Below are 57,671 nucleotides of genomic sequence, written 5' to 3' on the forward strand. Positions count from 1 at the left end.
TCCCCTCGGGCTCCTCGGTGATCGCCCTGTTGCGATCCTAGGTCGCAGGTCACGCCCGCCCGGACCGTCAACTGACGCGCTGGCGGTTCGCGGTGCCGGGCTGTCCCAGGTCCAGCCACTCCTCCCCGAGCACCTCGGGGTGATCGAGCCAGTAGTCACCGTAGTAGTCGATCAGAGGCCCGTACTCGTCGAAGATCCGGCGCAGTTCCCGGATGGAGTCCGCACCGACGGGGGCGATGTCGACACGAATGTCGATCCGTGGGCGCCGCTCACCGCGCAGCGTGGTGATCAGCGAGGAGGACAGGTGCCGGCGACCCTCTCCGCCTGCCTCCAGCCCGGCCTCGAGGCTGCGCAGCAGTCGCTCCTCGAACGCCAGGTCGGCGCCGGCCTCGAACGTCTGGGCAACCGCTGCGAGAACCTCGGGTCCCACCACTCCGTTGCCGAGCACCGCGTAGCCCGCGCCGGTGTGATGCCCCGAAAAGGAACGGCCGCCGGTGAACGACCCCGTGTGGGCACCGACCCGGCCGTCATCGGTCACGATGCCGACCTGACGGTAGGCGAACAGGGGGTCCGTCTGCTCCAGTGCCGCGAGCACCACCTGTGGATCCAGTCCACTCGTGGTCAGATCCAGGGCACGCAGTCCCAGTCGCCAATCGCTGTGCCACTGGCTCGTCACGGCGACACCGCCTGCCACCTGGGGGCAACGGGAAGCGAGGGCGATCGAGCCGGTGCCCTGGCAGACCCCGACGGCGTTCGTGGTGGGATCGGTGGCGACGATGCTGAACGTCATGGTGTTTCTCCTTTGGGGTGAGGTGGGCCGGCGCGGAGCGCGACGGGAGCTCTGCGCCGGCCGCGGTGTCACTCGTTGATGGACAGGTGTGCGTAGTCGACCGTGTTGTCGGTGCGCCACGCGTAGCCGGCGATCCGCTCCGAGATCGCGATCCCGGGCTGCACCTGGGCGATCTGAATGAACGGAACCTCTTCCAGCAGCCGGGTCTCAGCAACGTTCCAGGCCGCGCCGGCCTCGGCCGAGCTCTGGTCGATCACCTCGGCACTGGCCGCCAACGCCTCGTAGAACTCCGGGTCCTCCCAGTCCGACATGTTGTTCTGCGAGTCGACGCCGGTCAGCAGGTTCAGGGTGTAGATCGGAGTGAGCGCCCAGGGTGCCTGCACGGACAGGAGCGCCTGCCAGATCTTCGCGTACCGGCCGGTGTGGAAGTCGGCACCGGGAACCGTCTCGATCACGATGTCGAAGCCCGCCGGGCGCGCGGCCGTCTGGATCTGCACAGCCGTGGCCTGCGACTCGGCGTCGGCGGCGCTCACCGTGAGGGTGAAGCTCAACCCGTCGGGGTAGCCAGCCTCGGCGAGCAGCTCCCTGGCGGACTCCGGGTCGTAGTCGTACTCCGGTAGGCCGGTCGCGTCGTACCCGGGCGTGTTGGTGAAGACGATTCCCGAGCCGTTGCGCACTGCACGGTTCTGGTAGACGTTCGCGATGATGTCGTCGAACGGGACCGTCTGCGAGATGGCTTGACGCACCAGCAGGTTGTCGAACGGCGCCTTGTTCGTCACCAACGAGAGCACCTGCGAGGTGTTCGGTGAGCTCACGGTAGGCACGATCAGCGTGTCGACGGAGGCCAGGTCGGCCGCATCCGTGGGCGACAGCCCCTCGACGATGTCCGCGTCTCCGGCTCGGATGGTGCTCGCGCGGCTTCCTGCGTCGGGAACGACCTGAACATTGACGACGTCGACGCCCGGGGTGCCGAGGATCCAGTTGTCCCGCGCCTCGAAGCGGGCGAACGAGCCCACCTCCCAGTCGGTGATCTCGTACGGCCCGAAGCCATAGTTCGGGTTCTCCTGCGCCCAGGCGATCGCATAGGGATCGTCATCGCTCACGTTGGCCTGCATCTCGCTGCTGTCGTAGACGAACGCCAGTGCGTCCGCCAGCATGGACAGCAGCGTGGTGCCGAGGCCCGGGCTCGCAATCGTGATGCTGACCGTCTTGTCGTCGATCTTCGTGAACTGGGTGGCCGGGTCGGTGATCACCGGGGACATCGCCCCGGGCGCGGTCGAGGTCTCGGCTCCGAACTTGAGCTCGAAGGACCACAGCACGTCGTCCGCGGTGAGTTCGTTCCCGGCCGCGCTCACGGCGTCGGAGAGGTGGAAGGTATAGACGAGCCCGTCATCGGAGACCTCATAGCTCTCCGCCAGGTACCCCTCATAGGTGAACGGGTCCTGCTCGAAGACGCCGTCCTGGGCGGACTCGGCGTAGGGCTTGCGGACGAGGGTGGCCTGGGTCGCGCCGAGGAACTCGGTGTTGTTGGCACCGGCCTCCTTGATCAGGCCCATGCCGATGTCGGCCTGGAGGATGGTGATGCTGGTCTCCTCGTCGGTGGCCGCGTCGGCGGTGTTCGCCGACTCCGCACACGCGGAGACGAGGAGCGCGGCCGCTATGGCTGCGGTCAGAGGCTTCGCGATGCGGCGAAGCGTGGAATCTGGGCGCACAAGACTTCCTTTCGAGGGGCGGGCGATCCCGGAGAGGTGGGCAGTCCGGGTGGAGGGTCAGATCAGGGCGCGCTCGGGCGAGGTCACCGCCGTCGCAGGTACTGGTGGGCAAGGTTGCTGAACGCGATCACGGTCACGGCCAGCGCGAGGCAGGGAAACAGCGAGGACCACCACCGCCCGGCAGACGCCGCCGTGGCGCCGTCGGCGATCATTGCTCCCCACTCGGGGGTCGGCGGCGGCAGACCGACGCCGAGGAAGCCGAGGCCCGCGGCGACGGTGACGGCCACGCCGAAGATGTAGGAGGCGTTCTCCAGGGCCGGCCACGTCGAGTTCGGGAGCATGTGCCGCAGCAGCAGTCCACGCTCCGACTCCCCCGACAGGCGCGCCGACTCCAGGTAGGCCTCGCGGCGCACCCGGAGCACCTCGGTCCGGACCACGCGTGCTTGGGTGGGCACCATGAGGAGGCCGCACACCACCGAGAGGGTGAGCAGGTTCCGCCCGAAGAACGCGAGCAGCACCAGCCCGACCACGATCTGCGGGAGCGCGTCGAACAGGTCCAGACCGCGGGTCAGACCTCGGGCCACACTGCCGGGGACGCCGCCGCGTGCCTCGTTCGTCCCGGTGAAGAGTCCCACGCCGACGCCGAGCACAGTCGCGAGCAGCGCAGCGACGAGGCCGACCACCAGATCGTTGCGTGTGGCCGCGATGACCCGCGAGAACACGTCCAGGCCGTAGATGTCGGTACCGAACCAATGCTGCGCCGATGGCGGCTGATCGGGGGCGGCCACGACATCGATCGGGCTGTAGGGCACCAGCAACGGCCCGAGGACGGCGACAAGTACCAGGAGGACCAGGGGTGCGACAACGGGCACCATCGCGGCCCGCCCGCGGAACTTCGGCCGCCTTTCGGACGCCACGGCGGAGGTGGTCGTGGATGCGCTCATGAGGTTCCCTCCGCTACCACGCCGGGGCGACGGCGCGGATCCAGGGTCATGTTGACGAGGTCGACGATCAGGAACACGACGAGCACACACGCTGCGACCGTGAGCAGGAACGCCTGCAGGGCCAGGAAGTCGGCACGCCCCACCGCCTGGACGGCGTACTGCCCCATGCCTGGGATCGCGAAGAGCTGCTCGATGATGACGGCGCCGCCGAGGAGGAAGCCGAAGAGCTGGCCGCACATCGTCACCATGGTGGGGCTGGCCCGGCGCAGGACGCTGACGATGACGACGTGGCGCGGTACCCCGGACGCGATGCGGAACAGGGTGGCCTCGTCGTCGACGGCGCGTTCGATCGAGCGTTGCAGGACCTTCATGATGGTGGGCGCGCTGCCGACCACGAGGACCAGCACGGGTAGCCACAGGTGCGCCAGCATCGAACTGAGCAGGACCGTGTCCGCGGACAGCAGCGCATCCAGAAGGGGGAACCCGGTGGACCGGGGTGCCGGCCGCAGTCCCGCGTCGTAGCGTCCGATCGGTGCCGCGGCCCAGCCGAGCACGGTGTAGAAGACCAGGATGCCTGCCACCCCGAGCACGAAGTCAGGGATCGCTCCGGCGGATCGTGCGTAGAACGCTGAGAATCTGGCGACGGGGTTGCGCGGGCGCAGCATCGCGAAGATGGACAGCAGGAGTGTCACCGCGATCGCCAGGACCATGGCGATGAGTGCGATCTCGATGGTGGCGGGCAGCCGCCACGCGATCTGCTCCTGGACGTCCTGTCCGTCGATGAGGGAACGACCGAGGTCGAGCGTGACGACCCGGCGCAGGAACACCATGAGTTGGTGCCACAGCGAACCGCTGAGGCCCAGCAGTTCCTGGATCCGTTCGTACTGGTCCGCGGACAGGTCGTCGCTGCCGGCGATGATCAGGACCGGGTCCCCCGGGATCAACCGCACCAGGAAGAACACCGCGATCGCGAACAGGAAGAGGTGGACCGGCAGCAGCGCCACGCGCTGGATCCACCACCGCTGGGAGCGCCAGAACCGCGCGATCATGCGGCGCTCGATTCGTCGGCGGAGAGCTTGCGGTAGGCGGCCATCAGCCGAGCCGTGTACGGATGCTCCGGCCGGTTGACGACCTGGCCGACCTCGCCCTGCTCGACGACGTCGCCGCCGTGCATGACCACAAGACGATCGCTGATGAACGCGGTTGCCGGTACCCCGTGGGACACGAAGACGATCCCGGCTCCCGATCGTTCGGCGAAGTCCTTGAACTCGTTGAGCACGGCTCCCTGCACCGAGACATCCAGGGCGGAGACCGACTCGTCGCAGATGAGGATCCGCGGCGAGACGATCAGCGCTCGCGCAATCGCGAACCGCTGGCGCTGTCCTCCGGAGACCTGGGAGGGTCGACGCGATGCGAGCGCTGGGTCGACGGCGAGCGATGAGAGCACCTCGTCGACCGCCTTGTCCGCCTCGGTGACGGTGAGGCCGAGGATCTCCAGGGCCGGACGCCGCACAGCGTCGCGCAGACTGCGCAACGGATCGAACGACGACGTCGTGTCCTGCCCGACGAGTTGGACGTCGCGGCGGAACTGGCGCAGCCGGTCGCCGCTCAGTTGCGACACCTCGATGTCCTGGTAGCGGATGGAGCCGGCCGACGGCATCTCGAGCCCGAGCAGGAGGCGCACCAGGGTCGACTTGCCCGACCCGGACTCGCCGATGATGCCGACCCGGTCGCCGGGCTCGATCACCAGGTCCAACGGGTTGAGGGCATTGACGACGGTGTTGTCGCGGCCGCGGTACTGCTTGGCCGCTGCCACGGCCGCGATCACGAGACCCCGACCATCGTGGTGAGCCGATCATCGTTGAGCTGTGCCAGCGACGGTGCGCACGCGAGCAGCGCCGCGGTGTAGTCCGCGCTCGGGGCCGCGAGGACCTGCGCCGTGGCTCCCCGCTCGACGACGCGGCCGCGATTCATGACGACCACCTGGTCCGAGTAGGCCCGGCACAGTCCGATGTCGTGCGTGATCATGAGCAGCGTGGTTCCGAGGTCGGCTGTCAGCGAGGTGATGAGCTCCAGGAGGTCGACGGAGAGCGTGACGTCCAGTGCGCTGGTCGGTTCGTCAGCGATTAACAGCTCGGGCTGGGAGCACAGCGCGATGGCGATCATCACCCGCTGGCGCATCCCGCCGGAGAGCTCGTACGGTCGGGCGCGCAGCACGCGGGACGGGTCACGGATGCCGACCCGCTCCAACCAGTCCGCGGCGAGCGCCCGTGCGCGCGCCCTGGACGTGGCGCCCCGACCGCGGATGGCGGTGCCGAGCTGGTTCCCGACCGTCCAGACCGGGTCGAGGGCGTTCATCGCGTTCTGGAAGACGACGCTCACTCCGGGCACCTGATAAGGGATGGCGCGCGTCGGACGCGCCGTCAGGTCGGTCTCGACGATGCGGGCCGTGTCGCCTCGACGGAAGCTCCGAGCGGGAGCAGGCCGGCCAGCGCCATGCAGACGCTGCTCTTGCCCGAGCCGGACTCGCCCACGATCGCGACCCGCTGACCGGAGGCCACGGTCAGCGAGAAGTCCGAGACCGCCGTGAACCACCCGTCTGCGGTGCGGTACCGCACGCTGAGGTCCTCGACCTCGACGGCGTTGGCAGCCTTCAGTCCAACGGCAGGCATGGTCAGCTGATCCCGCTGAGCAGGTTCGCGCGGAAGGTCTCCTGCTGATAGCTGGTGCGCACGGCACCACGTCGCTGCAACGCCGGAACCAAGCCGTCGACGACCTCGCTCAGATAGCGCCGCGTCGGCATGCGTGTGGAGAGCAGGAAGCCGTCGGCGCCGATCTCGGCTGCGGCATCCTGCATTCGGGCGGCCACCGTGTCCGGGCGGCCGACGAAGCCGTTCTCCTCGTGCGCGTAGGAGTCCCGGACCAGCTGCCGAAGGGTCTTCCCGGAGCTGACCATCCCGTCGAGCTGGCTCTGGTGTCCGTTGGTCGTCAGGTCCGCGGGCAGGGGCTGGTCGGGGTCGAACTGCGACAGGTCCGTGGTCGTGGTGCTCGACCAGTTCGAGAGCACGTACTCGAGGTCGTTCGCATTCTCCTCGCGGATGCGCTTGGCCTTCTCCTTGGCCTCGTGGTCGGTCTCCCCGAGGACCGGATCGATCAGGAAGAACACCTTCACCCCGTCCGGGTCCCGGCCGAGTCGCTGCGCCTGGGATCGGACGTTGTCGCGGAGTGCCTTCATCTTGGCGTGGTCGGACCCTCCGGCGAGCACGACCTCGGCGTGCTGGGCAGCGAAGAGCTGTCCACGTGGCGAGTTCCCGGCCTGCGCCAGCACGGGTTCGTACTGCGGACTCGGCAACGTGTTGAGCGGTCCGCGGCTCTTGAAGTAGGCGCCCTCGTGGTTGACCGTGTGGACCTTCGTGGCATCGACGTAGACACCGCTGTCCTGATCCAGCACGACGGCGTCGCGCTCCCAGGACTGCCACAACGATCGCACCGTGGCGACGAACTCGTCCGCGCGCTCGTAGCGCTCGTCGTGGGGCGGCTGCGCGTCGAGGCCGAAGTTCTGGGCGGCGCTGTCGTTGCTGCCGGTCACGATGTTCCAACCGATCCGGCCGGCCGAGAGGTGGTCGAGCGTGCTCATGGCACGCGCGAGCCGGAACGGACTGATCTCCGTCGTCGCGACGGTGGGGATGATGCCGAGCCTGGACGTGTGCTGGCTGAGCACGGCCGCGAGCGCGAGCGGATCGTGCTTCGGCGCTCGGTGCCCGTGCTTGAGCGGACTGGCGTAGGAATTGCCGTAGTCGTCGGGGATGTAGTTCGAGTCCTCGATGAGCATGAAGTCGAAGCATCCGCGTTCGAGGTCGCGAGCGAGGTCGACGAAGAAGCCACCCTTGGCCCAGTCGCGCGTCGAGTGGCCGGACCACTCGCGATTCCACGCCGGTGCGCGGAAGCCTGCCTGGAACCACCCGAGGTGGAAGGAGTACGAACTCACGGTAGACCTCTCATCCTGCAACGATCGGTTTTGCTCTGCTGTCCACTGTCAGTGGACGATCGTCCACTGACAGTGGACAGTAATGACCCGCCGTTTCGTCGCGGTGACCGCGCATTACCGCGCTGTTACGGCTTCGGCTGGCGGGATCCCCGGGCGCAGCGCGCGCTTGACGTCGGCGCCGCACCGGGGCCTGTGACGAACTCGCGCCCGCCCTTCACCGGGTCGTTCGCGTGGCTGCTCCTCTCAGCTCGCGAGGTCTGCAGCGTCCCCCAGGTGCCGATATCGACCCCTGAAGTAGACGAGCGGGTCCTGCGCGGGACCTTCGTGTTCGACGAGCTCGACGACTCTCCCGAGCACGATGAGGTGGTCCCCGGCGTCGTGTTCGGCCCAGAGCTCGCAGTCGATCCACAGCAAGGCTCCACCCAGTAGCGGATCACCCGCCGCGGACGGCTTCCATTCGACGCCGTCCCATTTGTTCGTGGCGCTCCGCGCGAACTGCGCCGAGATGTCCATCTGGTCACGAGCCAGGACGTTGACGGCAAAACGTCCGGTCGGTGCGATTCGCGGATAGGTCGTCGAGGTCTTCATGACGCTGAACGAGACCAGCGGCGGGTCAAGGGAGACGCTCGAGAAGGACTGGCAGGTGAATCCCAGCGGCTCCCGGCTGTCATGCCCGGTCACCACGGTGATGCCGGAGGCGTAGTGGCCGAGCGCATCGCGGAAGCGGCGTGCGCCGAAGCTGTCGGTTGTCATGTCAATGGATCGCATGATGGGTCCTCGGAGGTCGGCGCAGGTCAACGGGCAGCGAGGACTGGAGTGTGCTCGGCGATGCGAGCCAGCCGCTGCAGGTTCGCCGCGTAGGTGCTGGCCGCGTCCGCGACGACCTCCGTCAGCTGGTCCATCTGGCTGAGGGCCACGTAGAAGCCTCGCCCCGGAACGATCGCGCCGAGTTCTGCCAGCAGTGGCGCCAGGTTGACGGTCGGTCCCATGGCGTGACCGAAGTCCGCGCCCGTGTGGACCGGGATCGCGGTCACCCCTGCGAGCCCGTTCGCCGGGTAGCGGTCCAGGAACGCCTTCAGCAGACCGGTGTACGTGGCCTTGTAGGTGGGCGACGCGAAGATCGCCAGGTCGGAGGCTGCGACCGTCGCGTTGAGCTGCGCCATCCGTTCGGACGGCCAGGCGAAGACCTCGTCGGTGTGGTCGGCGAGGTCGATGACCTCGATCTGCCGTTCCGAGGGGATGAGTTGCTCTGCGAGCAGCTCAGCCACACGTCGGGTGCGTGAGCGCGGCTTGGGGTTGCCAACGACGACTGTGATTTTCAAGGACATCCACTTCTCTCCGTCTGCCGAGTGCCAGAAATTGGGAGAAGCAGGTTGCGTGCGCCGCAGAGGGGAGCAACCGACTCTCCATCCACCCGGAGTTCTTGTGGCCCCTGGGTGCCCGCAACGGCTCACGCTGCGAATGCAGCATGACAGGGTCGTGTTTCGCGTGGGTTAAAGGTCGTACGCCACGGCGCCCGCACAGAGCTGACCGGCAGGCACGGCGGACGCGCCGCCGTCGTAGACCTGTGAGGTGCCTCGGAGTAGCCACTCGAAGGCGGCGTGGCCGGGTGATGCGGCGGACAGCCGCGCGGGTGAGGGACGGCGGCCGCCGCGACCGCGCGCTGCACCGCCGGCCGACCAGGCACCAACGCAGGCGCCGAACGTCAACGCCATCACCGCGCAGGAGGCAGTCGTACCGATGACGAAACTCGAGCCCGCGATGAAGCCCCACCGAGGCCAAGCACCCGGTTCCCGAACGCCTAGGTGCCGCCCGAGACCGGGTGGTGGGCAGCGAGCTGCGCCGCGGACGTCGCGTTGCACAGAGCAATGACCGCTGCGATCGCGAACGTCATCAGCAAGGCATCACCTGCGGCGGCGCCCGCTGGCCCCCACCTCGAGAAGAGCCCGGCACCGATGATTATCGCGCTCAGCCCGACGACCACAGCATCGCCGGTCCCGAGCCGGCGGGCGAGCAGCTGGTGGCTGGTCACCAGGCACCAGGTAGTCCGCCGCCGTGAACAGCGTGCCGCTGGCGAGGACAGCGACGGACCACCCGTCAGGGAAGCTGGGTCGTATTCACGCTCCCCGCGTCGTCGATGGCGATGCCGTTGCCTTCGAGGGTGTTGCCATGAAGCACGGTGTCGTACGCCGCTGACGCGAGGTGGACGCCGGCGAGGGTGTTGGTGACCGTGTTGCCCTCGACGAGGACCGCTTGCGCGATCGGTCGGTCGACGACCGGGCTGGTCGCGCTGGCGACCATGATCCCTGACCCTCGCGACCAGCTGTTGAGCTGGGCCGGCGGCAGCGATGTACCGATCCCGGTCAGAGTGTTGCGCCGGACCTCGGCCCCGAAATAGGTGATCGCCAGCACGGAGTTGGTCGAGTAGCCAAGCCGGCAGCCACCATCACTTGCCGGACCGATGACATTGCAGAACTTGTTGTTGTCGGCGTTCGACGCTCCGGTCGATGTGTTGTCTCTGACATCGGAGAAGTAGGCGAAGTCGGCGCGATTTGCCGCGGTATCCCCGAGCGTTGCTCCGAGCCAGATGCCGCCGGTGCCGGCCAGCGTGTTACCGGCCACGGTGCTGTCGTAGTGCTTGGTGTACAGCACGATGCCGCCCTTGTTGGTTCCGGCCGTGACGGTGTTGCCCACCACGAGGTTGTCGACGTTCACCGCCAAGTCGATCGTGTACTGGCTCGTGGAGTCGGGGATCACATCCCATGGACGATCGACCGTGAACGACGTCGTGCTGTTCGCGGTGATGCGGCGCAGCTGTCCTGTGCCCTTGCCGTCGACGATCGCCACCCATGCATCTACCAGCTCGGACTCGGTGAAGGCCGCGGCGGCATCGGCCAGCTCGTCAGCGTTCGCCGAGGTCACGGGCGCCAGCCGGATGCGCACCTGCGACTGCCAGAGGATCCCCTCACCGTCGTTGTCGAGTACCGATCCGTAGTGGCCCGTGACGGTGTTCTTCCCGACGTAGTACGAGGTCGGGCCGGACAGATCCATGATGCGGTGCTCGAGCGTCCCGGTCGCCTCGTTCCATGGATGCGGCGTGCCCTCCACCGCGCGGAAGTTGCTCCCCGTCAGATGGTTGCCCTCGATCCATCCCCTACCGCGACTGCGCGGGTTCGGCAGCTGGATCCCGAGGGCCGGCCGCATCGTGTTCCAGATCGAGTTGAATCGGATCCGCGTGTTGTCGTTGGCGCGGTACTCGATGCCCTCATGGGTTCCTGCGAAGTCGCAGTTCTCGACCACGATGTCCGACTCGGCCCAGATCACTGAGCTTCCGCCATCGGCGACCGAGATCTTGACGTCGGAGATCGCATATCCGACCGCTGGGGCGGGCACGGGATCTCGTGGGTCGTCGAGATTGATGTCGTAGCCGAGCAGGGTGAATGGGGTCAGGATCCCGTAGATGTGACGGTGTTGATCGGAATCGGGCCGGATCGCCTCGGAGACGATCGACAGGTGGGCAAGAGCGATCGCGCCCTCGTCGGCGTACACGAGCTTCGACGTCTCGCCGTAGCCGCTCGTCGGTGAGGTTCCCCAGGGCGAAGGCAGTGCCGAGCGCCGGATGACGGTGCGTGGGTAGTCCGGAGTCGGCATCCCGTTGTACTTCAGGGTGGTTTGCTCCCGCCCTTCGCCCAGCAGGAGCGTCTTTCCCGGAACCCACAGGCTCGAGACAGAGAAGGTTCCACTACCCAGACGTACGATCGCGCCGCCTCGTGCTCGTGCGGCGTCCAGTGCAGCTTGAACGGCAGCGGTGTCATCGGTTCGGCCGTCACCGGTCGCACCGTAGTCCCGCGCAGAGATCTCCGAGCGGCCGATCCGATCGAACCACCAGGCCGTGACGCCGGTGAGCTCCTCGATGTAGCGCCGCCGTGCGTCCGACTTGAGCACGGTGAGCGGGCGCTCGGAGTTCATGCGCACCCAGCCGAGGTCTCCACCGGCGCCGTTCGTGACCTCAGCCACGTAGCTCTTCCCGTGCCGGGCACGTGCCGGCAGCACGAAGTCCACGGTGAATTCGTCGGCGGCGGTGATCGAGACCGGGATCCTCACTTGACCGTCGATGGCGACGAGACGCACGGCAAGACCCTGGACGGTTCCCGATGCGGGGTTGAGGAAGTTCCTGCCGAACAGCCGCACACTCTGACCTCTGGCGGCTCGTGTCTCTGATAACCAGAGCGGTTCCGCCCGATTGACGTAGACAGGCCCGGCCGCCTGGACGCCATCGACAGCCCACACGGCGTACGCGTCCCTCGGGGTGCCCACGGGAACGAGCCCGTACGACGACCTCTCCGACGAACTCACATGATCGAGCTGGATCGATGCAGCGTCCCGATCGGCCTCTGTCGCTCCCGTGAGCGACTGAGCCACGAGCCTGGTCGAGGAGAGCTGGTCGCCGTACAGCCCGAGCACCTGCCCGGCCACCGCCTGACGTGAGCCTTTGAAGGCGATCGGGCCGACGCCACCTGACGCTTCGCTGGCACCGACCGCCCCCGCTGCTGATCGGGTGGGGGCGCCGAGTGCCGGTGCAGCCCCTCGCGCTGCCAGAGCGAGCGCAGCTGCCATGCCGCCGCTTGCGATCAGGAGGTGCCTCCTGCTGATCGCAAGCCCGGGGCGATTGCTGAGTTGATCGTTCACGGAGGCTCCTTTGCCGGGGTGGCGCTGGCGCCACCGTGGTGCGCAGAACGTGCGCGGGTATGTGGGAATGCAACAGCGGGCTGCTGCGTCGTCGGACGCTAGAGTGAGCAAACATCCAATGTTTAGGGTTGATTGTCGCGAGCGTTGCGCGATGCTGCGCCAACGCTGGTTGGGCCAAGCCGTAAAGCTAGGATCTCTTGCGATCAGATGGCGGCCAGCGCCGCGGTTGTCATGGCGCCCGGGCGGACAAGTGTCCCCGCCCGCTCCGGGCGGTCACATCGGGTAGGTCGAACATCACTGCGGACTCCTTCGTCGTGCGGGTGGATGGACAACGGCGACACGTGCGCGGTCGGCATCACCGCGGGCGACCGAGGTCATGGGCCGGAAATGCGCTGGGTCAGGCGATCGGTGCGGGTTCGCTCGATCGTGCTCCGCGCTCGAGCGTGCGCAGCGTCTCGACCAGCGCGGCGCTCTCCCGGAGCCGTCGGGCGTACTGCGGGGGCGTCGGTTCGCCGGCTCGCACCATCCGGGCCACCTCCGCCCAGGGGTAGTCGTAGGGCCCACCGGTCCAGGACGATTCCTCGGTGATCCGCGTCGAGCCGGGCCCCACCGCGTCCAGGCGCGCGGTGAGCACCCCCTCGCGGGTGGCGAGCCGGACTCGTCCCCGCTCGAAGACCACATCGAGCTCGTTCGCATACGGGTGTCCGTCGTCCACGCAGAACGAACAGAGCACCGAGCCGAGGACGCCGTCGCCGAACTCGAGCGAGATCAGGGCGGTGTCGCTGGTGGGCCGCCGGGTGCGCACCCGCGACTGGACCGCGGTTGCCCGCACGGGTGGGCCCGCCAGATCCACCATGTCGCTGAGCAGGTAGATGCCGAGCCGGGTCACCGGTGCCACCGGGCACAGGTCGGGATCGTCGTACCAGGTGCCGTCGGGCACCTCGTCGTAGGACGCCCAGCAGCGGCCCTCGAGGGCGATGAGGCGCCCGAGGTCGTGCCGCTGCCGCCAGGTCCAGACCTGGTCGAGGTCGGCGCCCGGCAGCAACCGCGGTGAGTTCGCCACGAGCACCGTCCCCGCCCGACGGACCGCATCGAGGCTGAGGTCGGCGGCCGCACCGTCGTGCGCGAACGGTTTCGTTGTCACGACATGCTTGCCAGCGGCCGCGGCCCGGCCGATCAGCGCCGGTCGTACGTCGGGCGAGACGAACAGCCCGACTGCCTCGACCGCCGGGTCGCCGAACACCTCGGAGACGTCCCGGTACCGGCGCAGCCCGTACTGGTGGCCGACCTCGCTCGCCTTGGCTTCGTCGAGGTCGCAGACGCCGACGACGGCGATCGTGCTGTTCGCCTGCAACTCGCCCACGATCTGCTCACCGAAGTTCAGACCGATGATCACCATCCGTACCGGCGTCATGGGGCGCTCTCACGATGCCCGACAGCGGGTGCTCGCCCGGGTAGGCCGGCCCGGCTTTCCGCGTGGTTGCGGCGGGCCGCGCCCGGCCGGTCGCCGTCAGCCATTCTGGGCGGCCAGCTCCTCGGCCGCCGCCTGCAGGTCGGCGCCACCGTTGGCGTTCCACTCGTCGACGAAGTCGTCGAATTGCGAGATCGGCCGGCTTCCGTTGATGAACTCCGTGTAGCTGGTGATCTTGAGGTTCTTCAGGTTCGCCCAGCTGGTGCCGGCGCCCGGGACCGCGGAGGCCTTGCCGAAATAATCGACGATCGTGTCGGAGCCGTACTCGTCCTGCAGGTCGCGCAGGGCCGGGTCGGGGACGGCGGCGATGTCCGAGAGCCGGCTCGGCACGATCCCCACGTAGGGGTAGGGGCCGAGCCCGTCCTCCTCCCTGCGGGCCCCATCGACGAAGTCGCCGAGGTAGGTGACCCCACCCTCAAGGCCGGCCGCTGCATCGGTGAGCTCATAGTGCGTGCCCTCCTCGCCGAAGACCAGTTCGGTGGCGAGATCCTCGTCGGCGTAGATCCGCTCCAGCACGCCCAGGATCAGCGCGAGCCGCTCCGGGTCCTCGGACGTCGCGACGTTGAAGGTCAGGCTGTTGCCGGCGGTGCCCCACGCCCAGGCGCCACGTCCGCCAGGGCCCTCGAGCGGACGCGTGAAGCCCATCTCCGCGTTCGGGTTGGTGGAGCGGGCCAGGTTGATGCCGCTGGTCGGGTTGTCGGTGTTGAGCATGTTGAACGCGGTGTAGTCGTGGAACGCGACGCTGCCCTCGACCACGCGCTGCCACTGGGCACCGGACTCGGTGGTGGCGAACTCCGGGTCGATGTAGCCGGCCTGGTACCAGTCGGCGAGCAGGGCCAACGCCTCGCGGGCGCCCTCGGTGACCGCCCCGTTGACCAGGTTGCCGTCGATCTCCTGCCACGCCGTCGGCATCGCACCGTGGGCACCGAAGATGGTGTGGAATGCGGCGAAGTCGCTCGCCCCGGACGTGGACATGCCGACGATCCCGGCCTCCTTCAGCGCCGCGAACGCCGCCTCGGCGTCCGCCAACGTCGACGGTGTCCCGTCGATCCCGACCGAGGCGAGCAGGTCGGTGCGCCAGATGCTCGCAGAGGACCAGCGGCCGTTGTAGTACGTCGGCAGACCGTAGTTGCGGCCGTCGACGTTCTGGTAGAACCAGCCCTGCGGCCATTCCGCGTCGATCGCCGCGGACAGGGTCGGAGCGTGTTCGGTGATGGTCTCCCGGGGCACTTCGCCGAGCACGCCCTGCGCAGCGAACCGCTGCACCTGGTCGGGGTCGAGGACGAAGATCGAGTCGGGGATGTCTCCGCCGGCCAGCAGTGCCTGCAACCGGGTCAGGTAGTCGCCCTGGCTGACCGAGATCGTGCGCAGGGTGACCTCGAACTCCTCCTCCACGCGTCGGATCCCGAAGGGGTCGTCGCCGAGGACGAGCGGGCGGCCGGCCCAGAACAGCTCGGTGGGTCCGGAGGAACCGCTGGAGCCGCTCTGTGGCGTGTCGTTCGAGCAGGCCGCGAGCGCGGCCATGCCGACGGCGCCGGTCGTGGCGAGGAAGCCGCGGCGGGTGAGTCGGGGGTAGCTGGACATGAGCATCTCCGTTGATGGGTTGGGGTGGGAGGTGGTGGTCGGTCAGCCCTTGACGGAACCGAGAAGGATCCCGCGGGCGAAGTACTTCTGGAGGAATGGATAGAGGCAGATGATCGGGATCGTCGCGACCATGAGGGCGGCCGCGGAGAGGGTCTGGACGTTCGCGAAGGCCTGCTGGGTGGTGTCGAGCGAGCCCTCGACCAGTGGGGTCGACCGGGAGAGCACGGCGTTGCGGACGAACATCTGCAGCACCTGCTTGTCCGGGTCGGTGATGTACAGGAGGGCGTCGAACCAGGCGTTCCAGTTCGCCAGCGCCACCCACAGCGCCACCACGGCCAGGACCGGCTTCGACAACGGCAGCACGATCCGGAACATGATCTGGAGTTCGGAGGCCCCGTCGATCCGGCCGGAGTCCGTCAGCTCCCGCGGGATCGCCTGGAAGAAGTTGCGCATGATGATCACGTTGAACGCGGTCACCGACCCCGGGAGTGCGAGCGCCCAGACCGTGTCGAGCAGGCCGAGGCTGCGCACGAGCAGGTACATCGCGAGGAAGCCACCGGAGACGAGCAACGAGAACACGAGCACGAAGTTGAGCAACCGGCGGTGCGGGAACTCCGGTTGCGCGAGCGGATAGGCGACCGACGCCGTCAGCAGCACGGCCAGCACGGTCGCCAGCACAGTCCGGATGATCGTGTTCCGGTAGGCGGTGAAGATCCCCGAGTCCGAGAGGACCGTCCGGTAGGACTCGAATGTGATCTCGGTGGGGAACAGGTGCCAGCCGGTCTGCATCGCCTGCGCCGGCGTGCTCAGCGAGATCGTGAACTGGTACAGGAACGGGTAGACGGTGGCGAGGGCGAGCAGCACCAGGACGACGGCGATGATCACGTCCGCGACCCGGTCCCCCGCGGTGCGGCGGATCCTGGTTCCGTTCGTCCGGCGGCCCTGGTGCGGCTGCGTCGCCGGGCGCTGAGGGGCGACGGCGACGGCCGCCGGTTGGTGGTCGATCATCAGAACAGGCTCCGCTCGGGGTCGATTCGTCGGGTCACCCAGTTGCCGAGCAGCACGAGGGTCAGCCCGACCACCGCCTGGAACACCGACGCGGCCATCGACAGGGAGAAGTCGAAGGACAGCAACTGGCGCAGCACGTAGGTGTCGATGATGTCCGCGACCTGCTGGGTGGACGGGGTGGTGAGGTTGTAGACCTGATCGAACCCGACGGCCAGGAAGCTCGAGAGCGAGAGCAGGAACATGATCGCCACAGTGGGGGCGATCCCGGGCAGGGTGACGTGCCGGATCTGCTGCCACCGGTTCGCCCCGTCCATCCGGGCGGCCTCGTGCAGCGTCGGGTCGATACCGGCCAGGGCCGCGATGTAGATGATCGCGCCCCAGCCAACGGTCGCCCAGATCTTCGAGACCACGTAGATCACGTAGAACCACTGGGACTGCAGCAGCCATGGCTGTCCGTCGATCCCGAACAGCCCCAGGAACGCGTTGACCGGGCCGGCCGAGCCGAGGAACTGGAACAGGATGCTCGCCAGGACCACCCACGAGATGAAGTGCGGCAGATAGGACAGGGTCTGCACGAGCCGCTTGAACGGGTTCCAGCGCAGCTCGTTCAGCAGCAGCGCCAGCACGATCGGCGCCGGGAACACGATGATCAGATCCAGCCCGGCCAGGACGAGGGTGTTGCGGATCGCCTGCCCGAAGTCGGCTCCGGCGAACAGGCGGCGGAAGTTGTCCAGCCCGGCCCAGTCGCTGCCCCAGATGCCCTCGATCACCGAGAAGTTCTTGAACGCGATGATGATCCCCGGCAACGGGCCGTAGGCGAACACCATGAAGATGATGAAGCCGGGCAGGAAGATCAGGATCAGCGGCAGGTAGCGCCGGTAGGGGCTCCTGCGACGCCGCTGGGCGGCCGCACCGGTGAGGGTACTCATCGAGCCGGCGCGACCTCTCCGCTGGCGCGGCGCAACGCCGTCCGCCCGCTGCAACCGAGCACTGCCATAGGAGGACTCCCTTGTCATCAGGCCCGCCGGATCGACATTCAGTCACCTCTGACCGGGTCTGAGCACGGCCTCCAGCGGGCAACCTGTGAGCAAGAGTGTTGGACAAAACATCGGATGTCAAGGGTCTTGTGTTGCCCGATCCGTCGAGTTCATGTCAGGATCGCGTCGAAAGATCGGGTCTTTACGAGACGAGGAGGTCAGCGGTGTCCCAAGTCCTGCCACCGGTCGAGGTGCGCCTCCAGGGCACTCCCGGCCGCGGGTTCGTGCTGGTGCTCCCGGGCGGCGGCTACACGTCGCTGTCGCCCGCGGAGGCCGAGCCGGTGTGTGCGTGGCTGACCGCGGCCGGGATCCCGAACGGGCTGCTGCGCTACTCCGTGGACCCGGCGCGCCACCCCGAGCCCTTGGTCCAGGTGCTCGATGCGGTGCACCGGCTCCGGGAGCAGGTCGACGGGCCGATCGCAGTCATGGGCTTCTCGGCCGGTGGCCACCTGGCCGGCCTCGCCGCCACCGCCACCGCCTCCGAACGGCAGCTGCGGGAGTCCTGGGGACCCGGCGGGGTGACCCGGCCCGACCTTGCCGTCCTCGCCTACCCGGTGACCGCCTTCCACCGCCGACCGATGCGGTCGATGGCCGCGTCGCTGCTGGGATCGGACCCGGCGCCCGAGGACCTGGCCGCCATGAGCCTGGAGTCCCGTGTCGACGCCACGACTCCCCCGTTCTTCATCTGGCACACCAGTACGGATCCGAGCGTGCCCGCCGATGACTCGGTCCAGCTCGCGCAGGCCCTCCTGGCCGGCTCTCGCCCGGTGGCGTTGCACCTGTTCGCGTCCGGTGGCCACGCCCTCGGGGTGGCCGATGGTGTCGAAGCCAGCGCGTGGAAGTCCCTGTGCCTACGCTGGCTGGAGCACCATGGTCTCTAGCCGGCCCGCGCCCGTCCGCGCGCTCGTCGCCCCACCCGATCCGGTTCGCCGCCGAACCGGTCGTCAACAAGAACGGAAGACCATGTCCCTCACTGATGAGGCGATCGCCAAGATCAAAGCCATGATCGTCGACGGCGAACTCAAGCCGGGCGACCGGCTTCCGCCGGAGAAGGAACTCAGCGACCGCCTCGGGCTGTCCCGCAACTCGCTGCGGGAAGCCGTCAAGGCCCTGGAACTGGTCAAGGTGCTCGACGCCCGGCGCGGCGACGGCACGTACGTCACGTCGCTGCGGTCGGACCTGCTGATGCAGGCGATGTCGTTCGCGGTCGATCTGACCCAGCACGACTCGATCCTCGAGGTCCTGGAGGTCCGGCGCGTCCTGGACCCCACGGCGGCCGCGATGGCGGCGGGCCGTGCCTCCGAGGAGCACCTGCAGCAGATGCGGCGCGTCGTGGATGCCATGGATGCCGGCGGCCCCGTCGAGGACCTGGTCACCGCGGACATCGAACTCCACCGGATCATCGCCGACGCCGGGCAGAACTCCTACCTGGCCAGCCTGGTCACCGCCGTCTCCGGCCTGACGTTCCGCGCCCGGGTCTGGTACGGCACCTCTGCTGGTGGCACCACCGAACAGACCGTCCGGGAACTGCGAGCCGTCGTCAACGCCATCGCCGCCCGCGACACCCAGTTGGCCCGGGCGGCGTCACTGATGCATGTGACCACGGTGGAGACCTGGCTGAAGGACGCGATCGGGCACGGCGACACCCCACGCCTGGCGAGCGTGGAATGGTGACAGTACCGACGCCGTCGGGCATTCGTCCGCTCCCCACGCTGACGTGCACCGATCCGACGGTCGACCGGCTCTACGCGGCCGCCCTGCGCAATGTGTTCGAGCTCAACACGGTGAGCGATGCCGGCGGCGGCCGGTTCGTCCGGGCCGGCGGTGACTACCCCACGCCGTGGACCCGCGACGCGGCCATCAACTCCTGGAGCGCGGTGTCGCTGCTCGCGCCGGACCTGGCCGAGTCGACCCTGCGGGCGGTCACCGAGTCGACCGACCACGGCCCGATCGTGGCCCAGGACGATCAGTGGTGGGACCAGGCGATCTGGATCCTCGGCGCGCACCGGCACGTCGAGCTCAGCCAGGATGCCGAGTTCGCCCGGTGGGCCCACGAGGTCGGCCGGCACACCCTCGACGCTCTGGAGGCCCGCTTCGACCCCCGCTGGAACCTGTACCGCGGGCCGGCCGTGATGCAGGACGGCGTCTCGGGGTACCCGTTGCCGACCGGTGCCGCCGAGGTGACGTCGTTCGTCCTCGATCACCCCTGGTCGGAGGAGATCATGTGCCCGTCGACGAACGTCGTCTACGCGGCGGCGCACGAACGGCTCGCCGACCTCGCCGATCTTGCCGGCGCCCCGGCCGTGGCTCGGCTCAGGTCCCGGGCCGCCGCGGTGTGGGAGGCGATCGAGGCCACACTCTGGCTGGGCGACCACTACGGCTATCTCGTCCACGCGGACGGCACCGTGGCCGACTACCAGGAACTCCTCGGCCTGGCCCTGCTCCTCGAGCACGCCCCGATCGACGAGAATCGGGTCCGCGCCGTCGTCGCCTCGGTGCGCCGGGAGCCCTTCGGTGTCCCGCTGGTCACTCCCCACTTCCCGAGGTATTCGAGCGAGCGGCCCGGCCGGCACAACGTGATGCTCTGGCCGATGGCGACGGGCCAGTGGGGTGTGGCCGCCGCCCGCCGCGGGCAGGCGGCGGCGTTCGCCGACTCCTGGCGCGACCTGTGCCGGCTGATCGATCCGGACGCCGGGTTCTTCGAGGTGTACCGCCCCAGCGACGGCACGGTCGACGGCGGCTGGCAGGTCGGGCGCACCTGGGACTCCGTGCCGGATCAGACCTGGAGTGCGACGGCGTTCCTGCGGATGGTCCATGAGGGCCTGTTCGGGATCAGGCTCGCTGACGGTGAGCTGCGGCTGGCCCCGACGGTTCCCGAGGGCCTGGGCACGTGCGAACTCCGCGGGCTGAGCGTGGGCGCGGCGCGAGTGACCATCCGCGTGACCGGCGTGGGCAACCGGGTCGCCGCCGTCGACATGGACGGGCGTACCCTCGACGCCGGCGAGCCGATCCGGGTCGCGGACCTGCGCGGCGAGCCGACGCTGCACGTGCGGATGCGGGACTGAGCGGATGCTGACCGCGACCCGGCGGGCCAATGGCGACGTGCTGATCAGCCTGTCCGACGACCTCGGGCATCCCGCCTACGCCTGGCCGCGATCGGCCGTGCACGTGCCCCTGGCTGACGGCGCGCCGGTCGCCGACCACCTCCTGGTCCTCGACGGTGACGGACGCGTCGTCGGCCGGATCCCGTGCCAGCGGCATGAACACGACCTGTGGTTCCTGGCCGAGCTGCCCAGCGGCAGCCGGCAGACCTGGCTGCTGACCGGACGGGAGGTCGGCGCACCCGCCGCGCCGGGGCCGGCACCAGCCCGCGTGGACCTCGCCCAGCGCCGGATCGTCCTGTCGAACGAGCACCTGCGGGTGGAGGTCGGCGCTGACCCGGCCGCCCGGCACTTCCGGCTGACCGACGCCGGCGGCGCCGAGCAGGCTGTCGCCGACGTCACCGGGGATGCCGTGGTGAGCAGGTCCGCGGCGATCACCGCCGACGGTCCGGTGTTCGTCGAGGCGCGCCAGCAGACCCTGCTCGCGTCCGGGGCGCGACTCGACGTCAGGTTCCGGCTGGTCGCGGGCGAGGACAGCGTGCGGGTGCACGAACGGCTTGAAGCGGCCGACGGCGTCGCCCAGGTCCGCATCACGGCCCGCCAGGGCTTGACGCACCGGGTCGCGCCGAACCGGCCCACGACCGACCCCGATTGGCGCGCCGCGGCCCTTCGCCACGCCGGGCCGCTCGACCCGGCCGTCCACTCGACCACCGACGAGTGGGAACCGATCGGCGCGACGCTGCGCCCCGACGGCGAGCTGCCGTTCCAACTTCGGCCGTTCCACGCGTGGAGCACCTGGTGGCGGCTGCCGTGGGCGGGCTTCTGGAGCGAGGACTCCGAGGCGCCGGCGCTCGGCGTCTACCTCGATGACATCCGACGCTGGCGCGACGGCAGCTACGCAGTCTGGGGCTCGAGCGAACGGCTGGCCGTCCGATTCCACGTCGAGGACGACCGGCTCGTGATCGGGCTGCCGGTGCGCACCGGCGAGCGTCAGCTGAGTTTCGCGGTCCTGACCACGGACCTCGGCGACGGCGCCGCGGACCGGGGCTCCGCCGTCGCCCTGGCTCTTGCCGACCGGCTGCGCTGGCGGTCCTGGCTGCCCCTGGACACCGTCTCGAGGTGGGTGCTGAACCACCGCGAACCACGCGAGACCTACTCACGGGTGTTCCACGCCGCCGACCACGACGTGCCCGGCGACCGCGTCGCGATGCTGCGGGACCGGCTGTTGCGGCAGCAGCGGACCCTGGTCGAGACGCCGGTCGGCGGCCCCCGCTCGTCGCCGGGACCGTCTCCGGTCGAGGCCCGCGCCATTCTCGGCCTGGTGGCGCCGTTGTTCGATCAGCTCGCGCCGGACCTCGACGAGGACACGTTCGCCCTCGCGAGCGCGTCGCTGCAGTTCCTCGGCTACCTGTGCCTGGACGAGATGCTCATGCCCACCCGCACCATGCTCGCCGGCCACCCGAACTTCCTCGCCGACATCCTCAGCCAGGTCGCGCTCGTGCCGGTGCTGTTCCCGACGCATCCGGACGCCCGGGCAATGGCCGAGCACGTCGAGCAGGTGATCGCCCTGAACCTGCGGCTGCACACCCGCCCGGCGGTGCCGGTGCGCGGCACCGACGCGGGCCGCTGGACCGAGAACCTCGGCACCTACGCGATGGCGCACCTGGCCGTCACGGTGACCCAGTCCGCGCTGCTGCGGCGCCACTTCGACGGCCGAAACCGGCTCGCGCCGGCCGAGCTCCGCCAGCTCGCAGACTGGCTGATCAACACCCTGTCGGTGCCGCTGGACCGGTACGAGGGCCGCCGGGTGCACCCGCCGCAGGGGGCGCACTCCTACGCCGGGCCGATGCCGCGGTTCATCCGGGTCCTCGCCGAAGAACTCGAACGGATCGACCCGGTGCTCGCCGAGAACCTCTGGTGGTGCACCCCGGCGACCGAGGACGAGTGGGAGAGCGCGGACCCGGGCACGTTCGACCACGCCGCGCTGCTGCGCCGCGGCAGCCTCGACCGGCCCGGGCAGGCCCCGGACCTGCGGTCCCGCGCGTTCACAGGCTACGGCGTGGTCCTGCGCGCGGCCGCCCACACGCCGGACGAGATGGTGGTGATCCTGCAGCAGATCGACGAGGGCCCAAACTACCGGTGGGGGCGCGCCGCCCGGGGTGGGAACGGGGTGCTCTACTACGCCGCCGCCGGCGAGCGCTGGTCCCACATCGGCTCCGAGCACGTCGGCGACGGCTACTACGGCGACGTCGAGGCGTGCTCGAACTTCGGCGTCAAGGCACCGGGCGGCTACCGCGACCTCGGCGAGTACCGCTCGATCGGGCGCGGCGACCTGGTCAACCCGCTCGTCGCGCTGTCCGTGGCCCAGTTCGCCCAGGCGGACGCCGCCCCGGACATCGCCCCCCGCTACCGCTCGCGCAGCGTGGTCATGGTCGGGCACGACTACCTCGTGGTGCTCGACGACGTCCCCGACCCGAGTACCCCGGGCCGGTTCTCCTGGTTCGCCGACGCCGACGGCCCGTTCCCGCACATCGACCAACTCCGCCCGGGCGTGGGCTGGACCGACGTGGTCCCCGACCCGCCCACGCACGAGCAACGCGGCCGCTACCCGCGCACCCGCGGTCGCTACTACGACGGCGCCGGCACGTTCCTGACCCTGGTCTCCCGCCGGCCGGACCTGACCAGCATCGCCACCCCGTGGGGCGCAAGCGTGCAACGCCCCGACGGCACCGATGACGTGGTCCGCTCCCCCGACCCTGTGCAGCACACCGCCGCCGGGGTGAGCGTCACCGCGGAGGCGGCCGTGATCCGCACCTACTCCGATCGCGTCGAGGCAGCCCTGCTGCGCGGCAACCGCCTAAGCACCGAGGCGCTCGACGTGCACATCGAGGGCCCGGCCGGCCTGGACCTTGTGCAGTCGCCGGGCCAAGCGCCGCACGGCACCATCGCGGTCACCGGAGATGCCGCCACGCTCACCTTCCGATTCCCGTCCGGGTCCGGGCGGCTCCACGTCGACGGCGTCCCGCAGCCCAGTTCGACCACTGCCGACGCTGAGGTGACGGTGCTCGTCCTCCCCCGTGGCCAGTTCCTGTGGGAACGCACCCGGACCGACGCGACCCCGCCCGCACCCCGAATCACCCGGGTGGTGCGCCGACGCACCGGTGCCGACGTCCACGTGGAACCGGTCCCGGCCGCCACCGACTACCTCCTCGTCGACGCAGCGGACCCCACCCGCGTCCTCGCCACGTCGGCCACCCCCACCGTCCACCTCCCCCGCACCGGCCATGTCCAAGCGATCGGCTGCCGGGCCCGCAACGGCGACGCCCTCAGCAACCCTTCACCCGCCCACCCGCTGCCACCCGGCGACGGCGTACTCCCACCACCGGACGGCCTCACCCTGACCCGTCGCGACGGCCAGGTCTCCGCGTCCTGGGGCACGGTTCTGGGGGCCAGCTCCACCCGCGTCTATCGCCGCGACAACAGCGCCCACCCGTGGCGCCGCGTCGCCGAGACCGCCGGCACAAGCATCACCCTCGACGGGCTCGCGCCTACCAGCGAACTCGCCGTCACCAGCGTCGACGACCTCAGCGAGAGCGAGCACAGCGCGAGCGTGCCCGCGCACCTGCTCGACTCCGCGCTCGGCCGTCGGCTCGAGACGACGAGGTTCGTGCGCGCCACCGAGAGCCACGAGTGCGGGTACCCCGAGTACGACCCGTGGATCGAGGGTGCGCTGCCGTTCCTGGAGTATCCAAAGCACTGATTCTCGTGGCTCCGCGGAAAGCGCACCTGCCGCCCCCTGGTCACTCGCTCCACGATCCTCCTACAGGGACGCTCCGACCCCGCCTACGGATAGCCTCCAGCAACGCCCGCGTGTACTCGTGCTGCGGATCATCGAACAGCGGCTGCGTCGCGCCGGCCTCCACGATGCACGCCTTCCACATTACCCCGACGGTGTTCCAGACCTGCCGCACCACCGCCAGGTCGTGGGAGATGAACCGGCAGCTCAGTCCGAGCGAGGTCTGCAGGCCGACCAGCAGTTCCAGGACCTGCCGCTGCACCGACATGTCCAACGCCAGCGCCCGTGATCGCTACCCGCTGCCGCTACCCGCCCGGGAGCTCAGCGGGCCCGCACGGGGCCATCGACGACGGCAGCGCCTCCACGTCCAGCAGTTCGGCCACCCGCGCCCACCGCTCCGCACCGGACCCGACGTGCTGGGCGGCGCCAACCGGGCCTTGCAGGTCAATGCCGACGCCGACCAGCTGCTGCTACACCAGGGTGGACACCAGCCCCCGACGAGCAAGCTCGGAGTGAGCGTCTCGGCGTCCTTGACGCTGATGCCGTCCGAGCTTCACCTCCACTTGGGACCCGACCGTAGGCGGCGCCGGCGCGCGGAGGACCTGGCCTCCAGTTGGGGATGGTGGGCGACTCTAGCGGGGCGATGCCGAGGAACTCGCGCTCGCGCCGACCCAGGTCAGGTACACAGCACGGATAGGCTCAGCGTGCCCGCCCACAGACCATCCCACCGCGACTCAATGGAGCAGCGTGAGCGACGCACCCGACCATGACCGCTTCAGCGAGACTGCACAAGCGTTCGCCCGACTTGCAGTCGCTGTGGACCACATGCTCGCGAGCGATCTCAGCGACCTAGCGTCTGCCGAAGTCGTGATGTGGCACACCTGGGACGAGCCGCTTACCGACCCCCGGTTCGTGCTCGCAAGAGCAGTAATGCGGCGAACCTTCTACGGGTCGGCCATCCGCGGGTTCGCTGAGGCTGCAGCTGCGGTGGCAGGCCGCCACATGACTCGACGGGCATCGATCGTCTCAGCCCGGTCGGTCCTTGAGTGCGCCGCGGAGATGCACTGGCTGTACAGGCCCGACCTGGACCCAGTCGATCGGCTGAACCGCACGTTGACGTTCTACCTGGCCGAAGAGCACGAGGACGACCGCCTCCTGGGCTCTTTCGGTGCGGCACGTGAGAGCCACTCCCGCGGGCTCACAGCCGAAGCGTGCAGGAATGCAGGGATCGAGGTTCAGAGAGGCCGCCGCGGCGCCTACGTAGGGACGGAGAAGCCGTCGAATTCGACGCTCGTCGCCCAGGTGATGGAGTCGGCGGGTGTCAGCGCCAAGATCGCGTTGTATCAGCAGTTGTCGCGATTGGCACACGCTGGCGACTACCTGACCGAGTCGGGTTCGCTTAGAGGAAGCAACCCCGACGAGTGGACAAACGACACAATGGGGCATCTGACCGCAGGATTGCCGACGAGCCTCATGGAGTTGGTGGGTCGTGGGCTCACGGAAGCAGCCCGAAGCGCGGCATTGTACCTGGGCCAGGACTGGCTGCCGACGCTCGCCACGTACGCTGCCCTGCGCGTCGCGGCTGGTCTCGATGAAGCGCAGAGGTGAACCGAAGCGACCATAGACCCACCCGATCGCTGAAGGTGATCGACCGGCACATTCTCGCGTGACGACGCGGGACTTTGATGTGCGTCAGCTGACGGGTGTCCTCGCCAACCTGGTCAAGGTCAACAGGTGCATGAGGATTATCAGTCGCGGAGATGCCGTCCGGTCGGACACCAAGCCGAAGTCCCCTCGCACGGCGGTGACGAACCAGGTGAAGTCTGCTCGATGAGTGGTGTGTCGAAGCCCAGTTCCGCGCGCAGCGCCGCCTCGGCCTCGGGGTCGACGTAGGTGGTCTGGCCGCCCGGGTTCACCATGATCGCGACTGGGTCCCCGGGCAGTATGTACAGGATCACGGAGCTGACCGTGAGCGCCGCCGACAGCACGACCGCCGCTTGCCCGAGGCGGCGCAGCAGGTAGAAGCCCATCAGTTCGGCAGCGGTGCGGCACAGGCCACCTCGACCACGTCGATCCACTTGGAGTTGGCGGTACGGCGGGTGATCCACCAGCCGGCGTCCGTGCGGAGCAGCTCGTCGGCGCACCAGCCGCCGCCCTGGACGCGGCGAGCCTTGCCCTCGGTCTCGGTGCGTGAGTGCGTGGTCATGGTGTACTTCGAGCGGGCCGTGGCGCGGTCCCCGTCCACCTCGATCACGGTGTTGTGGAGCAGGTGATGGCCCACCGGGATCCGGGTCGCGTCACCTTGCGTGAAGATGGCCCGCAGCTCGGCTGGGCTGTGTTCCGTCATCCCGACGGCGCTGAAGTCCAGGACCGCATCCGGGGTGAAGGTGCGGCCCACTCCGGCCAGATGCGCTGGTCCAGGCCGTAGGAGTAGCGGGTGATGGTGTCGGTGATCTCGACCCGGTCGGAGATCTCCTGCAGGGTCAGCGTCATGTTCGGTTCTCCAGCCACGTGTCGTAGAAGCTGAGGCAGGTGGACGCCTCGAGAGTGATGCCCTGCACGTCGGAGCTGAACGCGAACACCTGGAACTGCTCCACCAGGGGGATGTCGTAGCCCTCGTCGATGACGGTCTGTTGGGTCTGCCCGGCGAGCTCGTTGCGGGCGTCACAGCCGTGGGTGCACCACGAACTGGCTGACGGGAGGCGACCGGCGCGTTGCCGGAGATGCGCCTGACAGACGCGAACTCAGCGAGTACCGTCATCCCGACGGGACCACCAGTTCACGACGGCGAGGAGGGAATCGACAAATGGTTGCTAACCAACCGGCCACCGCCAACTTCTCCCGACACCCTCGATTGTCGGCCCAAATGACAGAACCCTTATCTTTGAGAGACTCAACTCATCGAGAATCCACAAGATGGTTGAACGCGCCACTCCGACGTCCTGAGTGGCACGACAAACCAGAACAACCCATCCGTTCGACACAGGTCCAGACAGAACCCGTCCTCGAATCACCAATAGCGCGCACCAGACCAAAGCACAATTAGGAGTATCTTGAGCCTCGTAGATCAGATCGCCCAGCGCGCCCGGGAAATTCGGACCGACGGTTATAGCATGTCAATAGGTGAGGTCCTCTCCCTTTACCGTGATGGCGACATTGACATTCACCCGGAGTTCCAGAGGATCTTTCGATGGGACGACGACCAGAAGTCGAGGCTCATCGAGTCGGTATTGCTCGGCATTCCGATTCCACCAATCTTCGTTTCACAACGCGCCGACGGCGTGTGGGATGTAATCGACGGGGTGCAGAGACTCTCCACCATCCTCCAGTTCGCTGGAGAATACAAGAACGAGTCTGACATGCCGCAGCCCGAACTTGTTCTTCGAGGAGGAGAATATCTCACAGAACTCGATGGATACGTGTACTCCAAACCTTCCGAGCCGGGCACCACTGCCTTCAATGAAGCACTTAGGCGCGACTTTAAGAGAGCGAAACTCGACTTTAGGATCATCACGAAAGAATCCGATCCGAACGCGAAATACGACCTGTTCCAGAGACTGAACTCCGGATCCGTTCTGTCGCCTCAAGAGGCTAGAAATTGTCTAATGGTGATGATCGATCGTTCGTTCTACCAGAGAGTGGTGGAACTGAGTCAAAACGCAAACTTCCAAGCCTCGGTCCTCCTTTCGGATCGTCAAGAAGAGCAAGCTTACCGTGAGGAATTGGTCCTTAGGTTTTTCTGCCAAGTGGATCTGACAGGCGGGCCCACCGAACTCAAAAAGGAGTACGGCGAATACCTTACCGGCTGGATGCGCAACGCCGCCGACCCGGAGTCCACATACTCGCTCGATACGGCAACATTCAACGAGACATTCGAGCTACTCAATCGCGCACTCGGTGAGGATACTTTTCGCCGCCATGAGAATGGTCGCCACCTCGGCCCGTTCTCGATTTCAAGTTACGAGTTCGTCACATCCGGTGTGGCATCCAATTTGGATCGATGGAGGACTCGCCCGTCTACCGACCTAAAGAGCCGCGTCGAGAGCATCTGGTCCGCAGACGTTTTCAGGTCCAACTCGGGGACCGGGGTTAGCCCTCGCCGACGCGTGCCTCGGCTCATGTCGGAAAGCCGCAAGTATTTCGGGGAGTAGCCGTGGCGATCGTGACCGACGAGGACTTCGAAGCTTTCTTGGACGAAGAACTCGCATGGCGACGAATCGAGTTGTCAGCATTCTCAACTCAACTCGAGACGGCGGCAGGAAGAAATAGCGATTCACCGACGAGCCGCGCCCTTTCGCGCGGAATGACGACTCTTCTTTATGCACACTGGGAGGGTTACGGTAAAGCCGTATTCGACGCGTATCTTCGTCTCATTATGAAGCGAAAACCACTGGTCTCCGATGTGGCAGACGGACTGCTTCGTGCACACACAATTCAACTTGTTCGTCGGATGGAAAGCGGAGACGAATCGGCAAAGGTCGAGCTGATCGATATGGCCCGGGGGAAGGCGACAGGTAGGCTCCGCATCACAAGTGCGCGGGTAGTCGACACGAAATCGAATCTTCGTTCTAAGGTTCTCGAGGAGATCATGACGACTCTCGGAATCCCTCGAATCGAATTTGAGACAAAGCAGAACCTCATCGATATTCTTCTGTGCGACCGCCGCAATGAAATTGCGCATGGCCGTGCGAGTTTTCCAAGTTGCGACGACGTGCTCGACCTCCACAAGAAGGTACTGGGGATGATGGAAGCGTTGAGGTCCGTCACCATTTCCGAGATCCGCATCAAGGGGTACAGGCACAATGGATCGGCGTCCGCCAATGGATAATGCGAAGGTAGGACCGACACGCGTAGTCCCGACGCTTTGCAAGCGAGGAATCAAACTTGTTTGGTGCACGACGCAAGGTTGACCGTGGGTCGACCTGAGGAAATGGCGTGCAAATTCCTGTATTGGCTCCCCCTTTCACGGTCCTTCGTTGCAGTGTGCGGGGACAGGTTGGGCAATGGTGAGGTTTTAGGCACTGCTGTGCAACCGTCGTCGCATATCACGTGAAGCGAAGGACGACTGGCATCAATCCGCACTCCCCTGCCCCTCCACGATCCACAAGTCGCTCAGCGAGAGTCGCACGGGCGGCACCCTGACTGAGTGCGACGGAGAACTTCAGGCCAGCAACTGCCTGGGAATTGATTGCTGGCAGTGCAGTTTCAACAGATGCGGCGCGCAGGTCCGACAACCCTGTCGCCTCATCCAACGTAAACCGGTGGTTGTCCACACCGTCCCCAGCCTCAAGGGACGAGACCAGTGTCTCGTTTGCACGCATCCCAGCCCAACTCCAGAACTCTCGTCCTATCGGAGTTTCAAATAGCACCAAGCCACCCGGATCGACCACCTTGGCCATCTCCTCACGGATCCCCGTTAGCCGCTCCGTAGCCACGCCTCCCGGATAGCCGCCTTCAGAAGAGTCTTTCGCGATCCCGGGTGTCAGCAGCTTTCGCTTGCGGTCGACGCTGCAGGTCGATGTCCGCACCAGGGCCTTGATCCGTCAGCCAAGGAAGCGCTCGGTTTCGGGCATCGAGGATCGCCGCATCAGGATGGGCCGCACGTGCTCCCGGTAGCGCGAGCGCGGCGCCTTCAATTGCTTGGTATGCATCATCGGCCACGGATGGTTCGACGCGGACCACGTACGCACCCTGCGTCTGCACAACCGTGAGCAGGTTGAGGTCGAAGAGCGTGTGAATGTCGGCACGGAGCAGGAGCCCGTTGGCGACCGCGTTGGTGTGGGCGCCCCGGTACGGCGAGATGTGCGCCGCCTCAAGGACCGCCACGGTCGTACAGCCGGTCACCGCGCATCGGCGGTCGTATGCCGCGAGCAACGAGTCTCGGAACTTGCCCTGGCCTCGCCGGATCGCGATCTCGGCGAGCGTCCGCTCGCGGCGATCTTCGCCGAGATCACTCAACTGCCTCGCAGCTTCGGTCCCCGTCGCAAAGGCCGCGGCGACCTCGTCCACAGCGGTATCCGTGAACCACTGCCGCAGCGCCCGCTCGACCGCTCCGTCCTTCGAGTGCGGAGCCCACGACGGGCTCTGGGTGAAGCCGGTCTGCGACTTCACCTCCGACCAACTCGGGGACTTCCCGACAAGCTCATCGGTACGCGCGAACTCGAATCGCTGAACATAGCTCCGCACCCCCGCGTCCGTCCAAGGCAGTCCGTCAGTGCTATCCAGCGGGCGCGCGTCGGTTGCGACTTCAGCCCTACCCACGAACCCTGTCTTCGCCGCCCAGAAGTACACGACGTCGCCCTCATGGATCGGCCGGCTGGTTGTCATGTCCCACAACGCCTGCTTCTTGGCGATCTCCCAGTGGTGCACATACTCCTTGGCAATGCTCAGCACCCAACTTGCCACGACATACCTCGTCCCCGTTTGTGGCGGGTGGAGGCATGTCCGGTTCGGAAGCCTGTCGGGCCGCTTGCTATTTCTGTGGTTGTAGTTGCGACAGCGTTGCCGTCGCGTCCGCGCGGTCTCCCGCGCGAAGGTCAGGTTCTTCGTCGCGGGTTCACGCGGCTGCGGAGCATCGCCTGCGTCTCCTCGTCGACGGAGTAGAGCAATGTGCCCACCAAGCCGCGGGTGAGCAGCACCTTGTAGACGTGTCGGACGAGGCGGTCGAAAGTCGCGGCCTCGACGCTGGTCCGCGATCGGAACTCGGGATCCTTGTTGAACTCACGCCGGGCGACCCATCGATCCGATCGCCACACAAGGTCCGGGCCGAAGATCACCCCGTTCCAGGCGTACTCGAAGCCTTGTGCCGTGTAGACGCAGCCGACCTGGTCGAAGCCAGCCGGATCGGACGCCCAGAGCGACGATGGCGGCGCGCCGCCTACGGCGCGGTCGCTCTTGAGGTTCCACGGCCGGGACCAGGCGCCGATCCGCACATCCGGAACCAGGGACCCGTCCTTGCGCGGGTCACTCCACGGCCAGCAGTAGCCCGCCGTCATCCGGGCGTTCAGACCGCTCTGGAGGTAGGTTCGGAGTCTTCCTTCGAGTTCCTCGACTGACGCAACGACGTCGACGGCGAACGTCGGCTCGTCGTGCCAAGTGGGCACTTCCGTAGAGCCCTCCTCTGCGGCGAGGCCCAGCAGCGAGTGCACCCAGTTGAGGTAGGTGGTGCTGCCACCCGAGCGGAACTGCGCGTTCAGATCCACGGCGTGCACGTCCATGCCGCGTCCTCGCGCATGTTCAATGATCTGCTGGACGGTGCCCATCTCCCCCGGACGCACCACCTGGTGCTCGTCGAGCAGGAAGACCGGCACCTTCGCGACGGCGAGGAGCTCCTCGACCTGGTCTCGGGCGTTCTCCCGCAGCGCCTTCGGTGTGTAGCGATTGACCGACTTCGCGCGGATCCGGTGAGCCTCATCGAGGATGACGACCTCGAGCGAGCCGGGCTCCGCCGCCATGAAGGAGTTGAAGTACTTGAAGAGAGTCTTCGTCCGGGATGAGCCGCGCCCGGCGACCTGGCGCATCGTCTCCGTGAAGGACTTCGAACCCGTCGCATGCACGACGCTGACGCCGCGCCGCGCGAGTTCGCCGAGGAGCGACAACGCGATGACGCTCTTCCCGCTGCCGGCCGAGCCAGTGACCACGACTACGGCGCGCCGGTTCTTGGCGCGAGTTTGCTCGACGGCGTTCAGCACCAACTCGTAGGCGACCCGCTGTTCGTCCAGCAACACGAACTGCTCGCGGTCCTGGATCTCGGCGGCCGCGACCGAGAGCAGTTGCTTTGATGGGGCGATCTTCGAGGCCAGCAACTCCCGTGCGGATTCGGGGCGTGGCACTGACGCGATCCGTGTCCTGAGGTAGTCGCGAAGCGCATCTCGACCCTGCCCGGTGAACATGCGGTGGGTATCGGTGCCGTCGAGCCGCCACAAGTCCGCGACAGTCGTATCCGTCGCGTTGTGCAGGTACGCCACGCTCGAGACTGAGCCTGGCTCCCCCGCGACCACCGACACGAAGTCCTGCAGGTACTCGCGATAGCCCTGAACCTGAAGCAGCGGGTGTAGCGAGGGCCGGTATGGCGCCCCGTCCACCTCGACCAGGGTGTTCGAGGTGCCCCAGGCCGTCGCTGAACTCCACTGCTTGAGTTCGACGACCACATAGCTGGCGCCGCCGGTCCCGGGATCTTGCCCGGCAAGAATCACGTCGGCGCGCTTGCTCGACAACGGCAGCGGGTACTCGAGGATGACGTCGACCTCGCCGAGGCCGGCCGCTATGAGCTCGCGACCGAGGATCGGAAGGCTCGACCGCCACGACTTCCGCTCCGCCAGGCTCGGCGCACCGTGTCCACGCAGCACGAGTGCATTCTCGAGCGCTTCCTCGATCGGCGAGAAGTCGCCTCCGCGTCCCACGTCGAGCGCCGTCGCCGGCAAGGTGACGGGATCGAGCACGGGGCCCCCTCAAGCAGCACGAAGTCGTGCGGAGGGGGCATGTCTGCGAGCAGAAGTCCGTCGGTACCGCGGGTTCGACCAATGCTAGCGAAGGTGCGAACTGCCCTGCGTACCAATCGTCACGCTCACCTGAGGCAGCCAGACAGACCTCACGACAGGACTCTGCACCGACGAGCGACTCCACCGGTAGAGCGCCTGGCTCGCACTCCAGTACGGGCCAGTGCTTGGACCGGCTAAGACATCGCAACACGTCTCGCAAGGAAACCCGCGGCCCACACCTTCCTCCCGTCGCAAGGCGTCGAGCGGCAGCCGTCTTCGTCACCTGAGCAGTACCGAGTGTGAGACTTGCCATCCTCGGTAGACCTCGACACCTACCCGGGCCGACGCGCCAGCCCGTACTACACCCTCCGCTGAGAAGAGCCAGTTCACTCGTCGGCATACAGGTACAGCGGTGCCCGTCCGGACACGACGCCGAGGCCGTGGGTGGACACTGCCAGCCGAATGACCTTCGCAATCTTGCGAACGCTGGGCATCCTCAAGTCCACGACATCGCCAGAGCGCGAGGATCGTGAGGTGAAGCCGATAAGTTTAGCCTTTTGAAGCGTATGAGGCAACGGAAGAGCGAGACCCGCGGCGCGGAGGATGCGCGCACGTTTACGCATCGCAAGCCAGATTCGTGCTGCGATCCACTCGTCAAGCTCTCTTAGTCCGCGTTCGTCATTTATCAGGGGAAAGAAGGACATGACTCCCTCGAAGGACATTGGTGGTATCGCCCCTGCTTGAAACTTTCTGATGCCCTTCTCGGTCAAAGGGCCGTATAAATATCGGCGCAATTGCCAGATCAGAGTTGCATAGTCGCGATCGACATCACTGAGTCGACTCGGTTCCTGGGTTCCGTTGAGTGGCTCCAGAAGTAGGTTGGTGAAGATCAACTCGCCTATTCGGGCCTTTATTCGGTTGACCGAAGCATCCTTCATGCGGACGTCGCGGAGCCCGAGCCGGTGCCCGAGGTAGTCGACGTACTTTGTCGAGGACATCTCGACGTGCACGGTCTCTTCTTTTGCGAGCAGGCGTATTCCCAAGCTCTTCTCGGAGTTGATCGGCGAACCGATATGGCTTGACGCTTCATGAAGGATGGACGCAGCTTCGCCGATGCGCCCGTAGTCTGTGCTCCAGATGAGCGTGTCGTCTGCGTAGCGGACGAAACCGACCCCGAGCCTCTCTAGTGCGCGATCAAGTTCCGATGCGGCAACGTTGGCGAGAAAGAGACTTATGGAGGTCCCTTGCGGGACGCCTCGCTTGCGCGCGGGCTTGCTAGCGAGCTTTTGCGCGGGCGAGAGATATGGCTCGGGCGATTCGAGGAAGCGCTCGATCACGTACTGCTCCAATGGCGTCCTTGTGATGCCCATCGTGTCGAGTGTTTCCAACAGGAAATCGTGGTCGACCGTGTCAAAGAACTTGCTGAAGTCGTACTCGGCAACAAACAGTCGGTGTTCACGTGCGAACTCGGTCGAGACGTACGAGATTGCGTCGTGCGGACTCAGGTCGGGGCGGTAAGCGTACGCGCGAGCGCTCATCCGTGGAAGATTCTTCCGCGTTAGGGACCGCAGTAGGCGGTTGGAGATCACCTCGTCCGCGATCTGGAATGTGCTAATGATCCGTTCGCCGCCGGAAGGTTTAGGCACGCTGAAGCCTGCGGGATGGCGGGGCGCATAGCTGCGATCTCTAAGGCTCTCCGTGATCGCGTGGGCGATGCGTTGATGACGAGACCGGACGATGTATGGGTTGAAGCCCGGATCGAGATCCCACGTCTCAGGGCGCCGAACTTGGAGGACTTCCGGGATTCCGATGCTACGCCGGCGGCGTCGGTCGTTCTCGTCGTGGACAGACTTGGCGTAGGTCTCGTGCTCCACGATGAGCCGAGTGGACGTCTGCTGGACCCTCTGGTCAAGTTCCCACCACACCAGCGCCTCCTTCGTCGTGGAGAGGGTGCTGGGGCTGAGCGGTGCGCTCAGCCCCAGCAGCGGCTTCGAGTCCAGGCAAAATGTGCTTCACGCGGGCAACCAACTCGCGAAGGCGACCCCTAGCGGAGCAGACAGTGATCAACCGTGATCTGCTCCAAATCGGCTCGATGCCTAGTCCCACTGGGGACCTGCGCCGAATACTACCGGCGCGGACGCTCGTCCTGACCGGACTGACGTGCCTGGTAGTCATCACGGTGTCGATGCAGGTGATGGGCGCGGGTGACACTCACCGAGACCGGCCCCACGCACGCGCAACTTCTCGAGACGACCACATCGACGGCGGCATTCGCTACGTTGAGCATATGGATCGTGTCGCTCCGCTTGGGTTGGTACCCCGAGCTCACGAGACGCTCATGTCGGCGGTCGGCGCGGCACGCGAGTCCGTGCTACTTGCCAGCCCTTACCTCGGCGGCAGGGTCGCGGGAGACCTTGCCGTGATTGCCAAGTCTTCCGCTGCGAGTTGGCGTCTCCTGACGGATCTCTCGCCCATCGCCATTGCATACGGATCACTGAATACGGAGGGTCTCCTGGCGCTGCTCCGGAGTGGAGTCAAGGTGCGGAGTCTAAGGCGGCTCCATGCGAAGGTCACCCTCTGCGACGGCGGCTTCGGTCTCATCGGTTCTGCAAACCTGACGAGCCCTGGGCTCGGCGTCGCGTCGCCATCGAATTTCGAAATCGGAGTCCTCCTCAGCGCCGACCAGCGAACGTCAGCCAGAACAGTGTTCGACACGTGGTGGGATGACGCCGTCGGGGTCGACCAACGAGCCATCAAGGACGCCGAGGCAGCGGCACGGCTTCTACCCAAGCCCGTGCGGGAGCGCACGCGGGGTCGAGCCAGTAAGACTGGCAGCGTTCTGGCGAACACTCTTATGGCCGAGGCCCGTGATCGCGGGTTGTGGGTGAAGGCGGTGGACCACAGCGAGCCGTGGAAGCGGGGTTTCTGGTTCTCAAACTCGTCAAGAGGCCAACCACGGTTCCGCGTCGGAGACCTCGTTCTGATGTACGCCAAGGATCTACGTGCCTGCAACGCCATCGTCGAGGTCCTTGAAGAGAGCCGAAACGACCCGCCGTACATGGAGCGCTCGGGCGCGTCCAGCTACGAAGCGCACCGATGGCCGTGGGTGAGCAATGTCAAACCGCGTCTCAACATCCCCGAAGCAGAGGCGATACCACTGGCTGAACTTGGTGCGACTCCCAAAGCGCTTCAGAACGGGTACAAGCGCCTTGACCTCGCACAGTTCACTGCCGCTCTCCGGTACATCATTGATCTCGAGCCGCGCGAACCCTCTGCATCTGGAAGGTCGAATGGTTAGCTCCGCCCCTACGTTTACATACCCAACCGTCGAATGGGTCAAGGCGCCGATCACGCTCGAATCCGGCCGACCGTCCGGCCAACGGATCCGCATGCGGCATCTGCATGACTGCGACCACTGGTACCACGACGAGGCCGGAGATCTGATCGGCGGTGCGCCGCGACGGGCCACAGATGCGGAGATGCTCGATCTCGTCCCGTGTGCCGACTGTCAGCGCCGCGCAGAACAGCGAGGCGATCCTGCCGACGGGGTCCGCGGCCTCGTCCCTGCGCGACGCTACTGGTGGGCAAGTCAAGGCGAGAACCACGCGATAGCCCTCGAAGAGCAGACACTCTGGACGTACGCGGATCCCAATCGACGTCGGCCGCTGCTGAGCGAGATGCAGGTCGGCGACGTGGTGCTGCACTACGGCGACAGGCTCCTGCGCACGATCAGCACGGTCACGACAGATCCAAGGCCGGCACCTCGCCCTGTCGGATACCCGCGACGGCCTGGCCAGGGTGACGACGGGTGGCTCGTCGAGGTGAACGTCGACGACACCACACTGCACTTATCGTTCCGCGAGATCCAAGAACTCATCTCACCCGGACCTCCTGGACCACTAGACAAGAACGGCACACCGCGGCGGAACTTCATCGCACGCCTGACCGAAGATGAGGCCACGCGGCTCATCGATGCCGCGGAGGCCCAATTGCCCTCACCACCCGACGCCGGCTTGATTGGCGGTCTCCTGCGCAACTGGGGTCTCGACGGGACCGACTCCGAGGCCATCACACAGATCCGCCGAGAGCAGGGGCACCTCCGGGCAAGCCTGCTCCGCGCTCGCGCCACGGCGCCATGTGACGTCTGCGGTCGGGAACTGCCAGCCACTTTCCTCGTCGCAGCCCACATCGTGCCGCGTCGCGACCTCACCCACGAAGAGCGGCTCGATTTCGCGTCCGCAGCGATGCTCGCATGCGCTCTCGGATGCGACTCCCTCTTCGAGTGCGGCTACATCGTCATCGACGACGACGGGCGCATCGCGCGAGGGCGACCAGCGGCGGCCGAAGCACTGCTCTACGAGATCAACGCCCTCATCGGAAGGACATGTCTCGCGTTCAATGGCGTGCGGGCACCAAGTTTTGCTCGGCACCGCGGATCTCACCTCGAAGGGGTCTAGCTGAACAAACCCACGACGTGGCGACCCTGGTCAACCAATCATGGTAGACCGATACCACTCATCGCCCGACATCGCGTCCTTGTTCGCGGGTGCGCGCCCGTACGCGGCAGCAACGTGGCGACCATCTATCGGAACTCGGTGGAGACAGGCTCGAGAAGGAAGAGAGTCGTGTCCGGTTCGAACGCTCCGACTCGAGCGACAATATGGAGATTGTCCCCGACGCCTATGTCATCTGGGATGTCCTGCCCCACCAGGTGCAAGTCGTAAGTCGTATTGACGTCACGGAATTGGAAATTGGGCCCTCCCGACGACTGAGTCTCGCTATAGTCGCCATATGCAACTAGAATGTCATAGCGCGTGTCGTAGTCTCCATGAGCGTTCATGGCGCAGATGCTGCCATCGAACTCAATGAGGCTGCCGCCGTAGTTCTGTGCGAACTCCTCAACTGCCGGCCCATCTGCCGACCCTGTCAAGAGCGCCGCGAGATCCTCGTTGTTCTCCGCAGTCAGCATCTCTTCATCAGGGGTCCCGCTCGGACTTGACGTCTCGGTCACCTCTTCCGAAGGCTGTTCACTCGTGATGCCCAGCCCCTCGGTCGGAGGCGCGGACGACTCAGGAGCATCTCCGCCTTGGCTCGCGCCGATGATGATGGCGATGACAGCGATCAGTGCGACGACCGCTCCGGCCGCTAGAACGGCCACCATCCGCCGCTGCATCTTGGGTTTGGCGCGGCGCAACGTGAGTTCCGCCTGAACCTTTCCCGGGCTTTGGGACACGAGTTCCCAGCCCTCCTTCTGCCACTTCGCGATCGTCCTGGCCTCCATGCCGCGGATCGAGCGAACGGTCTTCGCTTCGTACTTCACTTCGGCGTCAGCCATACAGACCTTCAACCCCAATCGGATTCATCAGCCGTGGACGTCGGCTAGCCGGCCGGCTTTGCCGCTCTCAAGCGCGTGCTGCGAGAACCCAACTACACCGTGGCCAATAACAGAGATCGGTACCGCAGCTTGCGGGCGTGCCATTCAGCGTGCCACGACGAGGGCGCGCAGGAGGGTCAATCGGCGCCCGGATGCTCAGCCGAAGAACACTCGCTCCATCACAACCCGCGCCTGCCGAGCCGTGCGCAGCCAGTCCTCCTCCAGGTCCCGGGCATGCCCGGCCTGGTAGCCGAGCAACCTCGACACCCCTCCGAGCTCGCCCCGCTCCGATGGCAGCACGTCCACCTTCTGGCCGCTCACCCGTCCGGTGCTGAGCACGATCGCGTTCCGCAACCGGGTGGCCAGCTCCCACGCAGCGGTGAGCTGTTCGGCGTCGGACTCCGAGATCAGGTGCGCGTCGCGGGCGGCGGCCAACGCACCCAGCGTCGACGTTGTCCGCAGGGCCTCGAACTCGCCCGCGTGGCACAACTGGAGGTATTGGGCCGTCCACTCCACGTCGCTCAGTCCGCCGCGGCCGAGCTTCAGGTGGTGTGTCGCCGGCACACCGCGGGGCAACCGCTCGGACTCCACCCGCGCCTTGATCCGGCGCAGCTCGCGGATCTCGGCAAGGTCGATCCCGGTGGCGGGGTAGCGCAGCGGGTCGATCAGGGCGGTGAACCGCTCCCCCAGGCCGACATCCCCCGCCACCGAACGCGCCCGCAGCAGGGCCTGACGCTCCCAGCCCTGCGCCCACCGCTGGTAGTACTCGGCGTAGGAGTCGATGGTCCGCACCACCGGGCCCTGCCGGCCCTCGGGGCGCAGTTGGGAGTCCACCGAAAGCACGGGCTCGGGGCCGGTCTTGCCGAGCAGGGACGCGATCGTGGTGGCGACCAGGACCGCCCAGTCCTGGGCGGCCTTCGCGTCAGCACTCTCGTGCGGGTCGTGCACGAACAGCACGTCCGCATCGGAGGCGTAGCCGATCTCGGCGCCGCCGAGGCGGCCCATGGCGACCACGAGGAACACCGACGGGTCGGCGCCCAGGCCCAGTTCCGCCGTCGCGGTCTGGGTGGCGATCCGCACGGCGCCGGCCAGTGCCATGTCCGCGGCCGGGGTGACCACCTGCGCGCACGTGGTCACCGGCACGTCGGCGAGCACGTCGCCGATGGCGCCGCGGGTGAGCTCGCGGCGGCGCAGGAACCTAACCGCCTGGGCGGCGTCAGTGGGGTCGTCGCGGCGCAGCAGCATGGCGTTCATCGCGGCCGCCAACGCCTCGGCAGTACGCGGGGTGAGTTCGCGGTCGTCGCCGAGCCAGGCGACGGCCTCGGGGGTGCGCAGCAGCGAGTCGGCCACGTACTTCGAGGAGGACAGCAGCGTGGCCAGGCGTTCGGCGGCGGCGCCGGAGTCGCGGAGCATCTTCAGGTACCAGTGGGTGCCGCCGAGCTCCTCGGAGAGCTTGCGGAACGCGAGCAGGCCGCCGTCGGGGTCGGGCCCCTCGCCGAACCAGCCGAGCATCACCGGCAGCAATTGGCGCTGGATGGCGGCGCGGCGGGAGATGCCCTCGGTGAGGATCTTGATGTGTCGCAGCGCCCCGGCCGGATCCCGGTAGCCGATGGCCTGCAGCCGGGCCTTCGCAGCCTCGGGGTCGAGGGAGACGTCGTCCGCGGAGAGCCGTGCTGTGGCGGGCAGCAGCGGGCGGTAGTACAGCTCCTCGTGCAGGCGGCGGACCCGCCGGCGGATCGCCTGCCAACGCGCCACCAGGTCCTTGGCGCCGGCCACCTCCCCCTCGGGTGAGCGGCCCATCGACCGGGCCAGGCGGCGCAGGTCATCGTCGGCCGTGGGCAGCAGGTGGGTGCGGCGCATCCGGTACAGCTGGACGCGGTGCTCGAGCACGCGCAGGAACCGGTAGCAGGCGCCCAGTTCGGCGGCGTGGTCGCGGCCGACATAGCCGCCCGCGGCCAGGGACTGCAGGGCGCGGAGGGTGTTCGCGGACCGGATCGAGGGGTCGGTGCGGCCGTGCACGAGCTGCAGCAACTGCACGGTGAACTCGACGTCGCGCAGGCCGCCGCGGCCGAGCTTGATCTGCCGGTCCGCCTCCGCGGGCGGCACGTTGTCCTCGACCCGGCGGCGCATCGCCTGGGAGTCCTCGACGAAGTTCTCCCGGCCGGCGGCCTCCCACACCATCGGGCGGGTCGCGGCCAGGTAGGCGGCGGACAGGTCCACGTCCCCGGCCACGTGCCGGGCCTTGAGCAGGGCCTGGAACTCCCAGGTCTTGGCCCACCGCTCGTAGTAGGACACGTGCGAGGCGAGGGTGCGCACCAGCGGGCCGTTCTTGCCCTCCGGGCGCAGCGCGGCGTCCACCTCCCACAGGGCGGGCTCGCGGGCGGGCATCGAGCACATCCGGGCCAGGGTGGCAGCGAGCTTCGTGCCGACCCGCAGGGCGACGGCCTCGTCGGCACCGTCGACCGGTTCGGCCACGTAGATGACGTCGACGTCGGAGATGTAGTTGAGCTCCCGGCCGCCGGTCTTGCCCATGCCGAGGACGGCGAGGCGTACGTCCTTGCCGTGGTCGGACAGTTCCGCCCGGGCCAGGGCCAGGGCCGCCTCGAGCGCGGCGGCGGCGAGGTTGGCCAGGGCGGCGCCGACCTCGGGCAGGAACGCCTCGGGGTCGGTGGCGGTGAGGTCCTCGGTGGCGATCGTCAGGAGCGCGCGGCGGTAGGCGCGGCGCATCTCGTCGAGGGCGCCGTCGCTGGCCCGCACGGACGCGACCGGCATCGCCGCGTCGGGGTCGGCGCCGACCGATTCCAACAGTTGGGTGCGCACGTTCGCCGGGTCTGCGGCCACGCCGTTGCGGGGGCGCAGTACGTACTCGACGTCGCCGGGGTGGGCGACCAGCCAGTCCCCCGTCGCCACCGACGCCCCGAGGACCGCGATCAGGTTGCCCCGGGCGCCGGCTGGGTCGGCGAGCACCTCGGTCAGGCGCTCGGCCCGGTCGGGGTCGGCCTCACCGAGCCGGGCCAGCGCGAGGAGCGCGAGGTCGGGGTCGGCGGCGCGGGCGACGTCGGCGATCAGCGCCGTCGACGCCGCGCCCAACCCGCCGTCACGACTTCCGCCGTCGAGCTCGGCGGCCTCGCACGCGGCGAGCACCCCGGCCAGGAAACCCGACTCCCACAGGTCCGCCGCGCGGGAGGCATCGGCGAAGCCGGTGCGCGCCAACCGGGCCCGCAGCGAAGGTGCGCGGCTCACGCGGCCGCCACCTGCGCCGTCGGGCATTGGCTTGCCGAACCAGCCATGCTCAGATCAGGCCGACGCGGGCCAGCTCGTAGGGGGTGACCTGCGCCCGGTAGTCGGTCCACTCCTGCCGCTTGTTCGCGAGGAAGAAGTTGAACACGTTCTCCCCGAGCGTGTCCGCGACCAGCTCGGAGCGTTCCATGGTCTCCACGGCCGCCTCCAGGCTGCCCGGCAGCGGCTCGATGCCCAGGGCGCGACGCTCGCCGTCGGAGAGCTCCCAGACGACGTCCTCGGCCTCCTCGGGCAGCTCGTAGCCCTCCTCGATGCCCTTCAGCCCGGCCCGCAGCAGCACCGCGAGCGCGAGGTAGGGGTTCGCGGCGGAGTCCATGCCGCGGTACTCGATCCGCGCGGACTGGCCCTTGTTCGGCTTGTACATCGGCACCCGCAGCAGCGCGGACCGGTTGTTGTGACCCCAGGTCTTGTAGCTCGGGGCCTCCTGCCCGCCCCAGAGCCGCTTGTAGGAGTTCACGAACTGATTGGCGACGGCGGTGATCTCACCCGAGTGCACCAGCAGCCCGGCCATGAACTGGCGGGCCGTGGTGGACAGCCCGTACTTGGAGCCCGGCGCGTGGAAGACGTTGGTGTCCCCCTCGAACAGCGACAGGTGCGTGTGCATGCCCGAGCCGGGCTGGCCGGCCATCGGCTTCGGCATGAACGAGGCGACGAAGCCCTGCTCGATCGAGACCTCCTTGACCACCGAGCGGAACGTCATGATGTTGTCCGCGGTGGACAGGGCGTCGGCGTAGCGCAGGTCGATCTCGTTCTGCCCGGGGCCGGCCTCGTGGTGGGAGAACTCCACCGAGATGCCCATCGACTCCAGCAGGGTGATCGCGGCGCGGCGGAAGTCGTGACCCTGACCGCGGGCGACGTGGTCGAAGTAGCCGGCGTTGTCGATCGGGACCAGCGGGTCGGTCTCGTTCTCCTGCGGCTGGAACAGGTAGAACTCGATCTCCGGGTGGGTGTAGAAGGTGAACCCGGCGTCCGCGGCCTTCGCGAGGGCGCGCTTGAGCACGTTGCGCGGGTCCGCGGCGGCGGGCTCACCATCCGGGGTGAGGATGTCGCAGAACATCCGCGCGGTGCCGTGCTTGCCGCCGCGCCAGGGCAGCACCTGGAACGTGGACGGGTCCGGCTTCGCGACGAGGTCGGACTCGGAGACGCGGGCCAGGCCCTCGATCGATGAGCCGTCGAAGCCGATGCCCTCGCTGAACGCGCCCTCGAGTTCGGCCGGGGCGATGGCCACCGACTTCAGCACGCCGAGCACGTCGGTGAACCACAGCCGGATGAACCGGACGTCACGCTCCTCGATCGCGCGAAGGACGTACTCCTGCTGCCTGTCCATGCACTGCTCCCGTCATAGTTTCCGGTGCTCGCCGGTGCCGGGACCATCATGTCAGGTGAGTCGTAGGCTTCCGTGCCATGACGACGCTTCGCGTGGCACTCGCGCAGACGAATTCAACGGTGGGCGATCTGGACGGCAATGCCGCCACGGTGTTGCGGGTCGCGTCCGCCGCCGCAGCCGAGGGCGCGGACCTGATCGCGTTCGGGGAGATGATGCTGACCGGGTACCCGATCGAGGACCTCGCGGTGCGCGGCTCGTTCCAGCGGGCCGCCGCCGCGCGACTGGAGGCGCTGGCGGGTGACCTGGTCTCGGCGGGTGCGGGAGACGCCGTCGTGGTGGTCGGTGCGCTCGGGACCGCGGCGGACGGGCGACCCACGAACACCGCGGTGGTGCTGCACCAGGGGCGCATCGTGACGCGCTACACGAAGCACCACCTGCCCAATTACGGGGTGTTCGACGAGTTCCGGATCTTCGCCTCCGGGAACGACCCGGTGGTGGTGGACGTCGCGGGTAAGCGAGTCGGCCTGGCGATCTGCGAGGACATCTGGCAGGACGGCGGCACCGTGGAGCAGCTCACCGACGACTCCCTCGACCTGCTGCTGGTCATCAACGGCTCCCCCTACGAGCGGGGCAAGGCGCCCCTGCGGGTGCGCCTGGGTGCGCAGCGGGCCCGGGAGGTGGGCGCCCCGGTCGCGTACGTGAACCTGATCGGTGGTCAGGACGATCTGGTGTTCGACGGCGGATCTTTCGTTGTGGATGTCGACGGCGAGTTGCTCGCGTCGGGGCCGACGTTCGTCGAGCACCTGCTGGTGCTCGATATCGACGCGCCCGGGCAGACCGTGGTGCGCGATGCCGCGTTCACGCGGCGCTCCGACGACACCGAGCAGATGTACGACGCGGTGGTGCTCGGGCTGCGGGACTACGCCTTGAAGAACGGGTTCGGATCGGTGGTGCTGGGGCTGTCCGGCGGGATCGACTCGGCGCTGGTGGCGGCGATCGCGGCGGACGCCGTCGGGGCATCGAACGTCGTGGGGGTGTCGATGCCGTCGGTGTACTCCTCGTCGCACTCCCGCACCGACGCGGAGGACAGCGCGGAGCGGATCGGGCTGGACTATCGCGTGCAGGAGATCGCGCCGATGGTGGACGCGTTCCAGGGTGCGCTGGGGCTGTCCGGGACGGCGGAGGAGAACCTGCAGGCGCGGGTGCGCGGGGTGATCCTGATGGCGCTGTCCAACACCGAGGGGCACCTGGTGCTCGCGACGGGCAACAAGAGCGAGCTCGCGGTGGGCTACTCCACGATCTACGGGGACGCCGTCGGGGGGTATGCGCCGCTGAAGGACGTGTCCAAGACGCGGGTGTGGGAACTGTCGCGGTTCCGCAACGCCCGGGCGCTGGACCGCGGCGAGGTGGAGCCGATCCCGGAGAACTCGATCACGAAGCCACCGTCGGCCGAGCTGCGGCCCGGGCAGCGCGACGACCAGTCGCTGCCGGACTACGAGCTGCTGGACAACGTGCTCGACGCGTACGTGGAGAACGCGCTCGGCCGCGAGGACCTGCTCGCGTCCGGGTTCGACGAGGAGACGGTCGAGACGGTGGTCAGCCTCGTGGACCGCGCCGAGTGGAAGCGGCGCCAGTACCCGATCGGGCCGAAGGTGACCGCGATGGCGTTCGGGCGCGACCGTCGGCTGCCGATCACGAGCGCATTCCGGGAGTCCGACGCGGACTAGGCTGGTTGGCATGTCACAGGAGACCCCTGCCCCGGCCACGTCCGTTCTGCCCCCGGTGGGAGGGGACAAGCCCAGGCGGGTGCGCGTGCAACACGTGCAGGCCGCGAAGGACGCCGGTGAACGGCTGACGATGCTGACCGCCTACGACGCGCCGACCGCGCGGATCTTCGACGCCGCCGGGATCGACATGCTGCTCGTCGGCGACTCGATGGGCGACAACATGCTCGGGCACGCGAACACCATCCCGGTCACGATGGACGAGCTCATCCCGGCCGTGCGCGCCGTGACCCGGGCCACGAAGCGGACCATGGTGGTGGCGGACCTGCCGTTCGGGTCCTACGAGGCCAGCCCCGCGCAGGCGCACGCCTCCGCGGTGCGGATGCTCAAGGAGGGCGGCGCCCACGCCGTGAAGTTCGAGGGCGGCCTGCGGGTGGCGGAACACGTGCGGCTGCTCACCTCCGCCGGGATCCCCGTGATGGGCCACCTCGGCTTCACCCCCCAGTCGGAGAACGTCCTCGGCGGCAAGCGCGTGCAGGGCCGCGGCGAGGACGCCGCCGAGCGCCTCTGCGAGGACGCCCTGGCGTTGCAGGAGGCCGGAGCGTTCGCCGTGGTGCTGGAGATGGTGCCCGCGCCGGTCGCGGCCCGGGCCACCGAGATCCTCGCCATCCCGACGATCGGGATCGGCGCCGGGTCCTCCTGCGACGGGCAGGTGCTGGTGTGGCTGGACATGGCCGGCATGGGTGGCTGGGCGCCCAGGTTCGCGAAGCAGTTCGCGCAGATCGGGGCGGAGCTGGAGAAGGCCGCCTCGGAGTATGCGGCCGAGGTGCGGGGCGGGACGTTCCCGGGGCGGGAGCACGCGTACTGGGAGTGAGGGCGCTTCCGCGGAAGCGCCACAGTGGGGGGGCAGCCTGGAGTCACGCCCACCACTGAGCCGGACGCCTGACGTCGCGGGAACCGGGTCAGTCCTGGACGTCGCGGGGACCCTGTCCGTCGCGGGGATCGGGTCCGTAGCTGGGCCGTTCGCCGATCGTGCCGTCGACGTTTCTGACGACGTGGTCGACGCCGCCGGTGCGCGCTTCCTCACGCCCGACCGCAATGGCCTCGTCCCTGTCCTCGTGCGTGCTGAACGCCTGCTCGATTCCCTCGCGGCGGTTCTTCCACTGCCCGTCCTCGTGGAACGTCTCGACGTCTCCGCGTGGCATTCGACCGACCTCCCTCACACGCCGGCGGCTGGCACGTGTGATGTGCTTCGGCGGGCCGTCCGACTCTGTACCGAGGCTGCCAGCACCGCGGCCGCAGCGCGCGCCGAGTGCCCGACGGCGCCGGCGGTCAGGGGACCTGCGGCCCGGACTCGGCCGGCGCCAGGCATCGGCACGCCGGCTCCAGGTCGGCGCACACCATGATGAGCGCGTGGCCCTCACCGGGGGTGTCACATCCGGGATCGGAACAGGCCTGGGTCTCGTCGGTGTGCACGATCCAGGTGTCGTGGCAGTGGCGCAGGTGCAGCGAACCACAACAGGGGCGAGCGGCCGTGGTGGACGGGCTGGTCATGAGGCCTTCTTCTTCTGGGTCCTGGCCGCCTGGGTGATCGCCTCGGCGAGCTCGTCCTTGGTCATCTGGGAACGGCCGTCGACGCCGTAGTCCTTCGCCAGGTCGTACAGCTCCTTCTTCGACTTCGCCGACACGTCCGGCGCGTCGCCGGACTCGTTGCTCTTGCGTTCGAGCCCGCCGGCCTGGTGGCGGTTGCCGGCCTTGTGCTGACGGGAGGCCTCGACCGATTTGCGCAGCGCCTCCATCAGGTCGACGACACCGCCACCCTCATCGTCCTCGGCGTCGCTCGCGGTGACGATGCCCTCACCCTTGGCCTTGGCCTGCACCAGGTCGAGGACCTTCTCGCGGTAGGTGTCGACGTAGTTCGCCGGGTCCCACTGCGAGGTCATGGACTCGATCAGCGACGTCGCCATCTTCAGGTCCTTGTCGCCGGGCTTGCGCGCCGCGGGCACGCGCGGCAGCTCGGACTTGGGGTCGCGGATCTCGTCGGCGAAGAACATCGTCTCCAGCGTCAGAACCCCGTTGTGCGGGCGCACGGCGGCCAGGTACTGCTTGGAACGCATCACGAAGTTCGCGACCGCGATCCGGTCGGTCTTCTCCATGGCGGCCGTGAGCAGCCGGTAGGCCCGCTCGGCCGCCTCGTTCGCCGGCGCCAGGTAGTAGGTCTTCTGGTAGTGGATGGGATCGATGTCCTCGGCATCGACGAAGTCGGTGATGTCGATCGTGCGGGAGCGGCCGGGTGCGATCTCGTCGAGCTCGTCCGGGTCGAGGAGTACGTACTCGCCGCTGTCCAGCTCGTAGCCCTTGACGATGTCGTCGTAGTCGACCTCCTTGCCGGTGTCCTCGTTGACCCGTTTGTACCGGACCCGCGACGAGGTGCCCTTCGCGAACTGGCGGAAGTGGATCGTCTTGTCCTCGGTGGCCGAGTACAGGCCAACGGGCACGTTCACCAACCCGAACGCCAACGCACCGGTCCAGATCGACCGCGCCATCACGCACCTCCGCATCACCTCGAGGGTCCTGGCCTACGAGTGCCACTGTGGCGGCAGCCGCGGGCGTTGGCCACCGGAGAGTGCGCGGGAGCACGCGCACCAAACCGAGTCGGCGCGAGGACGACGACCTACCAGACGAGTCCATCGAGATGGTTGTGGCCGGAGAGCAGGCGAGCGATGCGGACCTGCGCCACTTCGCGGATGTCAGCCTGGGGGTGGTGTGCGTAGAGCGCGAGCTCCATGTACATGTCATAGAAGTTCAACCGCTCGCGCAGGTGCTCGCGCTCGAACAGCTCCGGATACGCGCCGTGCAGCCACCCCGGGACCTCCGTGAGGGTGGTCTCGTCGAGCCCCTGTTCGTCGGGTGTGGGTGGGTACTCTCGCGCCCTCGCGCACCAGCGCAGGATGGTGTCGAGCTCGGCATCCGCCGGCTGAGCCAACGCCTCCGCGAAGTCGATCAGACCGGTGACGCGACCTTGGTCGACCATCACGTTGGAGCCATGCAGATCACCGTGGACGAGGACCGTTGCGTCGTTGGCGAACAACGCCAGTCGCTCCTGGATCCAGTCAGCGACGTCCGCGAGCAGGGGCGAGTCATGACCAGGCAGTCGCCGGGCAGCCTCGACCTGCTGGAGCGCCGCGTTCACGACGGGTGGGTGGTACGCCGGCCACGGCTTGCCGGTGAGCGCGCCGGCCAGCCAGGGCGGCATTAGGCCGGCCGGGACAGGAACGCGGTGAAGGGCGCGCAACGCAACGCCGAGGCTTTCGATCATTGCTTGCCGCGTGGGCGAGTCCGCCGCCGGCCATGCGTCGGACAGGGTTCGGCCGGGCAGGCGTTCGGAGACGTACCACGGCCCGTCCGGGCCGTCGCCGTGGGCGAGGATCCGGGCGTGTGGAACCTCGCTGCCTGCGAGCAGGGTGACGACTGCGGCTTCGTGGCGATACGCGTCGCGGAACTGTTCGTTGGTGTTCAGTCGTATGACGTGTTCGTCGCCGACCCACACGCGGCTGACCCAGCCGGCCTTGGGGAGAAATCGCCCGGTTGCTGGCAGACCAGCCGCCGCCAGCGTCCTCAGCAGCGCCGGATCGGTAGCCGGCGCGCCGAGGAACGGCGTTGATTGGTCGTCGCGCACGTACCGAGCCTCGCACGCATCGGTTCGCCAGAGCGCCCTGGGAGGGTCTGGCCGAACCGCGACCCGTTCGTGGCCGATGGATATCGACCGTTGACGCCGCTCGATCTACCCTCTTAGTATGTGCCTAAATTAAGTCACGAACGAAGAGGTGTCATGACTGGGACACGGACGTCACTGCCGGACCGGGGAGAACTCGGGCCCGCGAGCGTCATCGCCGCGCTGGGCGCCAAGGGACCGATGTCCCGGGCGCAGCTCGCCCGCGCACTACGGGTCAGCCCCGCGACCATCACCCAGGTCACCAAGTCACTGCTGAGTCTGGGCGTGATCACCGAACTCGACGTCGTGTCCTCGGGTGGCGGGCGGCCGGCGCAACTGCTCGGCCTCGTGGATGGCGCCGGAGTCGGGGCGATTGGCGCGAAGGTCACCGCGGATCACGTGACGATGGTCCAGGTCGGTCTCGACGGCGCGGTCCGGGACATCCTCAACGAACCGTTCGACCCCTCAACTCCCGACGCGCTGGACGTGCTGGCCCGCCTGCTCGCCGCGTCGATCGAGCGCTACGACGGCCTGCTGCTCGGCATCGGCGTCGGCGTACCGGGCACCGTGGACGACCAGGCCAGCGGCGTGGTGCAGGCACCGACGCTCGGCTGGCGCGAGGTCCCGGTCGGGACGTTCCTGCGCCGCGAGCTAGACCTGCCGGTGCTCGTCGACAACGACGTGAACACCCTCGCCGTGGCCGAGCGCCTCTACGGCACCGCGGGTTCGCATGACTCCGCACTCATCGTCACCATCGGCCGGGGTATCGGGTGCGGCATCGTCGTGGACGGGAACCTGCACCGCGGCGCCGCCGGCGGCGCCGGCGAGATCGGCCACTTCCCGGTCGCGGCGGACGGGCCGGTCTGCGGCTGCGGCAACACCGGCTGCCTCGAGGCCTTCATCGGGGACGAGGCCCTCGTGCGCACGGCACGGGAGACCGGCGCCATCGGCCCGCGGTCCGGCAAAGCCGCCCTGCGCCGGGCTGCCGACGAAGGCGATGCCGCCGCCCGGAGCGTGTTCGCCGACGCGGGCGCCCTGCTCGGGCGCACACTCGCCGGAGTGGTGCACACCGTGGCGCCCGAGATCGTGGTGGTCCTCGGTGAAGGCACGGACTGCTGGCCGCACTGGGAGGAGTCGTTCGAGCGGGCGTTCCGCCGGCACCTGCTGCCGGGCCGCCGCAGCCTCCCGTTCGCCGTCGAGTCCTGGTCGGACGAACGCTGGGCGGCCGGCGCCGCGGCCCTGGTGCTGCACACCCCGTTCGACGCGGCCGGTGCGAGCGGCGACCAGGGCCGGCTCATCCGGGCCCGGCTGCACACCGGCAGTGCGGCGGCGATGCGATGAGCACCGCACCGGCGCCGGCGCTCCGCCGACCGATCACCGAGCCAGACCCATCAAGTACCAAGCGCGCGAACACGCGCCGGCGCGGGCTGCGCACCCTCGGCTGGGCGCTGCTGTTCCTGCTGCCCAGTGCGATCCCGCTCACCGCGTTCACGCTCGTGCCGATGATCTCCTCGGCCTGGGTGAGCCTGCACGACTGGAACCTCATCTCCCCGATGGAGTGGGTGGGCCTGGAGAACTACCGCGACCTGCTCGCGGACCCGCGCACCCGCGACGTCTTCGCCAACACCGCGACCTACATCCTCGGCTACCTCCCGCTGGTCTACATCGGCGGCCTCGGCCTGGCGCTCGCGCTCAACCGGACGATGGCCGGCATCGCGTTCCTGCGCGGCGCATACTTCCTGCCGGTCGTGACGAGTTGGGTGGTCGTAGCCCTCGTCTGGCAGTGGCTGCTCAGCCCGTCCAACGGCCTCGTCAACACCGTGCTCGGCGCCATCGGGCTACCGGAGCCCGGCTGGTGGACCGACCCCGCGTGGGCGATGCCGTCGATCATCCTGGCCTCGGTCTGGAAGGACCTGGGCTTCGTCATGGTGATCCTGCTCGCCGGCTTGCAAGCCCTCCCGCAGGAGGTCCTCGAGGCCGCCCGCGTCGACGGCGCCGGCGCCTGGCGCCGGTTCTGGCACATCACTTTGCCGCTGCTCTCACCCTCGACGTTCTTCGTGGTGGTGATCTCGCTGATCAATGGCTTCCAGGTGTTCGACCAGGTGAACGTCATGACGGGAGGCGGACCGGCCGGCGCGAGCCAGGTGGTGGTCGGCCAGATCTATGACCTCACCTTCCGGTACGGGCGCGCGGGTGACGCCTCCGCCCTGTCCTGGCTGCTGTTCGCCCTCGTGCTCGTCATCACCGCGATCCAGATCCGCGGCCAGCGCCGGTGGGTGACCTATGCCTGAGCTCACCGCCACCCGCCCTGCGAATGGCACCGGCCGCCGTCGGGGCCTTGTCCAGAACCTGTTCTGGGGCGTCGCGCTCACGCTCGGCGCGGCCGTCATGCTGTTCCCGTTCCTGTGGACCGTCATCACCTCGATCACCCCGGACGGGACTCTCGCCTCGGGCCCCACGCTGGTCGTCGAGGACCCCACCCTGGACGCCTACCGGCAACTGTTCGACGCGATGCCCATGTGGCGCATCGTGGCGAACTCGTTCTGGATCGCGATCGCCTCGACCCTGTTCCAGCTCATCACCGGCGCGATGGCCGCGTACGCGTTCACCCGGATCGCGTTCCCCGGCCGCCAGGCAGTGTTCGCCGTGTACCTGGCCACGCTCATGGTGCCGTTGCAGGTGCTCGTGGTGCCGCTGTTCATCCAGATGACCCGGGCCCAACTCTCCGACACCTACTTCGCCCTCCTCGCGCCGTCGATCGCGTCGGCCTTCGGCATCTTCCTGTTGAAGCAGGCGATGGAGGGTGTGCCACGCGAGTTGGACGAGGCCGCCACCCTCGACGGCGCCCACCACCTGCGGATCTTCGCGCAGGTCGTGCTCCCCCTCACCCGGCCGGCCCTGGCCACGGTGGCGGTGTTCGCGTTCATGGGGAGCTGGAACAGCTACCTGTGGCCGCTCGTGGTCATCCGCTCCCCCGAGCTGATGACGCTCCCGCTCGGCCTGGCCACGCTCCAGGGCCAGTTCACCACCCAGTGGAACGTCGTGATGGCGGGGTCGGTCGTCTCGGTCCTGCCCATCGCGATCGTCTACATCTTCGCCCAGCGATACATCATCGCCGGCTTCGCCCACAGCGGGCTCAAGTAACCCACCCATCCGCGGCGACGTCGCCGCCCCACGAAAGGCCCCATCATGACTCAGCACCGCCGCCGAGCCGCCCGGCTCCTGGCCACGAGCGCCGTCGTCGCCCTCGCCGCGACCGCCTGCTCACAGGGCTCCGCCAGCACCGACGACCCCACCGAGGCCGAGGGCTCAGGTGACGCGCAGACGACAATCACGTACATGAACTTCTCCTCGAACGGCGGCAACGAGGAGAACCTCGCGCTCGTGGTCGACGCCTTCGAGGCGGACAACCCCGGCATCACGGTTGACGTCGAGACCTTCCCCTACGACGACTACTTCACCGTGCTGCAGACCGCCGTCGCCGGCGGCACCGAGGCGGACGTGTTCGAGCTGAACTACGAGAACTTCGTCACCTACGCCCTGAACGGCTCGCTCGCCCCGCTCGAGGGCGTCGACGAGGCGGCGTACAAGCCGTCGCTGCTCGAGGCGTTCCAGGTGGACGGCACCCAGTTCGGGCTGCCGGAGTCGTTCTCGAACGTGGTGCTGTTCTACAACGCCGACCTGTTCGAGGCCGCCGGGGTGGAGCCGCCGACCGCCGACTGGACCTGGGAGGACGAGCGAGCCGCCGCGCAGGCCCTGACCGACACCGCCTCCGGCACCTGGGGCGACTACCAGCCGATCTCCTTCCACGAGTTCTACAAGGTGCTCGCCCAGAACGGTGGCGAGTTCCTCAGCGAGGACCGCACCGAGGCCACGTTCGCCTCGCCCGAGGGCGTCGAGGCCGCCGAGTGGCTCGTCGAGAAGTCCGGCACCGTGATGCCGACGACCGCCGACGGCGCCGGAACCCCGGACTTCGACACGAACCTGTTCACCTCCGGCCAGCTCGCCATGTGGCACACCGGCATCTGGATGTTCGGCCCCCTCGCCGACGTCGACTTCGCCTGGGACATCGCGGTCGAGCCGGGCAACACCGAGAACGCGTCGGCGATGTTCTCCAACACTGCGGTGGTCTCCGCACGGTCGGCGAACACCGAGGCCGCGCAGGCCTGGGCCGAGTACCTCACCTCGTCCGAGGCGATGGTCCAGATGCGCCTGGACACCGGGTGGGAGCTCCCGCCGGTCGCCGACGAGTCCCTGCTCGCCCCGTACCTCGAGCAGACGCCCCCGGCGAACCGGCAGGCCGTGTTCGACTCCCTCGACGCGATCGTGCTGCCCCCGGCGATCGAGAGCCAGACGGAGATGCAGGACATCGTCACCGAGGAGCTCACCGAGGCCGCCGCCGGCCGCAAGACGGTCGAGGAGGCGCTCACCAGCGCCCAGGAACGCGTCACCGCGCTGCTCTGACCCCGACCCGCACCACGCCTCAGCACAGGAGAGTCATGACCCTGCTCACCCACCGGCCGTTCGGCATCGAGCACCCGTACGCGACCTCGGCCGACCAGCGCGTCCCGGTCCGACCCGAGGTCGGTACGGCGGTACGCCTCGGCGTCATCGCCGCGCCCGAGGTGCGGGCCATCGCCTGCGAGTGGATGCCCGACGGCGGAGCACCGGTCTCCCTGTCCCTCGCCCCTGTGGTGGTGGACGCCGCGGACGCTGCCGCCCTCGCCGGTGGCGAGGGGCACCTCGCCGCCGCTCAGGCGGCGGCCCTCGCCGACGACGGTGCGTGGGCGGTCATGAGCCCGCCCGTCACCGAGGGCGTCCGGTACCGGTTCCGGGCGGAGGCCGACGGCGGCGCTCAGGCCGAGACCGAGTGGTTCGAGCTGCGTCCGGTCACCTGGGTGGCCGACGGCGGCGAGCTCACGTTCGACGGCGCCGGCGACCCGGGGGGCACCGACCGGCTCGTGCCCGGGTCGGTCCAGTGGCTGCGTGACGAAACCGGGGTGCACCGGGTCCGGTTCGCCCTGACCCTCGGCCCGGACGAGCACGTGGTCGGGTTCGGGGAGCGGTTCGACGCCGTCGACCAGCGCGGTCGCACCCTGGACGCCGTCGTGTTCGAGCAGTACAAGGGCCAGGCCGCGGCCGGACGCACGTACCTGCCGATGCCGTTCGCGCACGTGGTCTCGCCGTCCAACTCGTGGGGCTTCCACCTGCGCACGTCGCGGCGGTCCTGGTTCGACGTGGGCGCGTCCACGGCGGACCGGCTGGTGGTCGAGGTGGCCCTCGGCGGCGAGGCGCACGAGCACCTCGACGTGGGCGTCTACACCGGCGACCCGGCCGCCGTCGTCGCCGCGTTCACCGCCGAGGTGGGTCGCGCGGAGGAACTGCCCGAGTGGGTGTTCCGGCTGTGGGCGTCCGGGAACGAGTGGAACACCCAGGACGTCGTGATGGACCGGATGGACACCCACGCCGACCTCGACATCCCGGTGGGCGTGGTGGTGATCGAGGCGTGGAGCGACGAGCAGGGCATCATGCTCGTCCGCGACGCCGAGTACCCGTTGCACACCGACGGCGCGCCACACGCCGGCGCCGAGATCAACTACCCCGCCGGCGGCGCCTGGCCGGATCCGAAGGCCATGGTCGCCGAGCTCCACGAGCGCGGCGTCAAGGTGATCCTGTGGCAGATCCCGCTGCTGAAGACGAGCCATGACCTCGGCCCGGACGTCCCTGCGGACGCCCAGGTGTACGCGGATGGGCGCGCCCTGATCGACGGTGGCCACGCCGTCCTCGAGGCGGACGGCACGCCGTACCACAACCGGGGCTGGTGGTTCCCGCAGTCGCTCATGCCCGACCTGTCCACGCAGCGCACCCGCGACGCGTGGACCGCGAAGCGGGACTACCTGCTCGCGGACCTCGACGTCGACGGCTTCAAGACCGACGGCGGCGAGCACGCCTGGGGCCACGATCTGCGCTACGGCGACGGCACCCGCGGCGACGAGGGGAACAACCGCTACCCGGTGCACTACGCGCGGGCCTTCGGCGACCTGCTGCGCCGGCACGGCAAGGCACCGGTCACGTTCTCCCGGGCGGGGTTCACCGGCTCCCAGGCACACGGCGTCCACTGGGCCGGCGACGAGGACTCCACCTGGGAGGCGTTCCGGGCGTCGGTCACGGCCGGGATCACGGCCTCGGCCTGCGGGATCGTCTACTGGGGCTGGGACCTGGCGGGCTTCTCCGGTCCCCCGCCGGAGAGCGAGCTGTATCTGCGGGCCGCCGCCGCGTCGGCGTTCATGCCGATCATGCAGTACCACTCGGAGTTCAACCACCATCGCCGGCCGCTGCGCGACCGCACCCCCTGGTACGTGGCCGAGGTGAACGACGACCCCGACCTGGTCGAGGAGTTCCGCCGGCTCGCGCACCTGCGCGAGCGCCTCGTCCCCTACCTGACCACCCAGGCCCGCGTCGCGATCGAGACCGGTCGCCCTCTCATGCGCGGGCTGTTCTTCGACCACGCCGACGACCCGGAGATCTGGCGGTGGCCGCTGCAGTTCGGGCTCGGCGACGACCTGCTCGTGCACCCCGTGACCGAACCCGGCGCCACCACCTGGCGGACGTACCTGCCTGCGGGCGACTGGGTCGACGCCTGGACGGGCGAAGCACACCACGGTAGGGCGACCATCACGCGCGAGGTTCCCCCCGCCGTCGTGCCGGTTTACGTGCGCGCGAGCGCGTGGCCCGGCCTCGCGCCCGTGTTCGACCGGGCGGCGCCGTGACCGAGTCGCAGCCATGGTGGCGCTCGGCCGTGGTGTACCAGGTGTACCCGCGATCGTTCGCGGACTCCGACGGCGACGGCATCGGCGACCTGCGCGGTCTCATCGGCCGCCTGGACCACCTCGAACGGCTCGGCGTCGACGTGCTGTGGCTCTCGCCGGTCTACCCCTCTCCCCAGGACGACAACGGCTATGACATCTCCGACTACCGGGACGTGGATCCGGTGTTCGGCACCCTGGCTGACCTCGACGAGCTGATCGAGGCGGTGCACGCGCGCGGGATGCGGCTCATGCTCGACGTGGTGGTCAACCACACCTCCGACGAGCACCCCTGGTTCGCCGACTCGCGGGCCTCGCGCGAGTCGGTGAAACGGGACTGGTACTGGTGGCGGCCACCTCGCCCCGGGCACGTCGGCGGAGAGCCCGGCGCGGAGCCGACGGACTGGCACGGCTTCTTCTCGGGGCCGGTCTGGGAGTGGGACGAGGCGTCCGGCGAGTACTACCTGCACCTGTTCTCCGCCAAGCAGCCGGACCTGAACTGGGAGAACCCGCAGGTGCGGGCCGCCGTCCAGGAGATGCTGCGCTGGTGGGCGGACCGCGGCGTCGACGGCTTCCGGCTCGACGTGATCAACCTGATCTCCAAGGCGGTGCGCCCCGACGGGACCCTGCCCGACGGCGTGGACTCCCCCGCCCTGGTGGGCACCGGGCTCGCGGACGGCTCCGCGCACTACACGAACGGCCCCCGGCTGGAGGAGTTCCTCGGCGAGCTGCACCGCGAGGTGTTCGCGGCACCCACCGCCCGCGGCGACGTGCTCGTCACCGTCGGGGAGATGCCCGGCGTGACGCTGCCGCTGGCGCGCTCGGTCACGGACCCGGGCACGCCCCAGCTCGACATGGTGTTCACGTTCGAGCACGTCTCCCTCGACCATGGTCCCGGCGGCAAGTGGGATCCCCGTCCGCTGACGCTGCCCGCGCTCAAGGCGAACCTGGCCGCCTGGCAGACCGGTCTCGGTGACGGATGGAACGCGCTCTACTGGAACAACCACGACCAGCCGCGGATCGTCTCCCGGTGGGGTGACGACTCGCCGGAGCACCGTGTCGCGTCCGCGAAGACCCTCGGCACCGTGCTGCACCTGATGCGCGGCACCCCGTTCGTCTACCAGGGTGAGGAACTCGGGCTCACGAACGTCTCGTGGACCGGCATCGAGGACTACCGGGACCTCGAGACCCTCAACCACTACCGGCAGGCGGTCCGGGCCGGGGCCGACCCGGCCGACGTCCTCGCCGCCGTGTCCGCCATGGGCCGGGACAACGCGCGCACACCGATGCCATGGTCGGACGCCCCGCACGGCGGCTTCACCGCGGGCACGCCCTGGCTCCCCGCCAACCCCGCCTACCCGGAACTGAACGCCGCCGCCGCGTGGGCCGATCCCGGCTCGGTGCTGCATCACTACCGGCGGCTCATCGAGTTGCGACACACCCTGCCCGTAGTGGTCGACGGGGACTTCGAACTCGTGCTGCCCGACCATGAGCAACTGATGGCCTACCGCCGCACCCTCGGGACGCAGCTGCTCACGGTGGTCGCGAACATGTCGAGCGCACCGGCATCACTGGATCGCACCGACCTCGGGATAACCAATGGGCAGGTGCTGCTGGCCACCCACCCGCCGGCCCCCGACGACGCCGGGGACATCCTTCTGCGCCCGTGGGAGTCGCGGGTCGTCCTGTCGACCAGTGCCCTGACGCCGTGAGGAAGAACGCCCTGCCCGAAGAAGTGCCGTAGAACAGTCTGCGTCGGGCCGCAGGCACTGCGTCACGGACGGAGGTACTGACTCACGGTCGACTGGCCCCTCAGTGCAACGCGAGGAAGTCCCGCAACCAGCCGTCCACCTCACGCATCGTCGCGGCGTCGACCACCCCGATGTCGCCGACGAACCGATCACGGGTGACGGTGCGCGGCTGCTCCGTCATGACGAACGTCGGCGTCGACAGGCCGAGTCGCGGACCCCGTAGTAGTACATGATTCGGCCACCCTCGATCGGTCGTCGTCGCAGGCAGGACGATCGCGAGTGTGTCCGCCTGCTCGAGGTACAGGTCGCTGGCCACCACGAGCGCAGGCCGGCGCCCGGGTTGCTCACGACCGCCCGCCGGATCGAGCTCCGCCCAGACGACGTCCCCGCGACGCAGTTCAGTCACCTGGCCGGCCGTCGTCGAGCGTCACGTCCCAGGACCGGAACTCATCCCAGTAGGACGAGTCTGCCCCTCTGAACGAACGCCCGAACTCCTCCATGCGCTGACGCCGCTCATGGGCGTCGAGCAGGCGCTCGATCAGGCCCGACGCAGTCAAACCGCGCGCCCGCGCGTCACGGTTGATCCGATCGCGAAGCTCCGCACTCACTTTGATCGTGGTGGCCATGACACCAATCTACCCACCGGGATACCAATCGGTATACCTTCGAAGCAGGCCCGGCTCCGCCCTGCGAACCGGCGCCGAACTACGACCGTACGGGGTACGCGACGAAGGCAACCCGCGTGCTGTCGGGTGCCCAGCTCGCCACGTTCATCGTGCCCTGGCCGCCGAAGAGGGATGCGAGGTCTCGCACGGCGCCATCCGGTTCGATGACACGGATGATGACGTCATGGTCGGCCGGATGGCCGATCGTGCCGGGCGGGAAACTGACGTACACGATGCGTCGGCCGTCCGGGGACACGTGCGGGAACCAGTTGACCCGCTCGTCGTGGCTCAGCTGCTCGACGCCGGTACCGTCCGGCGCCATCCGGAACAGTTGCGCGTGCCCCGGGGTGGCAGAGGCCCGTTCGGAGTTGAAGTAGATCCACTGACCATCCGGGCTGTACTCGGACCC

50 protein-coding genes (1 of these 50 cut by a window edge) are annotated in these 57,671 nt (G+C 68.2%); 17 read left to right on the forward strand and 33 right to left on the reverse strand.

Annotated features, from left to right (window positions below):
• Positions 1-67 precede the first annotated feature (67 nt).
• The 16 genes from GKS42_RS14720 to GKS42_RS14795 form a co-directional block, all read right to left on the reverse strand.
• Positions 68-790 carry a DUF1028 domain-containing protein gene (locus GKS42_RS14720; RefSeq protein WP_154794512.1) on the reverse strand — a complete coding sequence of 241 codons (723 nt, stop codon included), beginning with the start codon at positions 788-790 and terminating at the stop codon, positions 68-70.
• Between the two features lie 68 nt (positions 791-858).
• Complete coding sequence (locus tag GKS42_RS14725) at positions 859-2,502, reverse strand: ABC transporter substrate-binding protein (protein WP_154794513.1); 1,644 nt, start codon at positions 2,500-2,502, stop codon at positions 859-861.
• Between the two features lie 83 nt (positions 2,503-2,585).
• Positions 2,586-3,446 carry an ABC transporter permease gene (locus tag GKS42_RS14730; RefSeq protein ID WP_154794514.1) on the reverse strand — a complete coding sequence of 287 codons (861 nt, stop codon included), beginning with the start codon at positions 3,444-3,446 and terminating at the stop codon, positions 2,586-2,588.
• Positions 3,443-4,495, reverse strand: coding sequence for an ABC transporter permease (locus tag GKS42_RS14735; RefSeq protein WP_154794515.1), 1,053 nt, complete (start codon positions 4,493-4,495; stop codon positions 3,443-3,445). The genes GKS42_RS14730 and GKS42_RS14735 overlap by 4 nt, the downstream gene beginning before the upstream one ends.
• The gene (locus GKS42_RS14740) at positions 4,492-5,274 is read right to left on the reverse strand and encodes an ABC transporter ATP-binding protein (protein WP_210769190.1); all 783 of its coding nucleotides are present in this window, start codon (positions 5,272-5,274) and stop codon (positions 4,492-4,494) included. Before GKS42_RS14740 ends, GKS42_RS14735 begins: the two co-directional genes overlap by 4 nt.
• Positions 5,271-5,828 (reverse strand): ATP-binding cassette domain-containing protein, encoded by a 558-nt coding sequence (locus GKS42_RS14745; protein WP_154794516.1) that lies wholly within the window; start codon positions 5,826-5,828, stop codon positions 5,271-5,273. Before GKS42_RS14745 ends, GKS42_RS14740 begins: the two co-directional genes overlap by 4 nt.
• A gap of 41 nt (positions 5,829-5,869) precedes the next feature.
• Positions 5,870-6,118: an ATP-binding cassette domain-containing protein gene (locus GKS42_RS14750; RefSeq protein ID WP_154794517.1), complete on the reverse strand. Its 249-nt coding sequence runs from the start codon at positions 6,116-6,118 to the stop codon at positions 5,870-5,872.
• 2 nt (positions 6,119-6,120) lie between these two features.
• Entirely contained in the window at positions 6,121-7,434 is a 1,314-nt protein-coding gene (locus GKS42_RS14755) for an NtaA/DmoA family FMN-dependent monooxygenase (protein ID WP_154794518.1), read from the reverse strand.
• Positions 7,435-7,677: 243 nt separating this feature from the next.
• Positions 7,678-8,187: a flavin reductase family protein gene (locus GKS42_RS14760; RefSeq protein WP_154794519.1), complete on the reverse strand. Its 510-nt coding sequence runs from the start codon at positions 8,185-8,187 to the stop codon at positions 7,678-7,680.
• A 41-nt stretch (positions 8,188-8,228) separates the two neighbouring features.
• The gene (locus GKS42_RS14765) at positions 8,229-8,762 is read right to left on the reverse strand and encodes an NADPH-dependent FMN reductase (RefSeq protein ID WP_154794520.1); all 534 of its coding nucleotides are present in this window, start codon (positions 8,760-8,762) and stop codon (positions 8,229-8,231) included.
• A gap of 473 nt (positions 8,763-9,235) precedes the next feature.
• Positions 9,236-9,466 (reverse strand): hypothetical protein, encoded by a 231-nt coding sequence (locus GKS42_RS14770; protein ID WP_154794521.1) that lies wholly within the window; start codon positions 9,464-9,466, stop codon positions 9,236-9,238.
• Positions 9,467-9,531: 65 nt separating this feature from the next.
• Entirely contained in the window at positions 9,532-12,123 is a 2,592-nt protein-coding gene (locus tag GKS42_RS14775) for a glycosyl hydrolase family 28-related protein (RefSeq protein WP_154794522.1), read from the reverse strand.
• Between the two features lie 397 nt (positions 12,124-12,520).
• A complete protein-coding gene (locus tag GKS42_RS14780; RefSeq protein WP_168217847.1) occupies positions 12,521-13,522 on the reverse strand; it encodes a Gfo/Idh/MocA family protein in 1,002 nt (333 codons plus the stop codon).
• Between the two features lie 111 nt (positions 13,523-13,633).
• A complete protein-coding gene (locus GKS42_RS14785; RefSeq protein WP_168217848.1) occupies positions 13,634-15,178 on the reverse strand; it encodes an extracellular solute-binding protein in 1,545 nt (514 codons plus the stop codon).
• 42 nt (positions 15,179-15,220) lie between these two features.
• Positions 15,221-16,186 carry a carbohydrate ABC transporter permease gene (locus tag GKS42_RS14790; protein ID WP_154794525.1) on the reverse strand — a complete coding sequence of 322 codons (966 nt, stop codon included), beginning with the start codon at positions 16,184-16,186 and terminating at the stop codon, positions 15,221-15,223.
• Positions 16,186-17,115 carry an ABC transporter permease gene (locus tag GKS42_RS14795; protein WP_154794526.1) on the reverse strand — a complete coding sequence of 310 codons (930 nt, stop codon included), beginning with the start codon at positions 17,113-17,115 and terminating at the stop codon, positions 16,186-16,188. The genes GKS42_RS14790 and GKS42_RS14795 overlap by 1 nt, the downstream gene beginning before the upstream one ends.
• A 272-nt stretch (positions 17,116-17,387) precedes the next feature.
• On the opposite strand from GKS42_RS14795, the gene GKS42_RS14800 reads away from it, so the two are divergent.
• The 4 genes from GKS42_RS14800 to GKS42_RS14815 all read left to right on the forward strand — a co-directional run bounded on the left by GKS42_RS14800 (position 17,388) and on the right by GKS42_RS14815 (position 24,084).
• On the forward strand, positions 17,388-18,104 hold the full coding sequence (locus GKS42_RS14800) for an alpha/beta hydrolase (protein WP_168217849.1): 717 nt from the start codon (positions 17,388-17,390) through the stop codon (positions 18,102-18,104).
• A gap of 82 nt (positions 18,105-18,186) precedes the next feature.
• The gene (locus GKS42_RS14805) at positions 18,187-18,897 is read left to right on the forward strand and encodes a FadR/GntR family transcriptional regulator (protein WP_154794528.1); all 711 of its coding nucleotides are present in this window, start codon (positions 18,187-18,189) and stop codon (positions 18,895-18,897) included.
• On the forward strand, positions 18,891-20,288 hold the full coding sequence (locus tag GKS42_RS14810) for an MGH1-like glycoside hydrolase domain-containing protein (protein WP_168217850.1): 1,398 nt from the start codon (positions 18,891-18,893) through the stop codon (positions 20,286-20,288). Before GKS42_RS14805 ends, GKS42_RS14810 begins: the two co-directional genes overlap by 7 nt.
• Positions 20,289-20,292: 4 nt before the next feature.
• The gene (locus GKS42_RS14815; RefSeq protein WP_154794530.1) at positions 20,293-24,084 is read left to right on the forward strand and encodes a hypothetical protein; all 3,792 of its coding nucleotides are present in this window, start codon (positions 20,293-20,295) and stop codon (positions 24,082-24,084) included.
• 40 nt (positions 24,085-24,124) lie between these two features.
• Here GKS42_RS14815 and GKS42_RS14820 read toward each other — a convergent pair whose 3' ends face one another.
• Positions 24,125-24,388, reverse strand: a complete 264-nt coding sequence (locus tag GKS42_RS14820; RefSeq protein WP_154794531.1) for a hypothetical protein — start codon at positions 24,386-24,388, stop codon at positions 24,125-24,127.
• Positions 24,389-24,867: 479 nt separating this feature from the next.
• Between GKS42_RS14820 and GKS42_RS14825 the strand changes: the two genes are divergently transcribed.
• Positions 24,868-25,728, forward strand: coding sequence for a hypothetical protein (locus tag GKS42_RS14825; protein ID WP_154794532.1), 861 nt, complete (start codon positions 24,868-24,870; stop codon positions 25,726-25,728).
• A gap of 140 nt (positions 25,729-25,868) precedes the next feature.
• Here the strand turns inward: GKS42_RS14825 and GKS42_RS14830 are convergent, their stop codons facing one another.
• The 3 genes from GKS42_RS14830 to GKS42_RS26025 are packed head-to-tail and all read right to left on the reverse strand — an operon-like array spanning position 25,869 to position 26,613.
• Complete coding sequence (locus GKS42_RS14830) at positions 25,869-26,150, reverse strand: ABC transporter permease family protein (protein WP_154794533.1); 282 nt, start codon at positions 26,148-26,150, stop codon at positions 25,869-25,871.
• On the reverse strand, positions 26,150-26,467 hold the full coding sequence (locus tag GKS42_RS26020; protein ID WP_232847682.1) for a nuclear transport factor 2 family protein: 318 nt from the start codon (positions 26,465-26,467) through the stop codon (positions 26,150-26,152). The genes GKS42_RS14830 and GKS42_RS26020 overlap by 1 nt, the downstream gene beginning before the upstream one ends.
• Complete coding sequence (locus GKS42_RS26025) at positions 26,464-26,613, reverse strand: nuclear transport factor 2 family protein (protein ID WP_168217852.1); 150 nt, start codon at positions 26,611-26,613, stop codon at positions 26,464-26,466. The genes GKS42_RS26020 and GKS42_RS26025 overlap by 4 nt, the downstream gene beginning before the upstream one ends.
• Positions 26,614-27,173: 560 nt before the next feature.
• On the opposite strand from GKS42_RS26025, the gene GKS42_RS14840 reads away from it, so the two are divergent.
• Entirely contained in the window at positions 27,174-28,271 is a 1,098-nt protein-coding gene (locus GKS42_RS14840; protein ID WP_154794535.1) for a DUF262 domain-containing protein, read from the forward strand.
• A gap of 2 nt (positions 28,272-28,273) precedes the next feature.
• Positions 28,274-28,948 carry an MAE_28990/MAE_18760 family HEPN-like nuclease gene (locus tag GKS42_RS14845; protein WP_154794536.1) on the forward strand — a complete coding sequence of 225 codons (675 nt, stop codon included), beginning with the start codon at positions 28,274-28,276 and terminating at the stop codon, positions 28,946-28,948.
• A gap of 626 nt (positions 28,949-29,574) precedes the next feature.
• On the opposite strand, the gene GKS42_RS14850 is transcribed toward GKS42_RS14845, so the two are convergent.
• From GKS42_RS14850 to GKS42_RS14860, 3 genes are all read right to left on the reverse strand, one after another.
• Positions 29,575-30,525 (reverse strand): HNH endonuclease, encoded by a 951-nt coding sequence (locus tag GKS42_RS14850; RefSeq protein ID WP_210769191.1) that lies wholly within the window; start codon positions 30,523-30,525, stop codon positions 29,575-29,577.
• Positions 30,526-30,656: 131 nt separating this feature from the next.
• Positions 30,657-32,561 carry a DUF2075 domain-containing protein gene (locus GKS42_RS14855; protein WP_210769192.1) on the reverse strand — a complete coding sequence of 635 codons (1,905 nt, stop codon included), beginning with the start codon at positions 32,559-32,561 and terminating at the stop codon, positions 30,657-30,659.
• Between the two features lie 425 nt (positions 32,562-32,986).
• On the reverse strand, positions 32,987-34,474 hold the full coding sequence (locus tag GKS42_RS14860; RefSeq protein WP_210769193.1) for a reverse transcriptase domain-containing protein: 1,488 nt from the start codon (positions 34,472-34,474) through the stop codon (positions 32,987-32,989).
• 464 nt (positions 34,475-34,938) lie between these two features.
• Between GKS42_RS14860 and GKS42_RS14865 the strand changes: the two genes are divergently transcribed.
• Together GKS42_RS14865 and GKS42_RS14870 are read left to right on the forward strand one after the other, a co-directional pair.
• Positions 34,939-35,898 carry a phospholipase D-like domain-containing protein gene (locus tag GKS42_RS14865; RefSeq protein WP_168217853.1) on the forward strand — a complete coding sequence of 320 codons (960 nt, stop codon included), beginning with the start codon at positions 34,939-34,941 and terminating at the stop codon, positions 35,896-35,898.
• Between the two features lie 91 nt (positions 35,899-35,989).
• Entirely contained in the window at positions 35,990-37,057 is a 1,068-nt protein-coding gene (locus tag GKS42_RS14870) for a hypothetical protein (protein ID WP_154794539.1), read from the forward strand.
• A 125-nt stretch (positions 37,058-37,182) separates the two neighbouring features.
• Here the strand turns inward: GKS42_RS14870 and GKS42_RS14875 are convergent, their stop codons facing one another.
• The 3 genes from GKS42_RS14875 to GKS42_RS14885 all read right to left on the reverse strand — a co-directional run bounded on the left by GKS42_RS14875 (position 37,183) and on the right by GKS42_RS14885 (position 42,601).
• Entirely contained in the window at positions 37,183-37,935 is a 753-nt protein-coding gene (locus tag GKS42_RS14875; protein ID WP_154794540.1) for a DUF4839 domain-containing protein, read from the reverse strand.
• Positions 37,936-38,130: 195 nt separating this feature from the next.
• Entirely contained in the window at positions 38,131-41,244 is a 3,114-nt protein-coding gene (locus tag GKS42_RS14880) for a bifunctional [glutamine synthetase] adenylyltransferase/[glutamine synthetase]-adenylyl-L-tyrosine phosphorylase (protein WP_154794541.1), read from the reverse strand.
• A gap of 22 nt (positions 41,245-41,266) precedes the next feature.
• Positions 41,267-42,601, reverse strand: a complete 1,335-nt coding sequence (locus GKS42_RS14885) for a glutamine synthetase family protein (protein WP_154794542.1) — start codon at positions 42,599-42,601, stop codon at positions 41,267-41,269.
• Positions 42,602-42,678: 77 nt separating this feature from the next.
• Between GKS42_RS14885 and GKS42_RS14890 the strand changes: the two genes are divergently transcribed.
• Entirely contained in the window at positions 42,679-44,328 is a 1,650-nt protein-coding gene (locus tag GKS42_RS14890; protein ID WP_154794543.1) for an NAD+ synthase, read from the forward strand.
• Between the two features lie 10 nt (positions 44,329-44,338).
• Positions 44,339-45,199 (forward strand): 3-methyl-2-oxobutanoate hydroxymethyltransferase, encoded by an 861-nt coding sequence (panB, locus tag GKS42_RS14895; protein WP_154794544.1) that lies wholly within the window; start codon positions 44,339-44,341, stop codon positions 45,197-45,199.
• 88 nt (positions 45,200-45,287) lie between these two features.
• Here panB and GKS42_RS14900 read toward each other — a convergent pair whose 3' ends face one another.
• From GKS42_RS14900 to GKS42_RS14915, 4 genes are all read right to left on the reverse strand, one after another.
• Positions 45,288-45,530, reverse strand: a complete 243-nt coding sequence (locus GKS42_RS14900) for a DUF2188 domain-containing protein (protein ID WP_154794545.1) — start codon at positions 45,528-45,530, stop codon at positions 45,288-45,290.
• 127 nt (positions 45,531-45,657) lie between these two features.
• Positions 45,658-45,879 carry a hypothetical protein gene (locus GKS42_RS14905; RefSeq protein ID WP_154794546.1) on the reverse strand — a complete coding sequence of 74 codons (222 nt, stop codon included), beginning with the start codon at positions 45,877-45,879 and terminating at the stop codon, positions 45,658-45,660.
• Positions 45,876-46,871, reverse strand: a complete 996-nt coding sequence (gene ku / locus GKS42_RS14910; protein WP_154794547.1) for a non-homologous end joining protein Ku — start codon at positions 46,869-46,871, stop codon at positions 45,876-45,878. The genes GKS42_RS14905 and ku overlap by 4 nt, the downstream gene beginning before the upstream one ends.
• Before the next feature lie 128 nt (positions 46,872-46,999).
• Positions 47,000-48,004, reverse strand: a complete 1,005-nt coding sequence (locus GKS42_RS14915) for a phosphotransferase family protein (RefSeq protein ID WP_154794548.1) — start codon at positions 48,002-48,004, stop codon at positions 47,000-47,002.
• A 153-nt stretch (positions 48,005-48,157) separates the two neighbouring features.
• On the opposite strand from GKS42_RS14915, the gene GKS42_RS14920 reads away from it, so the two are divergent.
• From GKS42_RS14920 to GKS42_RS14945, 6 genes are read left to right on the forward strand one after another with little or no spacing between them, the layout of a single operon-like run.
• Positions 48,158-49,381 carry an ROK family transcriptional regulator gene (locus GKS42_RS14920; protein ID WP_154794549.1) on the forward strand — a complete coding sequence of 408 codons (1,224 nt, stop codon included), beginning with the start codon at positions 48,158-48,160 and terminating at the stop codon, positions 49,379-49,381.
• Positions 49,378-50,331, forward strand: coding sequence for a carbohydrate ABC transporter permease (locus GKS42_RS14925; protein ID WP_154794550.1), 954 nt, complete (start codon positions 49,378-49,380; stop codon positions 50,329-50,331). Before GKS42_RS14920 ends, GKS42_RS14925 begins: the two co-directional genes overlap by 4 nt.
• Positions 50,324-51,184, forward strand: coding sequence for a carbohydrate ABC transporter permease (locus tag GKS42_RS14930; RefSeq protein ID WP_154794551.1), 861 nt, complete (start codon positions 50,324-50,326; stop codon positions 51,182-51,184). The genes GKS42_RS14925 and GKS42_RS14930 overlap by 8 nt, the downstream gene beginning before the upstream one ends.
• 45 nt (positions 51,185-51,229) lie before the next feature.
• Positions 51,230-52,504: an ABC transporter substrate-binding protein gene (locus GKS42_RS14935; protein ID WP_154794552.1), complete on the forward strand. Its 1,275-nt coding sequence runs from the start codon at positions 51,230-51,232 to the stop codon at positions 52,502-52,504.
• A gap of 35 nt (positions 52,505-52,539) precedes the next feature.
• A complete protein-coding gene (locus tag GKS42_RS14940) occupies positions 52,540-54,810 on the forward strand; it encodes a glycoside hydrolase family 31 protein (protein ID WP_210769194.1) in 2,271 nt (756 codons plus the stop codon).
• Positions 54,807-56,558: a glycoside hydrolase family 13 protein gene (locus tag GKS42_RS14945; protein ID WP_154794553.1), complete on the forward strand. Its 1,752-nt coding sequence runs from the start codon at positions 54,807-54,809 to the stop codon at positions 56,556-56,558. The genes GKS42_RS14940 and GKS42_RS14945 overlap by 4 nt, the downstream gene beginning before the upstream one ends.
• Positions 56,559-56,658: 100 nt before the next feature.
• Here GKS42_RS14945 and GKS42_RS14950 read toward each other — a convergent pair whose 3' ends face one another.
• From GKS42_RS14950 to GKS42_RS14960, 3 genes are all read right to left on the reverse strand, one after another.
• Positions 56,659-57,003, reverse strand: coding sequence for a type II toxin-antitoxin system PemK/MazF family toxin (locus tag GKS42_RS14950; protein ID WP_154794554.1), 345 nt, complete (start codon positions 57,001-57,003; stop codon positions 56,659-56,661).
• Positions 56,996-57,223, reverse strand: a complete 228-nt coding sequence (locus GKS42_RS14955) for a toxin-antitoxin system protein (protein WP_154794555.1) — start codon at positions 57,221-57,223, stop codon at positions 56,996-56,998. Before GKS42_RS14955 ends, GKS42_RS14950 begins: the two co-directional genes overlap by 8 nt.
• A 79-nt stretch (positions 57,224-57,302) precedes the next feature.
• Positions 57,303-57,671, reverse strand: the 3' portion of a protein-coding gene (locus GKS42_RS14960) for a TolB family protein (protein ID WP_154794556.1). The gene runs 519 nt beyond the window's last position; 369 of the gene's 888 nt are visible here — the last part of the coding sequence; its start codon lies beyond the right edge, outside the window; the stop codon is at positions 57,303-57,305.

This window comes from Occultella kanbiaonis, from assembly GCF_009708215.1.
Classification (GTDB): domain Bacteria; phylum Actinomycetota; class Actinomycetes; order Actinomycetales; family Beutenbergiaceae; genus Occultella; species Occultella kanbiaonis.

Coding starts and splice junctions, on each gene's coding strand:
- GKS42_RS14720 (WP_154794512.1), bottom strand. CDS start 790: ATGACGTTCAGCATCGTCGCCACCGATCCCACCACGAACGCCGTCGGG.
- GKS42_RS14730 (WP_154794514.1), bottom strand. CDS start 3,446: ATGAGCGCATCCACGACCACCTCCGCCGTGGCGTCCGAAAGGCGGCCG.
- GKS42_RS14735 (WP_154794515.1), bottom strand. CDS start 4,495: ATGATCGCGCGGTTCTGGCGCTCCCAGCGGTGGTGGATCCAGCGCGTG.
- GKS42_RS14750 (WP_154794517.1), bottom strand. CDS start 6,118: ATGCCTGCCGTTGGACTGAAGGCTGCCAACGCCGTCGAGGTCGAGGAC.
- GKS42_RS14760 (WP_154794519.1), bottom strand. CDS start 8,187: ATGACAACCGACAGCTTCGGCGCACGCCGCTTCCGCGATGCGCTCGGC.
- GKS42_RS14765 (WP_154794520.1), bottom strand. CDS start 8,762: ATGTCCTTGAAAATCACAGTCGTCGTTGGCAACCCCAAGCCGCGCTCA.
- GKS42_RS14780 (WP_168217847.1), bottom strand. CDS start 13,522: ATGGTGATCATCGGTCTGAACTTCGGTGAGCAGATCGTGGGCGAGTTG.
- GKS42_RS14785 (WP_168217848.1), bottom strand. CDS start 15,178: ATGTCCAGCTACCCCCGACTCACCCGCCGCGGCTTCCTCGCCACGACC.
- GKS42_RS14790 (WP_154794525.1), bottom strand. CDS start 16,186: ATGATCGACCACCAACCGGCGGCCGTCGCCGTCGCCCCTCAGCGCCCG.
- GKS42_RS14795 (WP_154794526.1), bottom strand. CDS start 17,115: ATGAGTACCCTCACCGGTGCGGCCGCCCAGCGGCGTCGCAGGAGCCCC.
- GKS42_RS14805 (WP_154794528.1), top strand. CDS start 18,187: ATGTCCCTCACTGATGAGGCGATCGCCAAGATCAAAGCCATGATCGTC.
- GKS42_RS14810 (WP_168217850.1), top strand. CDS start 18,891: ATGGTGACAGTACCGACGCCGTCGGGCATTCGTCCGCTCCCCACGCTG.
- GKS42_RS14815 (WP_154794530.1), top strand. CDS start 20,293: ATGCTGACCGCGACCCGGCGGGCCAATGGCGACGTGCTGATCAGCCTG.
- GKS42_RS14820 (WP_154794531.1), bottom strand. CDS start 24,388: ATGTCGGTGCAGCGGCAGGTCCTGGAACTGCTGGTCGGCCTGCAGACC.
- GKS42_RS14830 (WP_154794533.1), bottom strand. CDS start 26,150: ATGGGCTTCTACCTGCTGCGCCGCCTCGGGCAAGCGGCGGTCGTGCTG.
- GKS42_RS26020 (WP_232847682.1), bottom strand. CDS start 26,467: ATGACGGAACACAGCCCAGCCGAGCTGCGGGCCATCTTCACGCAAGGT.
- GKS42_RS26025 (WP_168217852.1), bottom strand. CDS start 26,613: ATGACGCTGACCCTGCAGGAGATCTCCGACCGGGTCGAGATCACCGAC.
- GKS42_RS14865 (WP_168217853.1), top strand. CDS start 34,939: ATGTCGGCGGTCGGCGCGGCACGCGAGTCCGTGCTACTTGCCAGCCCT.
- GKS42_RS14870 (WP_154794539.1), top strand. CDS start 35,990: ATGCGGCATCTGCATGACTGCGACCACTGGTACCACGACGAGGCCGGA.
- GKS42_RS14875 (WP_154794540.1), bottom strand. CDS start 37,935: ATGGCTGACGCCGAAGTGAAGTACGAAGCGAAGACCGTTCGCTCGATC.
- GKS42_RS14880 (WP_154794541.1), bottom strand. CDS start 41,244: ATGCCCGACGGCGCAGGTGGCGGCCGCGTGAGCCGCGCACCTTCGCTG.
- GKS42_RS14885 (WP_154794542.1), bottom strand. CDS start 42,601: ATGGACAGGCAGCAGGAGTACGTCCTTCGCGCGATCGAGGAGCGTGAC.
- GKS42_RS14890 (WP_154794543.1), top strand. CDS start 42,679: ATGACGACGCTTCGCGTGGCACTCGCGCAGACGAATTCAACGGTGGGC.
- panB (WP_154794544.1), top strand. CDS start 44,339: ATGTCACAGGAGACCCCTGCCCCGGCCACGTCCGTTCTGCCCCCGGTG.
- GKS42_RS14900 (WP_154794545.1), bottom strand. CDS start 45,530: ATGCCACGCGGAGACGTCGAGACGTTCCACGAGGACGGGCAGTGGAAG.
- GKS42_RS14905 (WP_154794546.1), bottom strand. CDS start 45,879: ATGACCAGCCCGTCCACCACGGCCGCTCGCCCCTGTTGTGGTTCGCTG.
- ku (WP_154794547.1), bottom strand. CDS start 46,871: ATGGCGCGGTCGATCTGGACCGGTGCGTTGGCGTTCGGGTTGGTGAAC.
- GKS42_RS14920 (WP_154794549.1), top strand. CDS start 48,158: ATGACTGGGACACGGACGTCACTGCCGGACCGGGGAGAACTCGGGCCC.
- GKS42_RS14925 (WP_154794550.1), top strand. CDS start 49,378: ATGAGCACCGCACCGGCGCCGGCGCTCCGCCGACCGATCACCGAGCCA.
- GKS42_RS14930 (WP_154794551.1), top strand. CDS start 50,324: ATGCCTGAGCTCACCGCCACCCGCCCTGCGAATGGCACCGGCCGCCGT.
- GKS42_RS14935 (WP_154794552.1), top strand. CDS start 51,230: ATGACTCAGCACCGCCGCCGAGCCGCCCGGCTCCTGGCCACGAGCGCC.
- GKS42_RS14940 (WP_210769194.1), top strand. CDS start 52,540: ATGACCCTGCTCACCCACCGGCCGTTCGGCATCGAGCACCCGTACGCG.
- GKS42_RS14955 (WP_154794555.1), bottom strand. CDS start 57,223: ATGGCCACCACGATCAAAGTGAGTGCGGAGCTTCGCGATCGGATCAAC.